51 protein-coding genes and 1 pseudogene (1 of these 52 only partly in view) are annotated in these 55,704 nt (G+C 70.2%); 25 read left to right on the top strand and 27 right to left on the bottom strand.

Annotated features, from left to right (window positions below; all coding sequences use genetic code 11):
- Positions 1-1,080, bottom strand: the 5' portion of a protein-coding gene (locus HZU84_RS15000) for an N-acetylmuramoyl-L-alanine amidase (RefSeq protein WP_149502718.1). The gene continues 423 nt to the left of window position 1, outside the view; 1,080 of the gene's 1,503 nt are visible here — the first part of the coding sequence; its start codon is at positions 1,078-1,080; its stop codon lies off the left edge, out of view.
- A 27-nt stretch (positions 1,081-1,107) separates the two neighbouring features.
- Positions 1,108-1,692 (bottom strand): tRNA (adenosine(37)-N6)-threonylcarbamoyltransferase complex ATPase subunit type 1 TsaE, encoded by a 585-nt coding sequence (gene tsaE / locus HZU84_RS14995; protein ID WP_149502719.1) that lies wholly within the window; start codon positions 1,690-1,692, stop codon positions 1,108-1,110.
- Between tsaE and queG the strand changes: the two genes are divergently transcribed.
- Complete coding sequence (gene queG, locus HZU84_RS14990; protein WP_375139038.1) at positions 1,666-2,715, top strand: tRNA epoxyqueuosine(34) reductase QueG; 1,050 nt, start codon at positions 1,666-1,668, stop codon at positions 2,713-2,715. The genes tsaE and queG overlap by 27 nt on opposite strands.
- Before the next feature lie 23 nt (positions 2,716-2,738).
- Here the strand turns inward: queG and HZU84_RS14985 are convergent, their stop codons facing one another.
- Positions 2,739-3,650, bottom strand: a complete 912-nt coding sequence (locus HZU84_RS14985; protein ID WP_149502721.1) for an AEC family transporter — start codon at positions 3,648-3,650, stop codon at positions 2,739-2,741.
- 116 nt (positions 3,651-3,766) lie between these two features.
- On the opposite strand from HZU84_RS14985, the gene HZU84_RS14980 reads away from it, so the two are divergent.
- Complete coding sequence (locus HZU84_RS14980) at positions 3,767-4,741, top strand: tripartite tricarboxylate transporter substrate binding protein BugE (protein WP_149502722.1); 975 nt, start codon at positions 3,767-3,769, stop codon at positions 4,739-4,741.
- 111 nt (positions 4,742-4,852) lie between these two features.
- Here the strand turns inward: HZU84_RS14980 and HZU84_RS14975 are convergent, their stop codons facing one another.
- Positions 4,853-5,803, bottom strand: coding sequence for a porin (locus HZU84_RS14975; protein ID WP_149502723.1), 951 nt, complete (start codon positions 5,801-5,803; stop codon positions 4,853-4,855).
- Positions 5,804-6,066: 263 nt separating this feature from the next.
- A complete protein-coding gene (locus HZU84_RS14970) occupies positions 6,067-6,819 on the bottom strand; it encodes an amino acid ABC transporter permease (RefSeq protein ID WP_037483492.1) in 753 nt (250 codons plus the stop codon).
- Between the two features lie 292 nt (positions 6,820-7,111).
- Between HZU84_RS14970 and HZU84_RS14965 the strand changes: the two genes are divergently transcribed.
- Positions 7,112-9,295, top strand: coding sequence for a putative bifunctional diguanylate cyclase/phosphodiesterase (locus tag HZU84_RS14965; protein WP_149502724.1), 2,184 nt, complete (start codon positions 7,112-7,114; stop codon positions 9,293-9,295).
- Here the strand turns inward: HZU84_RS14965 and HZU84_RS14960 are convergent.
- The 3 genes from HZU84_RS14960 to HZU84_RS14950 form a co-directional block, all read right to left on the bottom strand.
- The gene (locus tag HZU84_RS14960) at positions 9,244-10,083 is read right to left on the bottom strand and encodes a basic amino acid ABC transporter substrate-binding protein (RefSeq protein ID WP_149502725.1); all 840 of its coding nucleotides are present in this window, start codon (positions 10,081-10,083) and stop codon (positions 9,244-9,246) included. The two genes, HZU84_RS14965 and HZU84_RS14960, sit on opposite strands and share 52 nt — an antisense overlap.
- Positions 10,084-10,309: 226 nt before the next feature.
- Positions 10,310-11,278 carry an Hsp33 family molecular chaperone HslO gene (hslO, locus tag HZU84_RS14955; protein WP_149502726.1) on the bottom strand — a complete coding sequence of 323 codons (969 nt, stop codon included), beginning with the start codon at positions 11,276-11,278 and terminating at the stop codon, positions 10,310-10,312.
- Positions 11,279-11,340: 62 nt separating this feature from the next.
- Positions 11,341-11,868: a gamma carbonic anhydrase family protein gene (locus HZU84_RS14950; protein WP_149502727.1), complete on the bottom strand. Its 528-nt coding sequence runs from the start codon at positions 11,866-11,868 to the stop codon at positions 11,341-11,343.
- 52 nt (positions 11,869-11,920) lie between these two features.
- Between HZU84_RS14950 and HZU84_RS14945 the strand changes: the two genes are divergently transcribed.
- Positions 11,921-12,748, top strand: a complete 828-nt coding sequence (locus HZU84_RS14945) for a ferritin-like domain-containing protein (RefSeq protein ID WP_149502728.1) — start codon at positions 11,921-11,923, stop codon at positions 12,746-12,748.
- Here HZU84_RS14945 and HZU84_RS14940 read toward each other — a convergent pair.
- From HZU84_RS14940 to pnuC, 3 genes are read right to left on the bottom strand one after another with little or no spacing between them, the layout of a single operon-like run.
- A complete protein-coding gene (locus HZU84_RS14940; RefSeq protein WP_180692983.1) occupies positions 12,684-14,039 on the bottom strand; it encodes an acyltransferase family protein in 1,356 nt (451 codons plus the stop codon). The two genes, HZU84_RS14945 and HZU84_RS14940, sit on opposite strands and share 65 nt — an antisense overlap.
- A 23-nt stretch (positions 14,040-14,062) precedes the next feature.
- Positions 14,063-14,731, bottom strand: a complete 669-nt coding sequence (locus tag HZU84_RS14935) for an AAA family ATPase (RefSeq protein WP_244954421.1) — start codon at positions 14,729-14,731, stop codon at positions 14,063-14,065.
- The gene (gene pnuC, locus HZU84_RS14930; RefSeq protein ID WP_149502730.1) at positions 14,728-15,369 is read right to left on the bottom strand and encodes a nicotinamide riboside transporter PnuC; all 642 of its coding nucleotides are present in this window, start codon (positions 15,367-15,369) and stop codon (positions 14,728-14,730) included. The genes HZU84_RS14935 and pnuC overlap by 4 nt, the downstream gene beginning before the upstream one ends.
- A 189-nt stretch (positions 15,370-15,558) precedes the next feature.
- Here pnuC and HZU84_RS14925 point away from each other — a divergent pair, with 189 nt between their 5' ends.
- The 3 genes from HZU84_RS14925 to glcF are packed head-to-tail and all read left to right on the top strand — an operon-like array spanning position 15,559 to position 19,454.
- Positions 15,559-17,076 (top strand): FAD-linked oxidase C-terminal domain-containing protein, encoded by a 1,518-nt coding sequence (locus HZU84_RS14925; RefSeq protein WP_149502731.1) that lies wholly within the window; start codon positions 15,559-15,561, stop codon positions 17,074-17,076.
- Positions 17,076-18,194 (top strand): glycolate oxidase subunit GlcE, encoded by a 1,119-nt coding sequence (glcE, locus tag HZU84_RS14920; protein ID WP_149502732.1) that lies wholly within the window; start codon positions 17,076-17,078, stop codon positions 18,192-18,194. The genes HZU84_RS14925 and glcE overlap by 1 nt, the downstream gene beginning before the upstream one ends.
- A gap of 24 nt (positions 18,195-18,218) precedes the next feature.
- Positions 18,219-19,454: a glycolate oxidase subunit GlcF gene (gene glcF / locus HZU84_RS14915; RefSeq protein WP_149502733.1), complete on the top strand. Its 1,236-nt coding sequence runs from the start codon at positions 18,219-18,221 to the stop codon at positions 19,452-19,454.
- A gap of 10 nt (positions 19,455-19,464) precedes the next feature.
- Here the strand turns inward: glcF and ftsB are convergent, their stop codons facing one another.
- From ftsB to panB, 6 genes are all read right to left on the bottom strand, one after another.
- Positions 19,465-19,758, bottom strand: coding sequence for a cell division protein FtsB (gene ftsB, locus HZU84_RS14910; protein ID WP_149502734.1), 294 nt, complete (start codon positions 19,756-19,758; stop codon positions 19,465-19,467).
- Between the two features lie 17 nt (positions 19,759-19,775).
- Positions 19,776-21,059 carry a phosphopyruvate hydratase gene (eno, locus tag HZU84_RS14905; protein WP_149502735.1) on the bottom strand — a complete coding sequence of 428 codons (1,284 nt, stop codon included), beginning with the start codon at positions 21,057-21,059 and terminating at the stop codon, positions 19,776-19,778.
- A 118-nt stretch (positions 21,060-21,177) separates the two neighbouring features.
- Complete coding sequence (kdsA, locus tag HZU84_RS14900) at positions 21,178-22,035, bottom strand: 3-deoxy-8-phosphooctulonate synthase (RefSeq protein ID WP_149502736.1); 858 nt, start codon at positions 22,033-22,035, stop codon at positions 21,178-21,180.
- A gap of 35 nt (positions 22,036-22,070) precedes the next feature.
- Positions 22,071-23,723, bottom strand: coding sequence for a CTP synthase (locus tag HZU84_RS14895; RefSeq protein ID WP_149502737.1), 1,653 nt, complete (start codon positions 23,721-23,723; stop codon positions 22,071-22,073).
- A 160-nt stretch (positions 23,724-23,883) separates the two neighbouring features.
- Positions 23,884-24,738 carry a pantoate--beta-alanine ligase gene (gene panC, locus HZU84_RS14890; protein WP_149502738.1) on the bottom strand — a complete coding sequence of 285 codons (855 nt, stop codon included), beginning with the start codon at positions 24,736-24,738 and terminating at the stop codon, positions 23,884-23,886.
- Between the two features lie 35 nt (positions 24,739-24,773).
- Positions 24,774-25,631 (bottom strand): 3-methyl-2-oxobutanoate hydroxymethyltransferase, encoded by an 858-nt coding sequence (panB, locus tag HZU84_RS14885; RefSeq protein WP_149502739.1) that lies wholly within the window; start codon positions 25,629-25,631, stop codon positions 24,774-24,776.
- 138 nt (positions 25,632-25,769) lie between these two features.
- Here panB and HZU84_RS14880 point away from each other — a divergent pair, with 138 nt between their 5' ends.
- Positions 25,770-26,375 carry a DUF938 domain-containing protein gene (locus tag HZU84_RS14880; protein WP_149502740.1) on the top strand — a complete coding sequence of 202 codons (606 nt, stop codon included), beginning with the start codon at positions 25,770-25,772 and terminating at the stop codon, positions 26,373-26,375.
- A gap of 211 nt (positions 26,376-26,586) precedes the next feature.
- Here HZU84_RS14880 and HZU84_RS14875 read toward each other — a convergent pair whose 3' ends face one another.
- The gene (locus tag HZU84_RS14875) at positions 26,587-26,772 is read right to left on the bottom strand and encodes a hypothetical protein (protein ID WP_149502741.1); all 186 of its coding nucleotides are present in this window, start codon (positions 26,770-26,772) and stop codon (positions 26,587-26,589) included.
- 35 nt (positions 26,773-26,807) lie between these two features.
- Here HZU84_RS14875 and HZU84_RS14870 point away from each other — a divergent pair, with 35 nt between their 5' ends.
- A complete protein-coding gene (locus tag HZU84_RS14870; protein ID WP_149502742.1) occupies positions 26,808-29,144 on the top strand; it encodes an HzsA-related protein in 2,337 nt (778 codons plus the stop codon).
- On the opposite strand, the gene HZU84_RS14865 is transcribed toward HZU84_RS14870, so the two are convergent.
- The 5 genes from HZU84_RS14865 to HZU84_RS14845 are packed head-to-tail and all read right to left on the bottom strand — an operon-like array spanning position 29,120 to position 34,803.
- A complete protein-coding gene (locus tag HZU84_RS14865; protein ID WP_149502743.1) occupies positions 29,120-29,986 on the bottom strand; it encodes an alpha/beta fold hydrolase in 867 nt (288 codons plus the stop codon). The two genes, HZU84_RS14870 and HZU84_RS14865, sit on opposite strands and share 25 nt — an antisense overlap.
- Positions 29,987-29,991: 5 nt before the next feature.
- A complete protein-coding gene (locus tag HZU84_RS14860; protein WP_149502744.1) occupies positions 29,992-30,825 on the bottom strand; it encodes a proteasome-type protease in 834 nt (277 codons plus the stop codon).
- Entirely contained in the window at positions 30,822-33,512 is a 2,691-nt protein-coding gene (gene mutS / locus HZU84_RS14855) for a DNA mismatch repair protein MutS (RefSeq protein ID WP_244954422.1), read from the bottom strand. Before mutS ends, HZU84_RS14860 begins: the two co-directional genes overlap by 4 nt.
- A gap of 57 nt (positions 33,513-33,569) precedes the next feature.
- Positions 33,570-34,268 (bottom strand): nucleotidyl transferase AbiEii/AbiGii toxin family protein, encoded by a 699-nt coding sequence (locus HZU84_RS14850; RefSeq protein WP_149502745.1) that lies wholly within the window; start codon positions 34,266-34,268, stop codon positions 33,570-33,572.
- Positions 34,255-34,803 (bottom strand): MarR family transcriptional regulator, encoded by a 549-nt coding sequence (locus HZU84_RS14845; protein WP_149502746.1) that lies wholly within the window; start codon positions 34,801-34,803, stop codon positions 34,255-34,257. Before HZU84_RS14845 ends, HZU84_RS14850 begins: the two co-directional genes overlap by 14 nt.
- 122 nt (positions 34,804-34,925) lie before the next feature.
- Between HZU84_RS14845 and HZU84_RS14840 the strand changes: the two genes are divergently transcribed.
- Entirely contained in the window at positions 34,926-36,158 is a 1,233-nt protein-coding gene (locus HZU84_RS14840; RefSeq protein ID WP_149502747.1) for a DUF2252 domain-containing protein, read from the top strand.
- A 420-nt stretch (positions 36,159-36,578) separates the two neighbouring features.
- Here the strand turns inward: HZU84_RS14840 and HZU84_RS14835 are convergent.
- Positions 36,579-37,401: pseudogene (locus HZU84_RS14835) on the bottom strand (inositol monophosphatase family protein); the annotation flags it as partial.
- A gap of 175 nt (positions 37,402-37,576) precedes the next feature.
- Between HZU84_RS14835 and HZU84_RS14830 the strand changes: the two are divergent.
- The 4 genes from HZU84_RS14830 (at position 37,577) to HZU84_RS14815 (ending at position 42,719) form a co-directional block, all read left to right on the top strand.
- Complete coding sequence (locus tag HZU84_RS14830; RefSeq protein WP_149502748.1) at positions 37,577-38,302, top strand: RNA methyltransferase; 726 nt, start codon at positions 37,577-37,579, stop codon at positions 38,300-38,302.
- A gap of 78 nt (positions 38,303-38,380) precedes the next feature.
- Positions 38,381-39,160 carry a serine O-acetyltransferase gene (cysE, locus tag HZU84_RS14825; RefSeq protein WP_149502749.1) on the top strand — a complete coding sequence of 260 codons (780 nt, stop codon included), beginning with the start codon at positions 38,381-38,383 and terminating at the stop codon, positions 39,158-39,160.
- Positions 39,161-39,396: 236 nt separating this feature from the next.
- Positions 39,397-41,097 carry a right-handed parallel beta-helix repeat-containing protein gene (locus HZU84_RS14820; RefSeq protein WP_180692982.1) on the top strand — a complete coding sequence of 567 codons (1,701 nt, stop codon included), beginning with the start codon at positions 39,397-39,399 and terminating at the stop codon, positions 41,095-41,097.
- A 98-nt stretch (positions 41,098-41,195) separates the two neighbouring features.
- The gene (locus HZU84_RS14815) at positions 41,196-42,719 is read left to right on the top strand and encodes a right-handed parallel beta-helix repeat-containing protein (RefSeq protein ID WP_180692981.1); all 1,524 of its coding nucleotides are present in this window, start codon (positions 41,196-41,198) and stop codon (positions 42,717-42,719) included.
- Here HZU84_RS14815 and mog read toward each other — a convergent pair.
- Positions 42,707-43,321, bottom strand: a complete 615-nt coding sequence (gene mog, locus HZU84_RS14810) for a molybdopterin adenylyltransferase (protein ID WP_149502751.1) — start codon at positions 43,319-43,321, stop codon at positions 42,707-42,709. The genes HZU84_RS14815 and mog overlap by 13 nt on opposite strands.
- Positions 43,314-43,949: a ribosome biogenesis factor YjgA gene (gene yjgA, locus HZU84_RS14805; protein ID WP_149502752.1), complete on the bottom strand. Its 636-nt coding sequence runs from the start codon at positions 43,947-43,949 to the stop codon at positions 43,314-43,316. Before yjgA ends, mog begins: the two co-directional genes overlap by 8 nt.
- Before the next feature lie 104 nt (positions 43,950-44,053).
- On the opposite strand from yjgA, the gene pmbA reads away from it, so the two are divergent.
- The 8 genes from pmbA to HZU84_RS14765 all read left to right on the top strand — a co-directional run bounded on the left by pmbA (position 44,054) and on the right by HZU84_RS14765 (position 51,161).
- Positions 44,054-45,487: a metalloprotease PmbA gene (gene pmbA, locus HZU84_RS14800; protein ID WP_149502753.1), complete on the top strand. Its 1,434-nt coding sequence runs from the start codon at positions 44,054-44,056 to the stop codon at positions 45,485-45,487.
- Positions 45,488-45,674: 187 nt separating this feature from the next.
- The gene (locus tag HZU84_RS14795) at positions 45,675-46,757 is read left to right on the top strand and encodes a TRAP transporter substrate-binding protein (protein ID WP_149502754.1); all 1,083 of its coding nucleotides are present in this window, start codon (positions 45,675-45,677) and stop codon (positions 46,755-46,757) included.
- Positions 46,758-46,914: 157 nt separating this feature from the next.
- A complete protein-coding gene (locus HZU84_RS14790) occupies positions 46,915-47,997 on the top strand; it encodes a TRAP transporter substrate-binding protein (protein WP_149502755.1) in 1,083 nt (360 codons plus the stop codon).
- 16 nt (positions 47,998-48,013) lie between these two features.
- A complete protein-coding gene (locus HZU84_RS14785) occupies positions 48,014-48,238 on the top strand; it encodes a hypothetical protein (protein WP_149502756.1) in 225 nt (74 codons plus the stop codon).
- A 97-nt stretch (positions 48,239-48,335) separates the two neighbouring features.
- Entirely contained in the window at positions 48,336-49,124 is a 789-nt protein-coding gene (locus HZU84_RS14780) for a hypothetical protein (RefSeq protein WP_180692980.1), read from the top strand.
- 31 nt (positions 49,125-49,155) lie between these two features.
- Complete coding sequence (locus HZU84_RS14775; RefSeq protein ID WP_149502758.1) at positions 49,156-49,734, top strand: GTP-binding protein; 579 nt, start codon at positions 49,156-49,158, stop codon at positions 49,732-49,734.
- 92 nt (positions 49,735-49,826) lie between these two features.
- Entirely contained in the window at positions 49,827-50,186 is a 360-nt protein-coding gene (locus tag HZU84_RS14770; protein WP_149502759.1) for a hypothetical protein, read from the top strand.
- A gap of 54 nt (positions 50,187-50,240) precedes the next feature.
- Complete coding sequence (locus HZU84_RS14765; protein WP_149502760.1) at positions 50,241-51,161, top strand: DMT family transporter; 921 nt, start codon at positions 50,241-50,243, stop codon at positions 51,159-51,161.
- 19 nt (positions 51,162-51,180) lie between these two features.
- On the opposite strand, the gene HZU84_RS14760 is transcribed toward HZU84_RS14765, so the two are convergent.
- Positions 51,181-52,128 carry a DMT family transporter gene (locus tag HZU84_RS14760; RefSeq protein WP_149502761.1) on the bottom strand — a complete coding sequence of 316 codons (948 nt, stop codon included), beginning with the start codon at positions 52,126-52,128 and terminating at the stop codon, positions 51,181-51,183.
- Between the two features lie 331 nt (positions 52,129-52,459).
- Between HZU84_RS14760 and HZU84_RS14755 the strand changes: the two genes are divergently transcribed.
- The 3 genes from HZU84_RS14755 to HZU84_RS14745 all read left to right on the top strand — a co-directional run.
- Complete coding sequence (locus tag HZU84_RS14755; RefSeq protein ID WP_180692979.1) at positions 52,460-53,179, top strand: response regulator transcription factor; 720 nt, start codon at positions 52,460-52,462, stop codon at positions 53,177-53,179.
- Between the two features lie 19 nt (positions 53,180-53,198).
- On the top strand, positions 53,199-55,013 hold the full coding sequence (locus HZU84_RS14750; RefSeq protein ID WP_149502763.1) for an ATP-binding protein: 1,815 nt from the start codon (positions 53,199-53,201) through the stop codon (positions 55,011-55,013).
- Between the two features lie 57 nt (positions 55,014-55,070).
- The coding region (locus tag HZU84_RS14745) for a type VI secretion system protein TssA (protein ID WP_180692978.1) at positions 55,071-55,704 on the top strand (634 nt) is incomplete at its 3' end.

Raw genomic sequence — 55,704 nt, 5'->3', positions numbered from 1 at the left:
GAACACCGAGGCGCCGCGGGCCTTCGGCGTGATGAAGGCGTCGGCATGGATCGAGACGAACAGGTCGGCCTGCACCCGCCGGGCCTTGCGCACCCGCTCCTGCAGCGGCACGAAATAGTCGCCGTCGCGGGTCAGCATCGCACGCATGCCCGGGCGGGCGTTGATGCGCTCCTGCAGCTGCCGGGCGATCGACAGCACGACATCCTTCTCGCGCAGGCCGGTCGGTCCGATCGCGCCGGGGTCTTCGCCGCCATGGCCCGGATCGATCGCGACGATGACCAGCCGATTGATGCCGCCGCGACCCGGCGGCACGGCTGGCGCGCCTTCCGCCGGCGCCGGCGCGGGCGAGGCGGCCACACGCGGCGGCTGGGGCGAGGCGGGCGGCGGCACCGGCGCGCCGTCCTGCGGCGCCACCGGGCGATCGACCCGGCCGATGAATTCGCCCAGCGCATCCTCGATGTCGGAAGCCGCCCGCTGCGAGGCCTCCGCGCTGTCGGCGCTGTTCGCGCTGCCGTTCATGCCGCTGGCGCTGACCGGCGTCTTCGCGACCGGTGCGCTCTCGCGCTCCTTGACCAGGGTCAGCAGCGGGTCGGGCGCCTTGCTCGGGTAGAGGTCGAAGACCAGCCGGTGGCGATAGGGCGAGATCGGCGCGAGCGTGAAGACCTGCGGCGCGACCTGGCGCTTCAGGTCGAAGACCATGCGCACCCGGCGCGGCTGGTTCTGGCCGATGCGCACGCCGGCGATCTGCGGGTCGTCGCTGCCGATCCGCGCCACCAGCTCGCGCAGCTGCGCGCTGAGTTCGAGCCCGTCGATGTCGATGACCAGCCGCGCCGGGCCTTCAGTGATGAAGTGCTGGGCCTCCAGCGCGACATCGGATTCGAGCGTGACCCGGGTGTAGTCGGCCGAGGGCCAGACCCGTACCGCCACCAGCGTCGCGCCGAAGGCCAGGTCGCCGGCGCCCAGCGTCAGCACCAGCGCGCCGGCCTGGCGCAGCCAGCGGCGGCGGTCGCTGGCCGTCTCCTCGGGGGCGTCGGTGCTGCTGAGGGTTTCTTCCTGGGGGGCATGGAACGGGGTGGTCATGATCGGGTCCTCCTCGCGTCCGGTTCTTCAGTTCATCGGGCTGGTCATCGGGCCCAAGGCATCCAGCAGCTGGCGGCCGTCGGGGCTGGCGGCCTGCCAGGTCACCTGGCGCCGTCCGTCGGTCTGCAGGTCCAGGGTCAGCGCCAGATCGGGCTGGGGCAGCAGGCCGGCGGCCTTGTCAGGCCATTCGACCAGCTTCAGGCCCGGGCTGGCGAACAGGTCGCGAAAGCCTGCATCTTCCCATTCCCGCGGATCGCCGAAGCGATAGAAATCGAAGTGCCAGACGCCCAGATCCGGCCAATCCGGCAATTCGTGCGGCTCGACGATCGCATAGCTGGGGCTCTTGATCCGGCCCTGCACGCCCAGCGCGCGCAGCAGGTGGCGCACGAAGGTGGTCTTGCCGGCACCGAGCGTGCCGTGCAGCGCGATGCAGGCGCGGCGGACCTGCGGCGTGCGGGCCAGCGCCTGCGCGGCGGCCTCGCAGTCGGCCTCGTCGGCCCAGGTCTGGTGGCGGGTTTCTAGAATCACCGGATGACGGATGACGATCGGGATGATGGGCAGCCGGCCCTGGACGGGCCTCGGCTGGTGCGGCAGCTGCGCGAGTGGGCGCATGCGCTGGGATTTTCCCAGATCGGCGTGGCCGATGTACATCTGGCTACAGCCGAACCGGGTCTTCTGGCCTGGCTGGAGGCGGGCTTTCACGGCTCGATGCAGTACATGGCCGCGCATGGCCTGCGCCGCGCGCGACCGGCCGAGCTGGTGCCGGGCACGGTGCGGGTGATCAGCGTGGCCATGCCCTACCTGCCGCAGGGCACGGCGCCGGGCTGGCGCGACGACGAGCGCGCCCGCGCGCAGCAGCCCGGCGAGGCGGTGATCTCGGTCTATGCGCGCGGGCGGGACTATCACAAGGTGGTGCGGGCGCGGCTGCAGCGCCTGGCCGACCGGCTTGCCGCCGAGATCGGACCCTTCGGTCACCGGGTCTTCTGCGACTCGGCGCCGGTGCTCGAAGTCGAGCTGGCGGGGCGCGCCGGCCTGGGCTGGCGCGGCAAGCACACGCTGCTGCTGGACCGCTCGGCCGGCTCGATGTTCTTTCTCGGCGAGCTTTTCGTCGATCTGGCGCTGCCGGTGGATGCACCGGCCGAGCCGCACTGCGGGCGTTGCAGCGCCTGCATCGACGCCTGCCCGACCGCGGCGATCGTCGCGCCCTACCGGCTGGATGCGCGGCGCTGCATCAGCTATCTCACGATCGAGCACGACGGCCCGATTCCCGTCGAGCTGCGCGCGGCGATGGGCAACCGCATCTACGGCTGCGATGACTGCCAGCTCGTCTGCCCCTGGAACAAGTACGCGCGCATCAGCACGCTGGCCGACTTCGAGGTGCGCCCCGGCATGGGCGGCGCGACGCTGCTGCAGCTCTGGGCCTGGGACGAGGCGAGCTTCCTGCGCCGCACCGAGGGCAGTCCGATCCGGCGCATCGGCCATGCACGCTGGCGGCGCAATCTGGCGGTGGCAATGGGCAACGCCTGGCGCGAGACGGGCGACGAGGCGCTGGCCGAGGCGCTGCGCGCGGCCCGCGACGGCGCGGGCGAGCTGCTGGCCGAGCACATCGACTGGGCGCTGGCACAGCGGGTGTGAAGGGCGGGTGCGGCGTGGCGGGTTCAGCCGCCGTGCAGCGCCTGGAAGGCCGCCAGCGCCAGCGGCAGGCCGATCATGCCCAGCAGCGTCGAGGCGGTGACCAGGCCGGCGACATACGGTCCGTCGCCGCCCATGCGTGCGGCCAGCACGAAGCAGCTCGATGCGGTGGGCATCGCGGCGAACAGCAGCAGCACCTGGGCCTGGCCGGTCGGCAGCCCGAGCAGCAGGCCCAGTCCCAGTCCGACGGCCGGCAGCAGCGCATGGCGGATCGACAGCAGCGCCGCAGCCAGCCCCGGCGCCTTGCGCAGCCCGCCGAACTGCAGGCCGGCGCCCACCGCCATCAGTCCCAGCGGCAGCGCTGCTGCGCCGATGCGCGAGAGCGTGGTGGCCACCGGCGTCGGCAGTTGCAGGCCGGCCAGATTGCAGGCCAGTCCGGCCACGGTGGCCAGGATCAGCGGATTGCGCATCAGCTCGGCGCCGATGCGGTGGCCGCCGTGGCGCGCCAGGCACCAGACCGCACCGACATTGCACACCGGCACGCACAGCGCGATCAGCAGCGCGACCCAGGCCAGTGCCTGCGCGCCGCCCAGACGCTCGGCCAGGGCCAGCGCGACATAGGAATTGAAGCGGAAGGCCACCTGCGCGCCGCTGGCCTGCAGCTTCGGGTCGATGCCGGGCAGCCAGCGCAGCGCGGTCGCCAGCGCGATGCCGGCCAGCACCGTCAGCACGCCGCCGGCGGCCAGGCCGGCGGTGGCGGCCGGCGCCAGCGGGCTGCGCACGATCGACACGAACAGCAGCACCGGGAACAGCAGCCAGTAGACCAGGCGCTCGACGCTGTCCCAGACCGGGCGGTTCAGCGCGGTGCGGTGGCAGATCGTCCAGCCGGCGACGATCAGCAGGAAATCCGGGAGCAGCAGCAGGGCGGTGTCGAGCATGGCCGCAGCGTAGCCCGGCGCTCGAGGTTTTCCACTACGCGCGATCCACAGCGGCGGCTGCGGCCTTAGGATCGCGCGATCCTTGTCCTTGCTGCCGCTTCCCTGGAGTCCGCTGAATGAATCGTCGTCCGGTCCTTGCTGCCCTGGCCTCGCTGGCCGTCGCTCCGTTGTCGCTGCCGGTGCTGGCGCAGAGCTATCCGTCCAAGCCGGTGCGGGTCGTCGTGCCGTTCGCGCCGGGCGGCACCACCGACATCATTGCCCGCATCATGTCCGAGCGCATGGGCGCGGCGCTCGGGCAGACGGTGGTGGTCGAGAACAAGGCCGGCGGCGGCGGCATCGTCGGTGCGGCCGAGCTGGTCAAGGCGCCGCCCGACGGCCATGTGCTGGGCATGGCCACCGTCTCGACGACGGCCTCGAACCCGGCGATCAATCCCCGCACGCCCTACAACCCGCTGAGCGACTTCACGCCGATCATCAATCTGGCGGCCACGCCCAATGTCATCGCGGTGCATCCGAGCTTTCCGGCGCGCGACTACAAGACCTTTCTCGAGGTGCTGAAGAAGAGTCCGGGCCGCTACAGCTATGCCAGTTCCGGCACCGGCGGTATCGGGCATCTGCAGATGGAGCTCTACAAGAACCTCGCCGGTGTCTTTGTCACCCACATCCCGTACCGCGGCGCGGGGCCGGCGCTCAATGACACGGTCGCCGGTCAGGTGCCGATCATCTTCGACAACCTGCCCTCGGCACTGCCCTTCATCCGCGAGGGGCGGCTGATCCCGATCGTGGTGGCCGCGCCCGAGCGTCTGGCGGTGCTGCCGAATGTGCCGACCTTCAAGGAAGTCGGGCTGGAGCCGGTCAACCGCATGGCCTTCTACGGCTTCGTCGGCCCGAAGGGGCTGTCGCGCGAGGTGGTCGACAAGATCTCGGCCGCGGCGCGGCGCACGCTCGAGGATGCGGTGGTCAGGAAGCGCATCGAGGACACCGGCTCGCTGATCGTGGCCAACACGCCCGAGCAGTTCGCCGCACAGATCCGCGCCGAGTTCGAGGTCTATCGCCAGGTGGTCGAGAAGCAGAAGCTGACGCTGGACTGATGGACTGATGCCGGCGCATGAATGAAGAAGGGCCGGTCATGAGACCGGCCCTTCGGCATGTTCTGCATTCTGGCGGACCGGCCGGGCCGGTCCGCGATCCCGAGGGACCGATCAGAAGTTGTGGCGCACGCCGACGGCGACCGAGCTGAAGTCGGCGCCTTCCGTGCCGGTGACGTAACCGACGTTGGCCTTGTTGTCGACCTTGGTCACGAAGCCGTAGACCTTGGTGCGCTTGCTCAGGTTGTAGTTGTAGCCGAGCGTGGCCTGGGTGGCCTGGGTGTTGGCCACGTCGCCGATCTTGCCGGCGTAGCCGACGTTGACATGGAACTCGGAGGCGCCCAGGGTGTACATGCCGGCGACGCGGAAGGCGTTGCGCGACAGGTCATCGCTCTTGGTGCGCTGGGCGTAGGCAGCCAGCGTGAACGGGCCCATGCCGTAGGAGGCGCGCACGGCGAACTGGTTGTCCTGGTCGGCCTTGGTGTAGCCGGCGCCCAGTTGCAGCTTGCCCAGGTCGTAGTTCACGGCCAGGTCGACCGGACGCTTGCCGCCGGTGCCGGCGGTGGCTTCGGCGATCGAGGCTTCAGCCCACAGGCCCTTGACGAATTCCGGGGTGCGGTAGGCAACCTTGTTCACGTCGCTGCCGAAGTAGGTGTACAGCGCGTCGGCCGAGGTGCCGGTGTCATGGTTGTGCATGCTCACCACGTCGGCGGTGGCATTGAGCGACTCCTGGGTGAAGTTGCCCAGGCGCAGCATGCCCAGCTTGCTCGACAGGTAGACCTCGGACTGGCGGCCCCAGAAGGTCGAGGCAGCCGCGCCGGTGGTCGGGTCGAAGCCGTGCTCGATGATGAAACCGGCCTTCAGGCCGCCGCCCAGATCTTCTTCGCCCTTGAAGCCGATGCGCGAAGCGGTGTTGTTCAGCTCGACCACGGCGTCGGCGCTGCCGACCTTCTGGCGCTCGGCGGTGACGTTCAGGCGGCCGTACAGGGTGACGGAGCTTTGGGCCAGAGCCGCGCCGGAGGCCAGGGTGGCCAGCACGGCCAGAGCGATGGAGCGCTTGATCATGAGTTTCGTCCTAGAGTAGAGGAGTGAATTCGGGGTCCACGGCTTGCTCGAAAGGCGCCGATTGCGATCCATTCTAGGAGCGAAGATTCGGGGATATGCTGATTTGACGCGCTTGACGTGACGGAAGATGGCATGTTTCGTTGTGATGAAACAACGCAGCACAAGGCTTGTGCGGCCTTCGCATCAGCCTCGAGCGTGATGCACCACACAGGGTTCCAGGCCGAGGCGCCACATCTGCGGCGCCTCGTGGCTGCAGGTGCCGGTCAGCGGCCGCGCAGATGCGCCGGGGCCTCCAGTCGCCGCGCCAGCATCGTCAGCACCAGGGTCAGGATCAGGTAGATCGCCGAGATCGCCAGATAGGGTTCCCAGTAGCGCGAGTAGGCGCCCGCGACGGTGCGCGCGGCCAGCGCCAGCTCGGCCAGCCCGATGGCCGACACCAGCGAGGAGTCCTTGATCAGCGTGACGCCCTCGTTGACCAGCGCCGGCACCATGCGCCGGAAGGCCTGCGGCAGGATCACGAAGCGCATGCTCTGCGCGTGGGTGAAGCCCAGCGAGTAGGCCGCCTGCGTCTGGCCGAGGTGGATGCTCTGGATGCCGGCGCGGAAGATCTCCGAGATGTAGGCGCCGGCATTCAGGCTCAGCGCCACGCAGCCGGAGAAGAAGGCGCCGTGTTCCTGGCGGAAGGTGCGTGCGACCTCGCCCGACAGCAGCAGGCCGGTCTCGGGATGGACCAGCGCCGGCATCAGCGCGAAATGCACCAGCAGGATCTGCACGAACAGCGGCGTGCCGCGGAAGAAGGTGACATAGGCGGTGGTCAGGCCGCGCAGCAGCTTCATCAGCAGGGCCGTCGTGCCCGAGCGGGGCTTCGGCGCGCTGGCCGAACTGCTGATCAGGCCGAAGGCCACGCCCAGCACCAGTCCGGCCAGGATGGCCACCAGGGTCAGCTTGATGGTGGTCACCACGCCAGCGGCGAACAGCGGGCCGTAGCCGGCGAGGATGTCCCAGCGAAGATCCATGATCGGGAAGGAAGGAAAAAGAGGGTGGAAGGTTCGGGACGGGCGCGTCATGCCCGTGGCAGGTGCGCGAGTCTACGCGCCACGCCGGCCGATGTTGAGCCGGACCCACCCTGAGCGGCTGCGGCCCGTCTCGGCATGGCCTGTGCATGGTGCAGGCATCGCGCAGGCACGACTCCAGCCAGCAAGAGGGGTGCCATCGAAGAATATGTCACGAAAATGAGCAGTTCCCCTTGGGCTCGCCTGCTTCCTGAGGTCTACTGCAGTGCATCAATTTCTCGAGGCCGTCGGCATCATGGACGCTCAGGAATCAGAGACAGGTACAGGCTCGGCTGCAGCCCCGCCGCAGGACGGGGGCAGCCTCTGGGCGGCCGGTGCCGATCTCACGCGCATTCTCTTCCGGGGCCTGCCGGATCTGGCCTGGCTGAAGGATCCGCAAGGGCGCTATCTCTGCTGCAACGCCGCCTTCGAGCGCATCGTCGGCTGCACCGAGGCCGAGCTGCGCGGCCGCACCGACGTGGATGTCTTCTCCGCCGAGGAGGCCGCCTTCTTCCGCAGCAACGACCGCGGCGCGCTCGAGCGCGACGGGCTGCATGTCAACGAGGAATGGCTGACCTTCCGCGACACCGGAGAGCGGCGCCGCTACGAGGTGCTGAAGACGCCGCTGCGCGGCCAGGACGCGGTGCTGATCGGCGTGCTGGGCGTGGCGCGCGACATCACCCGCCAGCATCACCAGGACGAGGCGCTGCGGCTGGCCGCGCGCATCTTCGAGTCGGCCGGCGAGTCCATCCTGGTGACCGATGCGGCGGGCGACATCGTCGCGGTCAATGCCGCCTTCAGCCGGATTTCCGGCTACCCGGCCGAGGAGGTGATCGGCCGCAACCCGCGCCTGCTGCGCTCCGGCCGGCAGGGGCCGGCCTTCGCGGCCCGGATGTGGCGCCAGCTGGCGGTGCATGACCGCTTCCAGGGGGAGTTCTGGAACCGGGCGCGTGATGGCCGGCTGTATCCGCTGCTGCAGACGATCACCGTGCTGCGCGACGAGGTCGGGCGCATCACCCACTATGTCGGCGTCGGCGCCGATCTGTCGCGGCTGCACGAGGCCGAGCAGCGCTCGCATCACCTGCGGCTGCATGACACGCTGACCGATCTGCCCAACCGCCAGGTGATCGCCGCGCGACTGCATGCGGCAATCGAGACCCGGCGCGGCAGCGATCGGGCCGGCGGGGTGGCGCTGCTGGTCATCGGACTCGATGGCTTCAAGTCGATCAACGATTCGCTGGGCCATGCCGCCGGCGACCGGGTGCTGGTCGAGATGGCCGAGCGGCTGCGGGTGCTGGCTGGCGGGCAGAGCTTCGTCGGCCGGCTCGGCGGCGATGAATTCGTGGTGGTGCGTGTCGATGCCGGGCTGGAGCGGGTGCAGGCCGAGGCGCGCGACTGGCTGGCCGCGCTGGCCGAGCCGATCGAGCTGCAGGGCCATGCGGTGACCATCACCGTCTCGATCGGCCTCGGGCATTTTCCGGAGGACGGCGACAGCGCCGACACGCTGCTGCGCCATGCCGAGAGCGCCCTGCGCGGCGCCAAGGGCGAGGGCCGCAACACGCTGCGCCGCTACGATCCGCTGCAGCACCAGGCCTCGCTGGAGCGGCTGCTGCTGCTGTCGTCGCTGCGCCGTGCGGTGCCGGCCGGCGAGCTGCACGCCTGGTACCAGCCCAAGCTCGACCTGCACAGCCGCGCGCTGGTCGGCGCCGAGGCGCTGGTGCGCTGGCTGCATCCGGAACTGGGCTGGGTGTCGCCGGCGCAGTTCATCCCGGTGGCCGAACAGACCGATCTGATCGTGGCGATCGGCGAGCGCATGCTCGACACCGTCGCGGCGCAGGTCGCGCGCTGGCATGTGCAGGGGCGCGGCTGGCTGCCGGTGGCGGTGAACCTGGGCGCACGCCATTTCGCCGACGCGGGCCTGCCGGCGCGGCTGCAGGCGCTGCGCGAGCGCCACGGCCTGCCGCCGGGCGTGCTGGAGCTGGAGATCACCGAGTCGATGCTGATGACTGCCGGCGGCGCGCCCGAGCAGCGTCTGGCCGAGCTGCGCCAGGCCGGCGTGAAGCTGTCGATCGACGACTTCGGCACTGGCTACTCGAGCCTGTCCTACCTGAAGCGGCTGCCGGTCGACACGCTGAAGATCGACCGCAGCTTCGTCGCGGCGATCGAGAGCGACCGCCGTGACCTGAGCATCGCCACCACCATCATCGCGCTGGCGCGCGGCCTGGGCCTGACGGTGGTCGCCGAGGGCGTCGAGACCGAGGGCCAGCGCGAGCTGCTCGAGCAGGAAGGCTGCGCCCAGGGCCAGGGCTGGCTGTTCGCGCACGCGATGCCGCCTGCCGAGTTCGAGGCCTGGTGGCAGGTCTGGGCCCCGTCACCGGGGCCGCAGGATCACTTCGATGCGGCGGCGGCAGCCGGTGCGGCACCGAACCAGCTGGTGTAGATCTTGTCGTAGGTGCCGTCGGCCTTGATGTCGGCCAGGCCCTTGTTGATCTTCTCCAGCAGCTCGGCGTTGCCCTTCTTGACGACGATGCCGTACTGCTCGGGCGTGAAGGAGGTGTCGCTGACGGTCTTGAACTTGGAGCCGGCGTTGTTGGCCACATAGTGGATGACCACGCCGTTGTCGGCGACGACCGCGTCGACGCCGCCCGACTCCAGCTCCTTCAGCGCCAGCGGGGTCGACTCGAAGCGCTTGATCGCGGTGCTTTCCTTGCCGATCAGCTTGGTCACCACCTCGTCGCCGGTGGTGCCGGTCTGCACGCCGACCTTCAGCGTCTTCAGGTCCTCGAACTTCGCGACCTTCGAGTCTTCCTTCACCGCGATCAGCTGCTGCGCGTCGAAGTAGGGCGCCGAGAAGTCCATCGTCTGCTTGCGCTCGTCGGTGATGGTGATCGCCGACACCAGCAGGTCGCGGTCGCCCTGGGCGACGGTGTTGAACATGCCCTCCCAGGGCGTGTTGACGAACTTGACCTGGATGCCCGCCTTCTGCGCCACCGCCGAGACCACGTCGATGTCGAAGCCGACGATCTCGCCCTTCTCGTTCTGCGACTCGAACGGCGCGTAGGCGGCATCGGTACCCACCACATAGACCCGTGCGGGCGGCGCATCCGCGGCCGAGGCGGCCGCCGCCGGCGCGGCTTCTTCCTTCTTGCCGCAGGCGGCCAGCGTCAGCGCGACGGCCAGGGCGGCGCCGGTCTTCAGGAAACGTCGGGTGGTCAGGGAGATCGTCATGGAAGTCCTTCTGGGAATACAGGAGTACCTTGCAGTTTAGGTGCCTGCCGCACTGGCGGCCACTGCCCGGAGCTGGAGTCCTGACTCAACGCAGATTCCATGCCGGGGCCGGATGCGGCCTGCGGTGTTTCCCGCACCCCCGAATCGGACGGAAAACCGTCCGGCTCAGGCGGCCAGGCGTCCGGCGGGGCGGATCTCCGCGCCTGCGGCGCACCGCCTCACTGCCTCACTGCATCGTGCCGCTGCCGCTCGGGTGGTCGGCGGCTGGCACGAACAGCGCGCTGGCGTCGATGCTGTCGAAGGTGTATTTCGCGCCGCAGAAGTCGCAGCCGACCTCGATCTCGCCGCGCTCGGCGATCACCGAGTCCACCTCCTCGCGGCCCAGGCCGACGAGCATGCGCGCGACCCGCTCGCGCGAGCAGGTGCAGCCGAAGCGCGGCGTCTGCGGCTCGAACAGGCGCAGGTCCTCCTCCCAGAACAGCCGGCGCAGGATGGTCGGGGTGTCGAGCGCGAGCAGCTCCTCGCGCTTGAGCGTCGCGGCCAGATGGGCGATGCGGTTGTAGCCCTCGTGCAGCCGCGCCTCCTCGTCCTCTGAGCGCACCTCGAGGTTGCCGGCGCCCTCCAGCGGCAGGCGCTGGATCAGCAGTCCGGCGGCGACCTGGTCGTCGGCGGCCAGGATCAGGCGGGTCTCGAGCTGCTCGGACTGCAGCATGTAGTGCTCGAGCACTTCGGAGAGCTGCTGCATCGGCTCGCCCTGCTCGCCGTGCAGCGGCACGACGCCCTGGTAGGGCTGCTGGCCGGGCTGGCGGTCCTTGGGGTCGAGCGTGATGACGCAGCGGCCCTGGCGGTTGGCGTCGAGCATGGACTTCAGCGAGGCCTCGGCCGGCAGGTCGCCCACCACCTTGGCGGTGGCGCGCACCGTCAGGTCGGGCTGGGCCTCGGCCACCGCCAGCTTGACCGGGCCGTCGCCCTGGATCTGCAGCACCAGCGCGCCGTTGAACTTGATGTTGGCCTGCATCAGCGTGGCCGCGGCGCTCATCTCGCCCAGCAGCTGGCGCACCGGCGCCGGGTAGCCGCCGGCGGCCTGGCGCCGCGCCAGCATCTCGGTCCAGGCGCCGGTCAGGCGCACCAGCACGCCGCGCACCGGCAGGCCCTCGAAGATGAACTTGTGCAGCTCGCCGCCGTGGATGGTCATGGACAGGTCCTTGTTCGGAAAGAAAGGGGAGGCAGGTGCGGGCACCGGGGCGCAAGTCAAGGTCAGCGGTCGATGCGGCGCAGCCCGTCGCGGTGGCGCCGGGCGTTGTCGACATAGTGGGCCGCGCCGTGCTGGAAGCGCTCGGCCTCCTCGGGCGTGAGCGTCTTCACCACCTTGGCCGGGCTGCCCAGGATCATCGCGTAGTCCGGAAACTCCTTGCCCTCGGTGACCAGCGCACCGGCGCCGACGATGCAGTGCCGGCCGATGCGCGCGCGGTTGAGCACGATCGCGCCGATGCCGATCAGCGAGCCGTCGCCGATGCTGCAGCCGTGCAGCATGCACTGGTGGCCGACGGTGACGTTCTCGCCGATCACCAGCTCGATGCCGGCGTCGGTGTGCAGCACCGTGTTGTCCTGGATGTTGCTGCCGCGGCCGATGCGGATGCGGTCGGTGTCGGCACGCACCACGACGCCGTACCAGACGCTGCTGTTCTCGGCCATCTCGACCTGGCCGATGACATCGGCGCTGTCGGCGATGTGCGCCGTCTCGTGGATCTGCGGAATGTGCTCGCCGAGCTGATAGAGGGCCATCGTCTCTCCTTGAAACGGTAACGGTGCGGCGGAAGGGGGCAGAATTCTACGGATGGACCTGAGACAGATGGCCCTGGGGGCCTTGTGCGTGACCGATCCGGTGCGCAAAGCATACGCGGTGCAGTCGCTGTGGGCGCAGCTCGAGGCGCGCGATCCCGGCCTGCGCATCGACACCGCGCAGCTGATCGCCGCGCCCGAGGGGCTGCCGGGCCGGCCGCCGCTGCCGCGGCTGGTGCCGGCGGTGGAGGTGCCGCCGCGTTCGCCCTTCACGCCGGAGGGGCGTGCGGCGCTGCTGCATGCGATCGCGCACATCGAATTCAACGCGATCAATCTGGCCCTGGACGCCGTTTTCCGCTTTCCGGGCCTGCCGGAGAAGTTCTACATCGACTGGATGCGCGTCGCCGCCGAGGAGGCGAAGCACTACCTGCTGCTGGCCGCGCATCTGGCCACGCTCGGCCATGTCTACGGCGACTTCGACGCGCATGATGGCCTGTGGACGATGACCTGGAAGACGCGCGGCGACTTCGTCGCCCGCATGGCGCTGGTGCCGCGCACGCTGGAGGCGCGCGGGCTCGATGCCACGCCGCTGATCCAGGCCAAGCTGCGCAAGGCGGGCGACCTGGCGGCGGTCGAGATCCTCGATGTGATCCTGCGCGAGGAGGTCGGCCATGTCGCCATCGGCAATCACTGGTACCGCTGGGCCTGCGAGCGCGAGGGGCTCGATCCGGTGTCGCACTACCGCGAGCTGGTGCGCCAGTACGCGCCGCCGCGGCTGCGCCCGCCCTTCAACCGCCAGGCGCGGCTGGATGCCGGCTTCAGCGAGACCGAGCTGGCCTGGCTCGAGGCAGGATCGCCCACGACGGACGCGCCGGCGCCCTGAAGCCGCGCCGGCGGGCCGCGTCCGCCCGGCCGCGCGCCACCGCCGAGGTGGCGTGGTCGAGCGGCGGCGCGGCGGGCGCCGGAGCCTGCGTGCTCGGTGCCGGCCGTGACAGCCAGTGCCGGCGCAGCGCCAGCGCCGGGCGCTCGATCAGCCGCCAGGACAGCCAGCCGATCGCCCAGCACAGCGTGCCGCTGGCCAGCAGGTAGAGCATCGCCACCGCAGGATCGGCGCTGCTGTCGCTGCCGGTGAGCTGGCGCAGCAGCGGCAGCCCGATCAGGTCATGCACCGGCTTGTGGAAGAGGTAGATCGCGTAGCTGTAGCGGCCGAAGCTGGCCAGCACCCGGCCGCGCAGCAGCCGGCTGGCGCCGCCCTGCAAGGCGCCACGGGCGTGGGCGCAGTCCACCAGCACCGCCCAGGCGATGACCCCGGTGCAGCTCAGCGTCAGCAGCGTGTAGCCGCCGATCTGCGCCGCGTCGCCCAGGCGCCGGAAGCCGCCGCTGAAGGCCGCGGTCAGCAGCAGCAGCGCGATCGCCAGCCGCAGCAGATGGGCGCTGCGCCAGCGGGTCGCGCCGTGCAGCGCGCGGCCTGCGTCCCAGACCGCCAGCGCGGCACCGGCGGCCAGCGCATCGATGCGGCTGATGGTGAAGGTGTAGACCGCCTCCTGCGGCAGGCCCAGGTTGAGCATCAGCAGCCGCGCCAGCGGGCTGGCGGCGATCAGCACCAGGCACAGCAGCCAGACATCGCGCAGGCCCATGCGCCACAGCAGCAGCGGCCACAGCAGATAGAACTGCTCCTCCACCGACAGCGACCAGACATGCGGCAGCGGCCCGCCGCCAGGCTCGAAGGGCGTGGTCCAGTTCGACAGATGCAGCCACAGCCAGGCGGTGCTGAAGTGCGAGGGGTGCGGCAGCGTCACGCCCAGCATCGGCAGCGCGACGGTCAGCAGCAGCAGCGCGATCCAGTACAGCGGCAGGATGCGCAGGCCGCGCTTGACCAGGAAGTCGCGCATCCAGCCGGGCTGGCCACGGCTGGCCAGCAGGCCGCGGGTGATCAGGTAGCCGCTGAGCACGAAGAAGAGCTGCACCCCGATCCAGCCGACATAGAGCGTCTCCTTCAGCAGCGCCACCGCCAGCGGCCGGTCGGCCGCCGGCGCCAGCACATCGAGGTTGTGCAGCAGCACCAGCACGATCGCCAGGCCGCGCAGGCCGTCGAGCGAGGGCAGATGCTCCGGCCGGTCGGCCAGGGCACGGCGGGCAGCGTTCGAGGTGGAGGGCAGGGCGGTCGGCTTCACCCGATCGATGCTGCCACATCCTGTTACGTGTGGGCTGATCGGGCCAGCCCGTGCCGCTCGCATGCGGGATCGCCGCAGCGGCCGCAGACATGATTCCACCGGATCTTCGGCTTCGGGCCGCGGCTGCGCTGCCACGCCTGCCAGGCGGCCCATGCCGCCTGCAGCCGGACCTCGCCCTGGCCGGCGATCACCGAGAAGCCCAGCCCCGCGCCCAGCAGCAGTCCGCGCAGCAGCCGGTCCACCGGCGCGCGCACCTGCGGGCCGTCGCGCTGCAGCCCGTCGGCGACCCAGGGCAGGTCGGTGGCCATCAGCAGCGTCAGGTCGGCCTGGCGGTGCGCGGCCAGCGCCGCCTCGTGCAGCGAGTGGTCACCGAAGATCAGCTCGCTGTAGACCGCGGTCATCAGCGCGGTGGTGTCGGCCACCACCACATCGACCGGCAGCAGCCGCGCATGCCGAGCCGCGGCGATGCGCCGGCTCTGCTCGGCGGCGATCGCGGCCTGCTCGTCGGGGCGGGGCGTGCGGCCGTGCTGTTCGCAGAACTCGCGCAGGTATTCGTCGATGCAGACCGCCTCCAGTCCGTCGGCGCGCAGCCGGGCGGTCAGCGTGCGTGCCAGCGTCGACTTGCCGCAGCTCTCCGCGCCGACGATGGCGATCAGCGCCGCCGGCCGCGCCGCACCCAGGCCCGGGTTCACGGCTGGCGGACCTGCGCGCGCCAGGCCTTCCAGCCCAGCACCGACAGCACGACGAAGATCGCGTACAGGATGACCGTCAGGTACAGGCCCTTGTAGGCGAACAGCGCGGTCGCCACCAGGTTGACGCCGATCCAGGTCGGCCAGTTCTCGACATACTTGCGCGCCAGCAGCCACTGGCCGATCAGGCTGAAGGCGGTCGGGAAGGCATCCCAGTACGGCACGTCGGTGGGCGTGCGGATGTCGAGAAACCAGCCGATGGCCGGCCACAGCAGCAGCCCGGCGCCGAAGACCGGCAGCCAGGCGCGCCGCGGCAGATGGCGCACCTGCAGCGGCGCACCCTGGTCGGTGCCGCGCAGCCACTGCCACCAGCCCCACAGCGAGACCACCGCGAAGAAGATCTGCAGCGAGCCGTCGCCGTAGAGCTGGTAGCTCCAGAACAGCCCGAAATACAGCAGCGAGGACACGATGGCCAGCGGCCAGGCCACCGGCATCACCCGCATGTTGGCCGCCACCATTGCCAGCGACAGCACGAAGGCCACCATTTCCAGCCAGGTGAAGGGGGCCTCCCACAGCGTGAAGGCCGGCACCAGCAGCGGCTGCAGGGCCAGGGTCAGGGCATCGGGGGTGGGCGTGGTCATGGCGGCGTGTGGATCCAGACAATCGGGAAAAAGCGGGCCGCGATCATGGCACGGCATGGAACCCCGTCCATGCGGGTTGCTGCGGACCTTGAAAAAGCTTCATGGCGCGGGCCAACAACTCTCAATCCGCGCGCAGGAGGCTGCCGTGATCATCGCGCACCCCGTTCCGAACCCGCCCCGGGAGGAGACATGAGCCTGATTCGAACAGAACCCTCGGAAGATCGCCCTGAGCGCGCTGCCCACGCCGGTCGGCCCGATGCCGCGGCCGTGCTGGCGCGCCTGCGCGAGGTGCTGCCCGCACATGCGCTGCTGTCGCGCCGCGGCGAGCTGACGCCCTACGAGTGCGACGGCCTGACCGCCTACCGCGAGCGCCCGCTGCTGGTGGCGCTGCCCGAGACCGAGGCGCAGGTCGCCGCGGTGCTCAAGGCGTGCCACGCGATGGGCGTGCCGGTGGTGGCACGCGGCGCCGGCACCGGCCTCTCGGGCGGCGCAATGCCGCACCGAGACGGCGTCACGCTGTCGCTGGCGAAGTTCAGCCGCATCCTGCGGCTCGACGCCGAGGCCGGTCTGGCGGTCGTGCAGTGCGGCGTGCGCAACCTCGCCATCAGCGAGGCGGCCGCGCCCCACGGCCTGTACTACGCGCCGGACCCGTCGAGCCAGATCGCCTGCACCATCGGCGGCAATGTCGCCGAGAACTCCGGCGGCGTGCACTGCCTGAAGTACGGCCTGACGCTGCACAACGTGCTGAAGGTGCGCGGCTTCACCGCTGAGGGCGAGCCGGTCGAGTTCGGCGGCGAGGCGCCCGACATGCCAGGGCTGGACCTGCTCAGCGTGGTCGTCGGCAGCGAGGGGATGCTGGCGGTCATCACCGAGGTGACGGTCAAGCTGGTGCCGAAGCCCCAGCTGGCGCGCTGCATCATGGCGAGCTTTCCCACGGTGGAGGCCGCCGGCGACGCGGTGGCGGCAGTGATCGCCGCGGGCATCATTCCAGCCGGGCTGGAGATGATGGACAAGCCGATGACCGCCGCGGTCGAGGACTATGTGCACGCCGGCTACGACCTGGACGCCGCGGCCATCCTGCTGTGCGAGAGCGACGGCACGCCCGAGGAGGTCGAGGAGGAGATCGGGCGCATGAGCGCGGTGCTGACGCGCTGCGGCGCCAGCCGCATCGAGGTCAGCCGCGACGAGGCGCAGCGCCTGCGCTTCTGGTCGGGCCGCAAGAACGCCTTCCCGGCCTCGGGGCGCATCAGCCCCGACTACATGTGCATGGACTCGACCATCCCGCGCAAGCGCCTGGCCGACATCCTGCGCGCCATCGCCGAGATGGAGCGCAAGTACCAGCTGCGCTGCTGCAACGTCTTCCACGCGGGTGATGGCAACCTGCACCCGCTGATCCTCTTCGATGCGCAGGACCCCGACCAGCTGCGCCGCTGCGAGCTCTTCGGCGCCGACATCCTGGAGACCAGCGTGGCGATGGGCGGCACGGTGACCGGCGAGCACGGCGTGGGCGTCGAGAAGCTCAATTCGATGTGCGTGCAGTTCTCGCCCGCCGAGCGCGAGACGATGCTGGCGCTGAAGACCGCCTTCGATCCGGCCGGTCTGCTCAACCCCGGCAAGGTCATTCCGACGCTGCACCGCTGCGCCGAATACGGCCGCCTGCATGTGCGCCGCGGCCTGCTGCCGTTTCCCGAACTGGAGCGTTTCTGATGAGCGCCGTGAAGACCCCTCCCGATGCCGCGCTGCAGCCGCTGCGCGAGCGCATCCTGGCCGCGGGCCGCGCCGGCACGCCGCTGGCGATCCGCGGCCACGGCTCGAAGGCGGGCCTGGCGCCCGACGCGGCGCGGCCGGCCGACGGTGCCGAGCCGCTCGACCTGACGATGCTTTCGGGCATCAGCGCCCATGAGCCCAGCGAGCTGGTGGTGACGGTGCGCGCCGGCACGCCGATCGACGCGCTGGAGGCTGCGCTGGCCGCCGAGGGCCAGCACCTGGCCTTCGAGCCGCCGCGGCTGCAGACGCCGGGCGCGCGCGGGCGCGGCACGGTGGGCGGCATGGTCGCTTCCGGCCTGTCGGGCCCGGCGCGCATGGCCGCCGGCTCGGTGCGCGACCATGTGCTGGGCGTGACGATGCTCGACGGTCGCGGCGAGCTGCTCAGCTTCGGCGGCCAGGTGATGAAGAACGTCGCCGGCTACGACGTCTCGCGGCTGATGGCTGGCTCCTGGGGGCGGCTGGGCGTGCTGTGCGAGGTGTCGCTGAAGGTGCTGCCCGAGCCGGTGGCGGGCCTCACGCTGCGCTTCGCGATGGGGCAGGCCGAGGCGCTGGCGGCGCTGACCGGCTGGTCGCGCCGGCCGCTGCCGCTGCAGGCCAGCGCCTGGCACGAAGGCGTGCTGATGCTGCGCCTGGCCGGCGCGCAGGCGGCGGTGGACGCGGCGCGACGCGAGCTGGGCGGCGAGCCGGTGGCGGCGGCGGAGGCCGCGGCCTTCTGGACCGCGCTGCGCGACCGCCGCCATGCGCTGTGGCAGTTCGCGGCCCAGGGCCTGCCGGCGGGGCAGCGGCTGTGGCGCCTGGCGGTGGCGCCGCATGCGCCGACGCTGAAGCTGCGCGGCAGCGGCCTGATCGAGTGGCACGGCGGCCAGCGCTGGTGGCTCAGCGACGAGCCGGCGGAGGCGGTGCATGCCGCCGCCCGCGCGGCCGGCGGCCATGCCGAGCTGCAGGCCGGCGGCGCGCCGGGCGAGGCCCGCGCCGCACCGCTGCCGGCGGTGCAGGCGCAGATCGAGCGCCGCCTGCGCCAGACCTTCGACCCGCACGGCCTGTTCACCCGCGACTGACCCTGCATTGATCCCGAGCCTGCCATGCACACCGAACTGTCCCCCGAACACGCCGGCACCGCCGACGGCGAGGCCGCCAAGGCCTTGCTGCAGAAATGCGTGCACTGCGGCTTCTGCACCGCCACCTGCCCGACCTACCAGCTGCTCGGCGACGAGCTGGATGGCCCGCGCGGCCGCATCTACCAGATCAAGAATCTGCTCGAGGGCGAAGCACCGACACGCGAGCTGCAGACCCACCTTGACCGCTGCCTGACCTGCCGCAACTGCGAGAGCACCTGCCCGTCGGGCGTGCAGTACGGCGAGCTGGCCGAGATCGGCCGCCGGCTGGTAGACGCGCGTGTCGAGCGTCCGGCCACCGAGCGCCTGGTGCGCTGGGCGCTGAAGGAGGGCCTGACCTCGCCGCTGTTCGCGCCGGCGCTGCAGCTCGGCCAGGTGGTGCGCCCGCTGCTGCCCGAGACGCTCCAGGCCAAGGTGCCCGAGCGTCGCGAGGCCGATGCACGTGGCTGGCCGCAGCAGCGCCATGCGCGGCGCATGCTGATGCTGGCGGGCTGCGTGCAGCCGGCGATGTCGCCGGAGATCAATCCGGCGACGGCGCGGGTGCTCGACGCCGCCGGCATCGAGGTGGTGCTGCCCTCGGGCGCGGGCTGCTGCGGCGCGATCCGCGCGCATCTGAACGACCGCGATGGCGGCCTGGCCGACATGCGCCGCAACATCGACGCCTGGTGGCCGCTGATCGAGCGCGGCGAGGTCGAGGCGATCGTCATGAACGCCTCGGGCTGCGGCGCCACCGTCAAGGAATACGGCCACCATCTGGCCGGGGACGCGGCCTATGCGGCCAAGGCGGCCCGGGTGAGCGCGATGACACGCGACCTCAGCGAGCTGCTGCCCGAGCTGGTGCCGGTGCTCAAGCCGAAGCTGGCGGCGGCCGCGCAGGCGGGGCGGCTGGCGCTGCATCCGCCGTGCACGCTGCAGCATGCGCAGAAGCTCAAGGGCGGTCTGGAGGCGGGGCTGCGCGCGCTGGGCTTCACGGTCGTGCTGCCGGCCGACAGCCATCTGTGCTGCGGCTCGGCCGGCACCTACTCGGTGCTGCAGCCGGCGCTCTCGAAGCAGCTGCGCGAGCGCAAGCAGGCCAGTCTGGCGGCGCTCGAGCCCGACACCGTCGTGTCGGCCAACATCGGCTGCATCACGCACCTGCAGACCGGCTGCAGGACGCCGGTGCGGCACTGGGTGGAAGTGCTCGACGCCGCGTTGCGCGGCTGAGCGATCCCGCTCAGGGCGAGGCCCGATGGCCTCCGCCCTGGGGATACTGGACCAGGATCTCGTCGGGCTTGACCATGCCGAGTTCGCGGCGGGCGCGCTCCTCGATGATCTCGGTGCCCTCGCGCAGGTCGCGGATCTCGGCCCGCAGCTGCTCGTTGCGCACCCGCGCCTCGGCATTGCGGGCCTGCCGGTCGGCGACCAGCGCCGAGAGCTCGCGCACGCGCGGCATGCCGTGTTCACCGAACCAGAGTCCGGCATGGGTCAGCCCCAGCAGGGCCACAAGGGTCACGGTCACGATGCGCATGGGCGAGCGGGGACCGTTCAGCGCAGGTTGTAGAACGCGCTGCGGCCCGGGTAGACGGCGATCTCGCCCAGGTCCTCTTCGATGCGCAGCAGCTGGTTGTACTTGGCGATGCGGTCCGAGCGGCTCATCGAGCCGGTCTTGATCTGGCCGGCGTTCAGGCCGACGGCGATGTCGGAGATCGTCGAGTCTTCCGTCTCGCCCGAGCGGTGCGAGATCACGGCGGTGTAGCCAGCGCGCTTGGCCATCTCGATGGCGGCGAAGGTTTCCGACAGCGTGCCGATCTGGTTGATCTTGATCAGGATCGAGTTGGCGATGCCCTTGTCGATGCCTTCCTTCAGGATCTTGGTGTTGGTCACGAACAGGTCGTCGCCGACCAGCTGGACCTTCTTGCCCAGACGCTCGGTCAGATGCGCCCAGCCGGCCCAGTCGCCTTCGTGCATGCCGTCCTCGATCGAGATGATCGGGTACTTGTCGCACCAGGTGGCCAGCATGTCGGTCCACTGCTCTGCGGTCAGCACCAGGCCTTCGCCTTCCAGGTGGTACTTGCCGTCCTTGTAGAACTCGGAGGCGGCGCAGTCCAGGCCCAGCGCGATCTGGTCGCCGGCGCGGTAGCCGGCCTTCTCGACGGCCTGCAGGATCAGCTGGATCGCGGCCTCGTGGCTCTCGACGCTCGGGGCGAAGCCGCCCTCGTCGCCGACCGCGGTCGACATGCCCTTGTCGTGGATGATCTTCTTCAGCGCGTGGAAGACCTCGGCGCCCCAGCGGACGGCTTCACGGAAGGTGGGCGCACCGACCGGGATGATCATCAGCTCCTGCAGGTCGAGGTTGTTGTTGGCGTGGGCGCCGCCGTTGATGACGTTCATCATCGGCACCGGCAGCTGCACGCCGCCCATGCCGCCGAAGTAGCGGTACAGGGGCAGACCGGACTCTTCGGCCGCGGCGCGCGCGACGGCCATCGACACCGCCAGCATCGCGTTCGCACCCAGGCGCGACTTGTTGTCGGTGCCGTCGAGGTCGATCAGGGTCTTGTCCAGGAAGGCCTGCTCGGCCGCATCCAGGCCCAGCACGGCTTCCGAGATCTCGGTGTTGATGTTCTGGACGGCGTTCAGCACGCCCTTGCCCAGGTAGCGGCTCTTGTCGCCGTCGCGCAGCTCGATGGCTTCGCGCGAACCGGTGGACGCGCCGCTCGGCACGGCCGCACGGCCCATCACGCCGCTTTCCAGCAGCACGTCGCATTCGATGGTGGGATTGCCGCGGCTGTCGAGGATCTCGCGGCCGACGATGTCTACGATGGCACTCATGGGTCTACTCCTGTGTCAACTGTCGGATATCGAAAATCGAAAATCTAGTTCTGGGAACCGGAACGGCGTGCATGGTGCCCGCACGCCGTTACCCGTGCTGAACATTCCTGCGGCCCGTTCAGCAGGAAAAATCGTTTTCGAGCAAAGGTTGCGCCTTGACCACCCGGTCGATCGCCACCAGTTGCTCCAGCAGCACACGCATGTGCTTGAGCGGCACCGCGTTCGGGCCGTCGGAGAAGGCCTCGGCCGGGCGCGGATGCGTCTCCATGAAGAGGCCGGCCACGCCGACGCCGACGCCGGCGCGCGCCAGCACCGGCACCATCTCGCGCGCGCCGCCGCTGGAGCCGCCCAGACCGCCCGGCTTCTGCACCGAGTGCGTGACGTCGAACACCACCGGGGCGCCGGAGCTGCGCATCTCGGCCAGGCTGGTCATGTCGGCGACCAGGTTGTTGTAGCCGAAGCTCACGCCGCGCTCGCAGGCCAGGAAGCGGTCCTCCGACAGGCCGGCCTCGCGTGCGGCGGCTCTAGCCTTGTCGATGACGTTCTTCATGTCCCAGGGCGCGAGGAACTGGCCCTTCTTGATGTTGACGGGCTTGCCGCTCTTCGCGACCGCGTGGATGAAGTCGGTCTGCCGGCACAGGAAGGCCGGCGTCTGCAGCACGTCGACCACGCTGGCGACCTCGGCGATCTGCGCCTCGTCATGCACGTCGGTGATGACCGGCAGGCCGGTCTGGCGACGCACCTCGTCGAGGATCTTCAGGCCCGCGTCGATGCCGACGCCACGCCGGCTGGTGCCCGACGAGCGGTTGGCCTTGTCGAAGGAGCCCTTGTAGATCAGCGGGATGCCCAGCGCGCTGCAGGCCTCCTGGAGCTGGCCGGCGACGTCCAGGCTCAGCTCGAGGCTCTCGATCGAGCAGGTGCCGGCGATCAGGAAGAAGGGCCGGTCCAGGCCGGCCTCGAATCCGCAGAGTTGCATGATGGTGGAGCCTGCCTGGCCTCGGATTGCGGGTTTCAGTTCGCGTTGCGCTTCTTGTGCTGCAGCGCCGCCTCGATGTAGCTGATGAACAGCGGGTGGCCGTCCCACGGCGTCGACTTGAATTCCGGATGGAACTGCACGCCGACGAACCACGGGTGGACCTCGCGCGGCAGCTCGACCATCTCGGTGAGCTTCTCGCGCTGGGTGATGGCCGAGATCACCAGGCCGGCATCCTGCAGGCGCTGCAGGTACTTCTCGTTGGCCTCGAAGCGGTGGCGGTGGCGCTCGGTGACGACCGGGCCGTAGATCTCGTGCGCGATCGTGCCGGGCTTGACGTCGGAGGACTGTGCCCCGAGGCGCATCGTGCCGCCGAGATCGGAGTTGGCGTCGCGCTTCTGGATCGTGCCATCGGCGTCCTGCCACTCGTCGATCAGCGCGATCACCGGATGCGGCGTCTCGGGCTCGAACTCGGTCGAGTTGGCCTCCGTCAGACCCGCCATGTGGCGCGCGTACTCGATGGTGGCGACCTGCATGCCGAGGCAGATGCCCAGATAGGGAATGCCGTTCTCGCGGGCATGCTGGGCCGCGAGGATCTTGCCCTCGATGCCGCGCTTGCCGAAGCCGCCCGGCACCAGGATGGCGTCGTAGCGGTCGAGCTCTTCGGCGCTCTCGGCCGTCAGCTTCTCCGAGTCCACGTACTCGATGTTGACCTTGACGTGATGGTGGATGCCGGCGTGGCGCAGCGCCTCGTTGAGCGACTTGTACGAGTCCGACAGCTCGGTGTATTTCCCGGCCATCGCGATCGTGACCTCGCCCTTCGGGTTCTCGACCTCGCTGACCAGGCGGTCCCAGCGCTTCAGGTTGGCCGGGCGGGTGAAGAGCTGCAGCTTCATGCAGATCAGCTCGTCCAGGCCCTGCTCGTGGAGCATGCGCGGCACCTTGTAGATGGTGTCGGCATCCCACACCGAGATCACGCCGTGGCGCGCGACGTTGGTGAACAGCGAGATCTTCTCGCGTTCCTCGTCGGGAATCGGCCGGTCGGCGCGGCACAGCAGCGCGTCGGGCTGGATGCCGATCTCGCGCATCTTCTGCACCGTGTGCTGGGTCGGCTTGGTCTTGAGTTCGCCCGCGGCGGCGATCCACGGCACATAGGTCAGGTGCACGAAGGCGGCGTTCTGCGGGCCCAGCTTCAGCGCCATCTGGCGCACGGCCTCGAGGAAGGGCAGCGACTCGATGTCGCCGACCGTGCCGCCGATCTCGACGATGGCCACGTCGACCGCCTCGGGCGTGCCGACGCCGGCGCCGCGCTTGACGTATTCCTGGATCTCATTGGTGACGTGCGGGATCACCTGCACCGTCTTGCCGAGGTAGTCGCCGCGACGCTCCTTCTCCAGCACGGTGGTGTAGACCTGGCCGCTGGTGAAGTTGTTGGACTTGCGCATGCGCGTCGTGATGAAGCGCTCGTAGTGGCCCAGGTCGAGGTCGGTCTCGGCACCGTCGTCGGTGACGAACACCTCGCCGTGCTGGAACGGCGACATCGTGCCCGGGTCGACGTTCAGGTACGGATCGAGCTTGATCAGCGTGACCTTCAGGCCGCGTGATTCGAGGATGGCCGCCAGAGAGGCCGCGGCGATGCCCTTGCCGAGCGAGGACACCACGCCGCCGGTGACGAAGACGAACTTGGTCATGTGAAGCGGCCCTCCCTTGGGCGCGTCGCGGGCGCCGCGGGTGGGCGCAGGGGACACATTTCAGGAGGGCCGTGGTGGTAAAACGAGATTATAGGCGGCAGGCCGCGCCCCGGCGAAGGGCGTCCTTCGCGCCGGGCCTTGGTGCCGCGCGGTCAGGTGGTCAGACCTCGAGGTTGTCGATCAGCCGTGTCGTGCCCAGCCTGGCCGCGGCCAGCGCCACCAGCGGCGTGCCGGCGGCCAGGTCCTCGGGCGAGGGCGGCAGCAGGTCGGCGCGGCGGCGCAGCGTCAGGTAGTCGGGCGCCCAGCCGCGTGCGGCCAGTGCGTCGGCGGCGCGCCGCTCGATGCCGGCGATGTCGCGCTCGCCCGCGCGCACCGCTTCGCGCATCGCCTGCAGCGCCAGCGACAGCTGCACCGACTCGGCGCGCTCGGCCTCGCCCAGATAGCCGTTGCGCGACGACAGCGCCAGGCCGTCGCCGGCGCGCGAGGTCTCGGCCGCGACGATCTGCACCGGCAGCGCGAACTGCTCGACCATGCGCCGGATCACCATCAGCTGCTGGTAGTCCTTCTTGCCGAAGACCGCCACCTGCGGCTGCACGCACTGCAGCAGCTTCATCACCACGGTGCACACGCCGGTGAAGAATCCGGGGCGGAAATGCCCCTCCAGCAGGTCGGCCAGCGCCGGGTCGGGCAGCACCTTGAAGGTCTGCGGCTGCGGGTACAGCTCGGTCTCGTCGGGCGCGAAGACGATGTCGCAGCCGGCACCCTCGAGCAGCTCGCAGTCGCGCGCCAGCGTGCGCGGGTAGCGGTCGAAGTCCTCGTTCGGGCCGAACTGCAGCCGGTTGACGAAGATGCTGGCCACGACCGGCACGGCCGGACCGACCAGCGCGCGCGCCTGGCGCACCAAGCTCAGGTGGCCGTCGTGCAGATTGCCCATCGTCGGCACGAAGGCGGGGCGGCTGGCGGCCGGGCCGGCCAGCGCGGCGCGCAGCTCGGCGAGGGTGTGGATGACGCGCATCGGGCGGTTCTCGGTGGGGCGGTGGAGGAGCGGACTCAGTCGGCGGCGTACGCGTGCGCGACCCGGTCGGGGAAGGAGCCGTCCTTGACCGCGGCGACATAGCGCCGCATCGCGTCGCCGATGCTGCCGCCCTCGAGCATGAAGTCGCGCACGAAGCGCGGCAGTCTGCCACGGGTGGCGCCGAGCATGTCGTGCATCACCAGCACCTGGCCGGCGGTGTCGGGGCCGGCGCCGATGCCGATGGTCATCAGGCCGGGGCTGTCGGCCTGCACCGCGGCGGCGACCTCGGTGGGCATCAGCTCGAGCACCATCATCGCCGCGCCGGCGTCGGCCAGCTCCTTGGCCTGGCGGCGCAGCACCGCCGCGCCGTCGGCGTCGCGGCCCTGCACCCGGTAGCCGCCCAGCGCGTGCACGCTCTGCGGCGTCAGGCCCAGGTGCGCGCACACCGGCACGCCGCGCTCGACCAGGAAGCGCACCGTCTCGGCGGTCCAGCCGCCGCCTTCGAGCTTGACCATCTGCGCGCCGGCCTGCATCAGCGCCTCGGCCGAGGCCATCGCCTGCGACGGGCCCTGCTGGTAGCTGCCGAAGGGCAGGTCGGCGATCAGCCAGGCCGCGCCGCCGTGCTGCAGGCCGCGCGCCACGCAGCGGGTGTGATAGGCCATCTCGGCCAGCGTGACCGGCAGCGTGCTGCTGTGGCCTTGCAGCAACATGCCCAGCGAGTCGCCGACCAGCAGCGTGTCCAGGCCGGATTCGTCGGCCAGACGCGCGAAAGTGGCATCGTAGGCGGTCAGCATCGTGATCTTTTCACGGCGTGCATGCATCGCGCGCAGTGAATGCAGCGTCACCGGCTTGCGCTGACCGGGGTTCGCGGTGGGCTGGACATGGGAACTCAAATCTGTCTCCAGACGAAATTGTGCGAGAACCGGCCCTCTTTTCCGAGGACCGCGGCATTCTAGTCAGGCGTGCTGCGCTGCAGCAGTGGTACCTTTCCGGGCCCGTACCGATCATCACCGCCGACCGATACCGTCATCATGACCGTGGACAAGCCCCATGCGCCCGCCTGCGACCGCAATCGCGAGCCCATTCTGGCGGTGCTGCGCGCCCTGTACGCCGACCGCTGCTCGGTGCTGGAGATCGGCAGCGGCACCGGACAGCACGCGGTGCATTTTGCTGCCGCACTGCCTCACCTGCGCTGGCAGACCTCCGATCTGAAGGCCCAGCTGCCCGGCATCTGCCTGTGGCTGGCCGACCGGATGCTGCCCAACACGCCGCCGCCGATCTGTCTCGATGTCGACAGCCTCTGGCCGGAGCGCCGCTTCGATGCGGTCTACACCGCCAACACGCTGCACATCCTGTCCTGGGCCCAGGTGCAGGCGCTGTTCGAGCATCTGCCGGCGGTGCTCGATGCCGGCGGCCTGTTCACCGTCTATGGCCCGTTTCGTTATGACGGTGCACACACCAGCGACAGCAATGCCGCCTTCGATGCGGCGCTGCGCGCGGCCGACCCGCTGCGGGGCGTGCGCGACTTCGAGGCGGTGGCCGCGCTGGCCCGCGAGGCCGGCCTCGAACTGCTCGAGGACCGCGCGATGCCGGCCCACAACCGCTGCATCACCTGGCGGCGTGTCGCCGCCGCTTGAAGATCTGTGAGATTTCCTGTTCCTGAGGGCTTGCTGAAGTCCCCGGACGTGATCTGCGCCGAATCGGTCTGATCCGCTGCAAACGCGCAGGAATTCACGTTCAATGCCCCGACTTTGGTCGGGTTGGTGAGAACTGCTCTCGCCCCGACACGCCGCTTGCCGCTGCTTACCGCCGGTATCGAGACGTGCGGTCACACCTGCCGCTGCCTGCTCACCAGCGGCCTACAGCTCTGATACAGATGCTTTCCAGAATCCGGCCTCGCTGATCCCGGCGGGCCTCCAGTTCGGTCCGGACCCGCCGAAACACCGGCAATTTCACCGAATTCGATAAATCAATCGGCTGGAAGATGCCCTGTCGCCCGCCATCCACCCAGGCGCGGGATTGCAGGAATTGCATGCGTGCATGCAGCAGTAGTTGAGCTGAGGCCCGAGATGTCCACCTTTCTTTTCCCGTCCCACCGCCGCCCTGCCGTCCTGGCACTGACCCTCTGCCAGATCGCGGTGCTGAGCGCCTGCGGCGGAGGCAGCGATGCCGATATTCCCCTGGCCAGCGCGTCGAGCACCACGGCCGACAATCTGGCGGCACCCGAGGCACAGGCACAGGCGGTGCGCACGGTTTCGACCCGCACCAGCGCCGTGACGCTCACGCCGGTCAGCACCAGCACCGGCACCACGGTGACGGCGCCTGTCGCCACCAGCCCTGCGGCGACCACTTCCACCACCGTCACCGCCGCGGCCACCGGCACGCTGACCAACCCGATCCTGTTCGTCACCCAGGTGCCGTTCACCACCACGGTCGACATGGCGACCCGGCTGGGCACCTTTGCCAATCACATTCCGCAGATCCAGCGTGCGCCCCGTGGCGGCGACCTGATGATCCGCTATCCCGACGGCACGCTGCGCAACCTGACCAAGGAGGCCGGCTTCGGCATGGACGGCCTGCAGGGCAGCAAGGCGATCGCGGTGCGCGAGCCCAGCGTGCACTGGAGCGGCACCAAGGCGCTGATCAGCATGGTGGTCGGCGCGCCGACCCGCCAGTACTACGATGTCGACGTGAAGTGGCAGATCTACGAGGTCACCGGGCTGGCCAAGGGCGCGACCGTCAAGATCACCAAGGTCGCCAACCAGCCGGCCGCCTACAACAACGTGTCGCCGCTGTACGGCACCGATGACCGCATCCTGTTCACCTCCGACCGTCCGCGCGGCGGCGAGGCGCATCTTTATCCGCAGCTCGACGAATACGAGAGCACGCCGACCAACACCGGCGTGTGGCGCCTGAACCCGGCCACCGCCGAGCTTCGGCTGCTCAGCCACTCGGTCAGCGGCGCGTTCACGCCCTTCATCGACAGTGCCGGGCGGATCGTCTTCACCCGCTGGGATCACCTCAAGCGCGACCAGAACACCAGCGGCCTGGGCGCGGTGAACTACGCCAGCGAGGCCTCGGGCGCTGCGAAGCTGGCCAGCGCCAGCGAGGTCTTTCCCGAGCCGCTGGGCAGCAGCACCAGCAGCTACGGCCCGGTCAACGGCCACGACTTCAACCTGTTCTCGCCCTGGCAGATGAACGAGGACGGCACGGGTGAGGAAACCCTCAACCACATCGGCCGCCACGAGCTGATGCCGACGCTGTTCACCCGCAGCTTCTCCAGCGACAGCGCGCTGCGCGACTACTACAGCGACGGCTATGCGGCCAACAAGAAGACCATCCGCCATGACGGCGGCGTCTACCAGATCCGCGAGGACCTGCGCACGCCCGGCACCTTCTACGGCATCTACGGCCGCGAATTCAACGAGCTGGGCGCGAGCCAGATCGTGCGCTTCACCGGCGGCGCCGGCATGAATGCCGAGCAGATGGTGTTCACCGATGCCAGCGACCCCACGCTGGCGACCGGCCGCTACCGCTCGCCCACGCCGCTGGCCGACGGCCAGATGGTGGCCAGCTACGCGCCGAGCGTGACGGTGGGCGCCTTCCAGAACGCCCGCTTCACCGTGCGGCTGCTGGGCTACAACGCCACCACCCGGCAGTACAGCGCGGGCACCTCGCTGACGGGTGGCATCAGCAAGACGGTGAGCTGGTGGGATCCGGACACCAAGAAGAGCTACAGCGGTCCGCTGTGGGAGCTCGATCCGGTCGAGGTCGTCGCCCGCACCCGCCCGACGATGCGCACCGAGTCGGCCCTGTCGGCGCCCGAGAAGGCCATCCTGGCCGAGGAGGGCATCAGCGAGACCGCGCTGCGCGCCTGGATGAAGACCAACAACCTGGCGCTGATCGTCACCCGCAACCAGACCTCGCGCGACCGCGCCGACAAGCAGCAGCCCTACAACCTGCAGGTGCCCGGCGGCACGAAGCGGGTCGGCAACACCGGCAAGGTCTACGACATCGCCCACTACCAGATCCTGCAGGCCGATTCGGTGCGTGGCTACACCAGCCGTTCGGGGCGGCGCCCGATCGCGCAGCCGATTCCCGCGACGGTGACCGGCAAGAACGTGCCCAACACCTCCGGCCCGAGCGGCAGCGTGAAGATCGCCGCCGATGGCTCGACCGCGGCCTTCGTGCCGGCCAACCGCGCGGTGACCTGGCAGACGACCGACACCGTCGGCACGCCGGTGGTGCGCGAGCGGGTCTGGATCACCTTCCAGCCGGGCGAGGTGCGGGTCTGCGCGTCCTGCCACGGCGTCAACAAGGCCGACCAGGCCGGTCTGGCCGCGCCGACCAACAAGCCCGAGGCACTGCGTGCGCTGGTGCGCTACTGGAACACGCTGCCCAAGTGAGCGTCCGCGGCCGCGGCATGCCGGCCCGGCATGCCCGCCAGCATCTCCAGCACCCGCCGGGCGGCCTCGCCCGGCTTTTCCATCGGAAAGAGATGGCTGCCCTCGATCCACTGCAGCCGCTCGCCCACCAGCCGGCGGGTGGCGGCCAGCCCGGCCTGGCGCAGCTCGCGCGACTGGGTGCCCGCGAGGAAGCCGACCGGACAGCGCAGCGGCTGGCGCGCGATCAGGCGGTCCAGCGTGTGCGGCAGCGTGTCGTAGATGCGCGCCTCGACCTGGCGGTCGAAGGCCAGCCGCACGCCGTCCGCGTCGGTGCGGCCCGCCGGCACCAGGCCGCAGGCCAGATAGTCGTCGAGCACGCCCGGCGCCCAGCGCGCGAAGATCGACTTGGCGCCGAAATGCGCGCGCGCGGCGTCCACCGAGGGCCAGTGCATGCGCCGTCGTGCGGCGATGCGCCCCGGCGAGACCCGCGCGATCAGCCGGGTCGCCTTGGCCAGCCGCACGCTCTGCGCCCGCCAGCCGCCGACCACCGGCGAGTCCAGCAGCAGCACCGCATCGGCCAGTTCCGGGCGGTGCAGCGCCGCCTTCAGGCTGAGCAGTCCGCCCATCGAGTGCCCGACCAGCACCCGCGGCCCCGGCGTGACCGGCAGGCCGCTGGCGAAGCCGATCAGCTGGTCGCGCAGCCGCGGCCAGTTGCTGCTGACCGGATGCGCCGGATCGTGGCCGTACATCGGCAGCGCCTCGACCCGCCAGCCGGCCTCGCGCCAGACCTCGAGCATCTGGCGATAGGTGCCGGCGGGAAAGCCGTTGCCGTGGCTGAAGATGATCGTGCCGGGCGCTTCCATCGCGATCAGACGATCTTCTCGCCCGGGTGGGTGATCTTGCGCATCGTCTCGTAGCGCTCGGACTCGACCATCAGCGGGAACTCGGCCGTGGCGCCGTCGCCGCTCCATTCCGGGTGCTCGATGCCCTCGAACACCTCGCGCAGACGCTGGCCCCAGGTGTCGTGGATCATCTTGAAGTACGGATTCTTCTCGTCGATGCACACGATGCGCTCGGCCTTCAGGTCGCCGTTGCGGTAGACCAGCAGGTCCAGCGGCAGGCCGACCGACAGGTTGGACTTCAGCGTCGAGTCCATCGACACCAGCGCGCACTTGGCCGCCTCGTCCAGCGGCGTGCTGGGCGTGAGCACCCGGTCGAGGATCGGCTTGCCGTACTTCGACTCGCCGACCTGGAAGAAGCAGGTCTCGCGGGTGGCCTCGATGAAGTTGCCGGCCGAGTAGACCAGGAACAGTCGCATGCCCTCGTCGCCGATCTGGCCGCCGAAGATCATCGAGCAGTTGAAGTCGATGCCGGCCGCGCGCAGCGCCGGGCCGTCGGTCTCGTAGACCCGGCGCACCGCCGCGCCCAGCACGCGGGTGGCGTCGAACATGCTCCTGGCGTTCCAGATCGTGATCGGCTCGCCGCCGTCCGGCGCCGGGATCTTCTCGACCTGCAGGATCTCGCGCACCGACTGCGAGATCGACAGGTTGCCTGCCGACAGCAGCACCATGCAGCGGTCGCCGGCCTTCTCGTAGACCATCATCTTGCGGAAGGTGCTGATCGCGTCGAGACCGGCGTTGGTGCGCGAGTCAGAGAGGAAGACGAGGCCGGCGTTGAGCCGGATGCCGACACAGTAGGTCATGACGGGGTGCGGGCGGCCAGGGCCCGGAGTTGATAGAGCGCGTCGAGCGCGGAACGGGGAGTGAGGGTATCAGGGTCGAGCGCGCGCACCGCTTCCAGCACGGCTGCGGCGTGCGGGTCGGCCACCGCGGCCGCGGCGGCTGCGACCGGCTCCGGTGTCAGCTCGGGCTGCAACTCGGGCTGCGGCTCCGGCGGCGTGGCGAACAGGTCGATCTGCGGGGTGCCGGCGCTTTTCTGCGCTTCGAGCTGCTCGAGCGTCTGGCGCGCCTGGCGCAGCACCGCCGCCGGCATGCCGGCCAGCCGCGCCACCTGCACGCCGTAGCTGCGGCTGGCCGGCCCGGGCTCGATCGCGTGCAGGAAGACGATGTCGTCGCCGGACTCGGCTGCCGAGACATGCATGTTCAGCGCGTGGCGGTGCTTCGCGGGGAACTCGGTCAGCTCGAAGTAGTGGGTGGCGAACAGCGCGAAGGCGCGGTTGCGGTCGTGCAGGTGGCTGGCGATCGCGCCGGCCAGCGCCAGGCCGTCGAAGGTCGAGGTGCCGCGGCCGATCTCGTCCATCAGCACCAGCGAGTGCTCGGTGGCGCCGTGCAGGATGGCGGCGGCCTCGGTCATCTCCATCATGAAGGTGGAATGGGCGTTGGCCAGGTCGTCGGCTGCGCCGATGCGGGTGTGGATCGCGTCGATCGGCCCCAGCCGACAGCGCGAGGCCGGCACGAAGGAGCCGATCGCCGCCAGCAGCACCGTCAGCGCCACCTGGCGCATGAAGGTGCTCTTGCCGCCCATGTTCGGGCCGGTGATGACCAGCAGGCGCCGCGCGGCATCGAGCCGGCAGTCGTTGGGAATGAAGCTGCCGGCGCCCGACTCGGCCAGCCGCGCCTCGACCACCGGATGGCGGCCGCGCTCGATCTCGATGCAGGGCTGCGGCACGAAGTCCGGCCGGCACCAGTCGAGCGTGCGTGCGCGCTCGGCCAGTGCGGCGAGCACGTCCAGCGAGGCCAGCGCGCGGCCCAGCTCGGACAGCGCCGCCAGGTGCGGCTGCAGCGCGTCGAGCAGCTGCTCCCACAGCCACTTCTCCCGCGCCAGCGCCCGCTCCTGCGCCGAGAGCGCCTTGTCCTCGAAGGCCTTGAGTTCCGGCGTGATGAAGCGCTCGGCGTTCTTCAGCGTCTGGCGGCGCTGGTAGTTCAGCGGCACCCGGTCGATGGCCCCGTTGGTGACCTCGATGTAGAAGCCGTGCACCTTGTTGTACTGCACCCGCAGGTTCTGGATGCCGGTGCGCAGCCGCTCGCGCGCCTCCATCTCCAGCAGGAAGGCGTCGCAGTTGGACGAGATGGCGCGCAGCTCGTCCAGGTCCGGATCGAAGCCGGTGGCGATGACGCCGCCGTCACGCAGCAGCACCGCCGGCTCCGGCGCGACGGCGCGGTGCAGCAGCTCGGCGATGGCCGCGTCCGGCGTCAGCGCGGCGTGAAGGTCGGCCAGCAGCGCGCCGTCCTCGGGCACCTGGCGGCGCAGCTCGGGCAGCACCGCCAGCGTCTCGCGCAGGCCCGCCAGCTCGCGCGGGCGCACCTGGCGCAGCGCGGTGCGCGCGCTGGTGCGCTGCACGTCGCTGACCTGGCGCAGCGCGTCGCGCAGCGGCTCGACCGCGTGCGCGGCCTGCAGCACCTCGATCGCCTCGAGGCGCCGGCGCGCCGGCTCGCGCTCGCGCGGCGGGTGGGTCAGCCACTGGCGCAGCATGCGGCTGCCCATGCCGGTGCGGCAGCTGTCGAGCAGGCTCAGCAGCGTGGGCGCGGTCTCGCCCTTGAGCGTCTGGGTGATCTCGAGGTTGCGCAGCGTCGCCGGCGGCAGCTCCAGCAGCGCGTGGGCGCGCTCGACCGTCAGCGTGCTGACATGCGACAGCGCCCGGCCCTGGGTGTGCTCGGCATAGCCCAGCAGCGCGGAGGCCGCGGCATGCGCGGCGTGCAGGTCCTGCGCGTTGAAGCCGGCCAGATGCGCGACCTTGAGCTGCTCGCGCAGCTTGCGCTCGCCCAGCGCCGGATCGAACTGCCAGTGCGGCCGCGAGGTCAGCGGCACGCCGGCCTGGCGCAGCGCCAGCGGCCGGCGCTCCTCGTGCAGCTCGCCGCTGATCAGCACCTCGGCCGGCGCCAGCCGCGACAGCCAGGCCGCCAGCTCGCGCTCGCCGCATTCGGTCAGGCCGAGCTGGCCGCTGGCCAGCGCCAGCCAGGCCAGGCCGTAGACCGGCTGCGCGGCCGGCCCGCGCACTGCCAGCGCCAGCAGCCGGGTGTCGCGGCGCTCGTCGAGCAGCTCGGTGTCGGTCACCGTGCCCGGCGTGACCACCCGCACCACCTTGCGCTCGACCGGCCCCTTGCTCGCGCCCACCTCGCCGACCTGCTCGGCGATCGCCACCGCCTCGCCCAGGCGGATCAGCTTGGCCAGATAGTTCTCGAGCGCATGCACCGGCACGCCCGCCATCACCACCGGCTCGCCCGCGCTCTGGCCGCGGGTGGTCAGCGTCACGTCCAGCAGCCGGTTGGCGCGGCGCGCATCGTCGTAGAACAGCTCGTAGAAGTCCCCCATGCGGTAGAACACCAGCGTGTCGGGGAAATCGGCCTTGATGCGCAGGTACTGCTGCATCATCGGCGTGTGGCCGCCCAGGCCGTCCGTGTCCGGGCGCGTCGTCGGGGTTCTGCTCATGGGTGTCGGCGTCGCGGCGCCGTGGGCGGGAAAACCCGCCATCTTAGCGAGCGGGCTTCAGAAGGCGCATCGGCGCGAGGCCAAGGCCTTCAGCCGCTCCATCACGAGGTCCGCTCGCTCCGGCTCGGCCAGCAGGCCGGGCAGCACGTTCGCGAAGTCGCCGTCCTGCAGCAGCGTGCCGAACGCGATCGCCACGGCTTGCTGCAGTTCGGCGGGCGCGCCGGCCATCTCGACAAGGAGTTCTTCGCGCCCGTCGACGATGTTCAGCACATCCTCGAGGTCGTGGCTGGTCAGGAAGTCGCCGCCGCCGCGACTCGAGAAGGCCTCGAGCTTGGTCGCGATGAAGGCCACGGCGCTGACCAGCCGGATCGTGATGCCTGAGCCCAGGTCTGCCGGTCGGGCGCTTTCCACTGCGTAGGCATACCAGCGGTTCGAGAAGCCCAGCACGTCCGGCTGCACCGGCATCAGGTCGAAGAGCACCCCGGACGCCTTGTGGACCCAGCGGCAGATCACGTCGCTGCCGATGTCCCGAGCGAAGCCGCGCTCGGCGACGGCTGCCTCGATGCGGTGGAACAGGGCTCGGCTGGAATTCACCACCGCATCGACGTCCCGGGTGGCGCGCACGCTGTCGGCCAGCGGGTCGGTCACCAGCAGCCCGGCCACTGCGCCACCGACGAACACCACCTGCTCGCGCAGGTCGCCCAGCGCCTCGGCGACCTGGCGCAGGGCCGGCAGGTTCGGGTCATGGACGCGCATCGGCACGCTCCTGGACGGGATGGGTCAGTTCGGCCTCCATCAGCTGGGCGGCCAGCGTGCGCTCGCGTGCCCGTCCGGTCCGCAAGGCGTCCAGCAGCGCCAGCAGGCGATGCAGCGCTGGGTCGGTCAGGGCGGCCAGGGGGGCGCTCCGGTAGAGCGGCGAGAGCGTCGGCCCTTTGGCGCTGCCGGTCGGGTGAGCCCATACCGGTGCGTCGCCCGGTGCCACCCGCATCTGGCTGGCCAGCGGCTCCATGCCGATCGATGTGGGCACGCCACGCTTGACCGGTCCCATCGTCGCGGGCCAGACATAGCGCGCCCCGTGCAGCACGAACTCCAGCAGGTTCGGCCGGATCGGGGTCCATTCGCCGCGTGCCGGCGCGACCGCCAGGCCGGAGGCGACTGCCCGCTTCACGCTGGCGTGGGTCTCCGAGGCGCTCATGCCCAGGGCTTCGCCCAGCGCGGCGTAGGTCCAGTGTCGAGACGGGTGTGCCGCCACTTTCAGCAGCACCATGAGATCTTGGGGTTTCAGGTCCATCGGCAGGGCAGAAGGATGTCGGCAATTGTCGATTCGCAATTCGCGAATGGCAAATGTCGCCGATGCCCGTGCCGTCGGCAAGCGGCAGTGCGCGGTGGGCATGCGGCGGCTTACGATGCTGCATGGACATCATTCACCAGATCCTCGCGCACAACGCCGGCCGCGAGCCCGAGCGCCTGCAGCGCAAGTACGACCGCATGCGCGAGAGCGCCTTCGTCTTCCTGCGTGCCACCTGCCCTCTGTTCTGGCGGCGGCTGCCGGCCGGGCTGGCGCTGTTCGCTGCGGGGCCGGACGGCGCGCCGCCCGTCTGGAGCTGCGGTGACCTGCATTTCGAGAACGTCGGCAGCTACGAGGGCGACAACCTCCAGACCTACTTCGACATCAACGACTTCGACGAGTCGGCGCTGGCACCGGCGAGCTGGGACCTGCTGCGGCTGCTCGCCAGCCTGCGGGTGGGCGCCGACACGCTGGAGATCGACGCCGAGGCCGCGCGGGCGCTGTGCCGCACCACGCTGCAGGCCTATGTGCAGGCGCTGCGGCGCGGCAAGGCCTTCTGGATCGAGCGCGATGTGGCCGATGGCGTGGTGCGCGAGCTGCTCGACCAGCTGCGCCGCCGCGATGCCGAGGCGTTTCTCGACAAGCGCAGCAGCGGGCGCGGCGCCTCGCGCCGGCTGAAGGTCGACGGCAAGCGCGCGCTGAAGGCGTCCGAGGCCGAGCAGCAGCAGGTGTGCGCCTTCATGGCCGACTTCGCGGCGACGCAGCCCGATCCTGACTTCTTCCGGGTGCTCGATGTCGAGCGTCGGGTGGCCGGCACCGGCTCGCTCGGGCTGGCGCGCTGGGTGGTGCTGGTGCAGGGCGAGGGCGGCGACAGCGGCCAGCGTCTGCTGGACCTGAAGCAGGCGGTGCCCTCGTCGCTGGAGGCGCTGCTGCCGGCGCATGGCGTGACGCAGCCGGCCTGGCCCGATGCGGCCACCCGCATCGTCACGCTGCAGCAGCGGCTGCAGGCGGTGCCGATGGCTTGGCTGCATGCGGTGCGCCTGGGCGATATGCCCTGCGTGCTGCGCGAGCTGCAGCCCACCGAGGACCGGGTCTCGCTCGACCGCGCCACCACCTCCGGCGAGGCGCTGCGCGACTTCGCCGCGACGCTGGGCCGGCTGCTGGCCTGGGCGCAGCTGCGCTCGGGCGGGCAGGGCGGCTCGGCGACCACGGACGCGCTGATCGCCTTCGGCGAGCGCCAGGACTGGCACGCGTCGATGCTCGACACCACCGAGACGATGGCGCTGCAGGTCGAGCAGGACTGGGCGGCCTATGCGGCCGCGCATGACGCAGGCCGCTTCCGGGTCTTCGCGGGCTGACCCGGCCTGGGGCTCAGAACGGCGCGTCGCCGTCGCGGCGGCGGCCGCGGCGCGGGGCTTCCGCCGGCGCCTCTTCCTTCGGCGGCATGTCTTCCTTGCGGATGCGGGTCGGCGCCTTGCGGATCACGACCGGCGCCGCTGCGGCTTCCTCGGGCATCGGCTCGAAGGCGGCGGCCAGCGCGGCGGCCGGCGACAGCGGCACATCGACCGGCAGCTCGGCCTTCGGCGCTTCGGCCTCCAGCTCGGGCTGGGTGGCGGCCAGGTATTCGTCGAGCGGCACCAGCTTGCCCGGCTGCGTCGGGGCGGCCTTGCGCACGGTGCGGGTCGGCGTGGCGGACAGGCTGTCGGCGCCCTCGGTCTCGGCCTTCTTGACGCGCGGCTTGCGGGCCTTCGGCGCGGCCTCGACCACCGGCGCTTCCGGCTCGTCTTCCTTGATGATGCGGGTGAAGGGGGTGAGGATCTGCACCAGCTGGCCGTAGACCTTGGGCGTGGCGGCGATCACCTCGCGCTGGTAGAGGTAGTCGGCCTCGCCGGTGAAGTTGCCGATCAGGCCGCCCGCTTCGGTGACGATCAGCGAGCCGGCGGCGATGTCCCACGGGCTCAGGCCGGTCTCGAAGAAGCCGTCATACCAGCCGGCCGCGACATAGCACAGGTCGAGTGCGGCCGCGCCCGGGCGGCGCAGGCCGGCGCAGGCGGGCATCAGCTCTTCCATGATCTTCAGGTAGCGCTTGAAGTTGTCGCCCTTGCGGAAGGGAAATCCGGTGCCGATCAGCGAGTCGGCCAGGCGGATGCGCTTGGAGACGCGAATGCGCTTGTCGTTGAGGTAGGCGCCCCGGCCCTTGGTGGCGTAGAACAGGTCGTTGCGGCTCGGGTCGTAGACGACCGCCTGCTCGACCTTGCCCTTGAAGGCCAGCGCGATCGAGACCGCGTACTGCGGGAAGCCGTGGATGAAGTTGGTGGTGCCGTCCAGAGGATCGATGATCCAGACGAAGTCGCTGTGCTGCGCGCCCTGCGAGCGGCCCGATTCCTCGGCCAGGAAGCCGTGGCCCGGATAGGCCTGGCGAATGGTGTCGATGATCGCCTGCTCTGCCGCCTGGTCGACCTCGGTGACGAAGTCGTTGGGCCCCTTGCTGGTCACGGTCAGTCGCTCGACGTCGAGGCTGGCCCGGTTGATGATCGCCCCGGCCGCGCGCGCGGCCTTGATGGCGATGTTGAGCATGGGGTGCAAAGAGGCTTGCGACATGGGAATGCGGCTCCGGAACTCGGTTCGACGAGTGGCGAATGAAAGGGGCGAGGGGCTGGCGGAAGGAAAGAGCGGGGCGCGGGTTCTGCGCGGCCACGCTGGCCTGCAACGCCTAAGATAACCGGTCATTCTACGATGTCCGCGCCGGAAAACGGCGCCTGAAAGGTCTTCTCCCGTGCTTGCTGCCCCCGACTCGACCCGTTTCGTGCTGGTCCGCACCAGCCACCCCGGCAATGTCGGCTCCACCGCCCGCGCGATGAAGGTGATGGGATTTTCAGAGCTGGTGCTGGTGGCCCCGCGCTTCGGGGACGTGCTCAGCCAGGAGGAGACGGTGGCCATGGCCAGCGGCGCGGCCGACATCCTGGTGCGCGCGCGCATCGTCGAGACGCTGGACGAGGCGCTCGAGGGCGTGCAGATCGCCTGCGCCACCGCGATGACGCCGCGCGACTTCGGCCCGCCGGTGGAGGCGCCGCGCGCCTGCTTCGAGCGCCTGGCCGCGCGGCCCGACAAGATCGCCTTCGTGTTCGGCAGCGAGCGCTTCGGGCTGTCGAACGAGGATGTCTACCGCTGCCATGTCTGCCTCTCCATCCCGACGAATCCCGACTACGGCTCGCTGAACCTGGCGCAGGCGGTGCAGCTGCTGGCCTACGAGTGGCGTCAGGCGCTGGGCGGTTTCCCGGTGGTGCCGCGCACCCGCGACGCCGCTTGCGCCGGCATCGACGCGGTGCAGGGTGCGCTCGGCCACTGGGAGCAGGCGCTGGTGCATCTGGGCTTTCTCGATCCGAAGGTGCCGCGCAAGCTGATGCCGCGCCTGAACCAGCTGCTCAACCGCGCCGAGCCGACGCTCGAGGAGATCAGCATCCTGCGCGGCATCGCCCGCGAGATCCTGCGTCGCGGCTGAAAATCGGCGCGCGTCCTACACTTCGCTTTCGTCGGCGACGCTGCGGCGCCGCCTCCCGAAGCTCGTCACGAGTCCGCCATGTTCAGCCGCCTGAAAGAAGACATCGACTGCATCCTCGAACGCGATCCGGCCGCCCGCTCGCGCCTGGAGGTGCTGACCTGTTATCCGGGCCTGCATGCGCTGTGGATCCAGCGTCTGGCGCACTGGTTCTGGGTGCGCGACTTCAAGTGGCTGGGCCGCTGGCTGTCGAACTGGGGCCGCTTCCTGACCGGCATCGAGATCCACCCCGGCGCCACCTTCGGCCGGCGCGTCTTCATCGACCACGGCATGGGCATCGTCATCGGCGAGATGGCCGAGGTCGGCGACGACTGCACCATCTACCAGGGCGTGACGCTGGGCGGCACCTCGCTGGTCAAGGGCGCCAAGCGCCACCCGACGCTGGGCCGCGGCGTGATCGTCGGCGCCAATGCCTGTGTGCTCGGCGGCTTCACGGTGGGCGACGGCGCCCGCGTGGGCTCCGGTGCGGTGGTGACCAAGCCGGTGCCGGACGGCGCCACCGCGGTGGGCAACCCGGCGCGCATCATCGCCGCGCAGCAGGATGCCCAGCGCGAGGCCGCGGCCGCGCGCATGGGCTTCTCCGCCTATGGCGTGACGCAGGGCGAGGATCCGGTCGCGCAGGCGATGAAGGGCCTGATCGACAACGCCTCCAGCCACGAGCACCAGATCGCGCTGCTGTGGCAGGCGATCGAGAAGCTCTCGGCGCGCGCCCGTGAGCTGCCGGCCGACCCCTGCGTGCCCGACGAGGCGCACCGCACCGAGCAGTTCGACGCCGAGCGGCTGAACCGGCTGGTCAAGTAGCGCGGCCGCGCTGTCGCGCAGCCTGTCACGCCAGAGGAGCCGCCTGCGCGGCCACCCCCGTGATTTCGGGGGCTCGGCGCGTGAACCCCTGCCTTCGTTTTTGCCAGATCGGCTCATAGCATGAGCTTCAGGTCGTCCGTGGGGGGCGGCCACCTGGAGTCGTGCTCATGTCTCATCCTCTTCCTGGCTCGTCATGCAGGGCCGCTTCCCGGTCGCATCGGCTCGACCGGCTGGCCATGCTGCTCGCCGGTGCGGCGGCGCTGCTGGCCGGCTGCGGCGGTGGCGAGAACGGTGCCGCCACCGACGCGCCGCTGGCGCAGCTGATGGCGGCCAAGACCACCGGAAAAGCGGGTGGCGGCGGGGGCAAGGGCAAGACTGCTCCCGCTCCCGCTCCCGCTCCCGCTCCGGCACCCGCACCCGCACCCGCACCCGCACCCGCACCCGCACCCGCACCCGCCCCGGCACCGGTGCCACCCGCACTGGTGGACATGCCGCCGTGCCTTCCTTCCGGCAAGGGCATCGACTATCCGGTCGGCCCGGGGCAGGCCTACACCGCACTCGACCAGGTGCCCTGGGAGGGCCTGAAGGCCGGCGACACGGTGCGCATCTTTCCGTCGGCGACGCCCTATGCCGGCAAGTTCCTGATCGCCGCGCAGGGCACGGCCGATGCGCCGGTGCGCATCTGCGGCGTGCGCGCGGCCGACGGCGCGCGGCCGGTGATCGACGGCAACGGCGCCACCACCCGCGCCGCGCTGGCCTCGGCCTATGGCAGCAGCACCTACGCCAGCGACATCCACCAGGCCCGCTCGGTCATCGTCATCAAGCCGCTGGCCACGCAGGGCTGGACCGCCTATCCGCAGCATGTGCAGATCGACGGACTGAAGATCCAGCGCGCCCATCCGTCCTACACCTTCCGCGACGCCGCCGGCGCCACGAAGAGCTATCTGCCCTTCGGCGCCTGCATCTGGGTCGAGCGCGGCCACCACATCACGCTGGCCGACAACGAGATCAGCGACTGCCAGATGGCGATCTTCAGCAAGTCGACCGATGACGGCGAGTTCGCCCAGACCCGGAACCTGCGCATTGCCGGCAACCACATGCACGGCCACGGCATCGCCGGCAGCTACACCGAGCACACCACCTACACCCAGAGCATCGGCGCGGTGATCGAGTTCAACCACTACGGCCCGCTGCGCGCCGGGGCGCTGGGCAACTCGGTCAAGGACCGCTCGGCCGGGCTGCTGGTGCGCTACAACCGCATCGAGGAAGGCGCGCACGCGATCGACCTGGTCGAGGCCGAGGACTTTCCGGTCACCGCGCTGGCGCTGCCCGCCTACCGCACCACCCATGTGATCGGCAACCAGATCCGCAAGACCGGCGACACCGGCAGCGTCATCCACTATGGCGGCGACCACTATGGCAGCTCGCCCGGCGCGCTCTGGGGCGAGCCGATCTACCGCAAGGGCACGCTGCACCTGCAGCACAACACCTTCCAGCTGGGTGGAAAGACCGCCTGGCTGCTGCAGCTCTCCACCACCGAGGAGACGGCCGAGGTGCACGGCAACATCGTCATCTATGCCGACAGCGTCACCCAGCGCAATCTGCGCATGTCCCAGCAGGTGGGCACCGGCTGGACCAGCGGGGGCATCGTCAACCTGGGCATCAACTGGGTGTCGAGCGGCTGGCAGGATTCGGACATCTGGCATCCGGTGCCGGGACAGCTCAATGGCACCGCCGCGCTGATCTCGGGCAGCAGCGCGCCGATCGACCTGGCCACCTGGATCCCGCTGGCGGGCAGCGCGGTGATCGATGCAGCCGCGCCGTGGCCGCTTGTGCTGGCCGGTCATGAGCCGGTCTGGCAGCTCGATGCATCCGGCCGGGCGCAGCCTCGCAGCATCGTCGGCAGCGCCCGCGATCTGGGGTCGGTCGAGCGCTGACCCGACCCTGGCGCAAGGCTTCCGAAAGTTTCCGGAAAGACTTCGCGCCGATCTCCTTGTTAAGTTACATCCAGTTGCAATAACACGGGATGTTTCGCATGGAGATCACTGGAAAGCCTGGAAAGGCGGCCGGGCGGCGGCTGTCGGTCGGCCTGCTGCCGCTGCTGCTGGCAGGCTGCCTGTCGGGCGGCTCGGACAGCGATGCCGCCTCGCCGCAGGCCCAGGCGCTGGAGGCCATCCTGCAGGGCGAGTCGGGCGGCAGCGCGCTGCAGCCCTTCAGCGCCTGCGAGGCCTCCGGCCTGGGGACCGACCACCGCGTCGGTCCGGGCCAGACCTACACCGAGCTGGAGCAGGTGCCCTGGGAGTCGCTGCGGGCCGGCGACACGGTGCGCATCTTCCACCGCGCCGAGCCCTACCGGGGCAAGTTCATGCTGGCCGCGCAGGGCACGGCCGCCGCGCCGGTGCGGGTGTGCGGCGTGCGCTCGGCCGCGGGCGAGCGCCCGACGATCAACGGCAGCGGCGCGGTGTCGCGCCCGGCCCTGGCCGGCGGCTACAGCGCCAGCGCCGAATACCGCCTGCTGCATCAGGCGCGCTCGCTGATCCTGATCAAGCCGCTGGCCAGCGCGGCCGACGCCTGGACCCAGGCGCCCTCGCACATCCAGATCGACGGGCTGCGCATCGTGCGCGCCCACCCCGATCTGTCCTTCACCGATGTCGACGGCGTCAGCCGCCGCTACGAGGCCTTCGGCGCCTGCATCTGGATCGAGCGCGGCCGCAACATCACCCTGGCCGACAACGAGATCGCCGACTGCCAGATGGGCGTGTTCAGCAAGTCGACCGACGACAACAGCGCCTCGGTCACCCGGGACCTGCGCCTGATCGGCAACCACATTCACGGCCACGGCATCCGGGGCAGCGACCGGGTGCATGCGACCTACACCCAGGGCGTGGGCACGGTGATCGAGTTCAACCGCTACGGCGCGCCGCGCGAGGGTGCGCTGGGCAATGCGATCAAGGACCGCTCGGCCGGTCTGACCGTGCGCCACAACCGCATCGAGGAGGGCGCACACGCGCTGGATCTGGTCGAGGCCGAGGATTTCCCGAAGACCGCGCTGGCCACCGCGGCCTACCGCGAGACCCATGTGCACGGCAACGTCATCATCAAGCGCGGCGACACCGGCACCACGGTCCACTACGGCGGCGACCACTACGGCAGCTGGCCCGGCGCGATGTGGGGCGAGCCGATCTATCGCAAGGGCACGCTGCATTTCTACGACAACCTGGTCGAGCTGACCGGCAGCTCGGCGGTGCTGTTCCAGATCTCGACCACCGAGGAGCGGGTGCAGGCCTGGAACAACATCGTGGTCTACGCGCCGACGGTGCAGTCGCGCCTGCTGCGGGCCGATCAGGACATCGGCGCGTCCTGGACCAGCGGCGGCATCGTGACGCTGGGCGCCGACAACCGCATCGTCAGCGGCTGGCGCGACACCAGCCCGTGGCATCCGGTCGGCGGCCAGCTGATCGGTGCCGAGCGGGTGACGACGATCGACGCGATGCCCGCCGATCCGGCGGCGCTGATCGCGCAGTCCGGCGGCCTGCTCGGCGCGCCTCAGGTGCGCTGAGGCCGGCGCGCGGTCTTCGGCCGGAAGGCGCTGACGACCGATTCGCGCGTCTCGATGTAGGGCCCGCCGATCAGGTCGATGCAGTAGGGCACCGCGGCGAAGATGCCCGGGCAGGGCGGCTGCGCGTCCGGCAGGCCTTCGAGCGTCTCGGCGATCGACCTGGGCTGGCCCGGCAGGTTCAGGATCAGCGCGCGGCCGCGGATCACCGCCACCTGGCGCGACAGGATCGCGGTCGGCACGAAGCGCAGGCTGATCTGGCGCATCTGCTCGCCGAAGCCCGGCATGACCTTGTCGGCCACCGCCAGCGTGGCCTCGGGCGTCACGTCGCGCGGCGCCGGGCCGGTGCCGCCGGTGGTCAGCACCAGGTCGCAGCGCTCGACATCGACCAGCTCGCGCAGCGTCGCGCTGATGCCCTCCTGCTCGTCCGGGATCAGCCGGGTGACCCAGGTGACCGGGTTGTGCAGCGCGCGCGCCATCCAGTCCTGCAGCGCCGGCAGCCCCTTGTCCTCGTAGACGCCGCTGCTGGCGCGGTCGCTGATCGAGACCAGGCCGATGCGCAGCGGCTCGGGCGGGGGCAGGGCGGTGGCGGTGGCCTCACTCATCGTCGTCTTCCTGGTCGTCGTCGGCATCGTCCGGGGCGGCTGCGGCGGCGGCCGCAGCCAGCGTGGACTTGATCTGCTGGAACAGCTCGCGATAGGCGCGGCCCTTGCGCTCGGTCGGGGCCTCGGCGCCCTGGGCGGCTGCGGCTGCGGCCTGGTCCTTGCGCGCGTTGCGGATCAGCGTGCGCAGCGCCTGCGCGTCGGTGCCGGGGTGCTCGCCCATCCACTGGGTGAAGGCATCGTCCTCGGCGATCAGGCGGTCGCGCCAGCGCTCGGCGGTGTGCAGCGCCAGGGTTTCCTTGGCGCCGGGCAGCTTGAAGGAGGCCACCGCCTCGCGCAGCGGCTCGGCATCGATGCCGCGCATGATCTTGCCGATGTACTGCAGCTGGCGCCGGCGGCCCTCGTGCGAGCGGATGCGCTTGAGATCGAGCAGCGCGTCGAGCAGCGACTCAGGCATGCCGACGATCGCCTTCAGGCGGTGCGCCGGCATCTCGTCGAGCTCCTTGCCCAGGGCCTGCAGATCGTGCATCTGCTTCTTCAGCCGCGTCTTGCTGGGACGGCCGGAGAAGTCCTCGTCCTGGAAGCCGTCATCGGCGCCGTCGTCGTGATCGAAGTGGTAATTCGGGTGCATGGGTGGGAAGGGGGCTCGGGGACCGGTCGGGTCGGGCTGCCCCCGGTGGGGACGACGGCTATGATACGAGCGACCACCCCCCGCATCGCCAGCCCCGCCTGTCCATGACCGCCAAGACCCGCCGTCCGTCCCGTTCGAAGGCTGCAGCTCCGGCTGCCGCGACCGTGCCTGCCCAGGCGCCCGAGGCGGGTTTCGCCTACAGCCGCGCGCAGTTCGCCGACCTGGTCGAGCAGACGCTGGAGATCGCGAAGTCGCTCGGCGCCAGCGATGCCGGCGTCGAGGTCTCCGAGGGTTCGGGCCTGTCGGTGTCGGTGCGCAAGGGCCGGCTCGAGAATGTCGAGCGCAACCGCGACAAGGCGGTCGGCGTGACCGTCTACCTCGGCCAGCGCCGCGGCAATGCCAGCACCTCCGACTTCTCGCCGCAGGCGCTGCGCCAGACGGTGCAGGCGGCCTACGACATCGCCCGCTTCACCGCCGAGGATCCGGCCGCCGGCCTGCCCGACGCCGAGGATCTCGCGCTGGGCGAGGCGGCCGAATGCCGGCTCGATCTCTTCCATCCCTGGCTGGTCGACGCCGAGGCCGCCGCCGAGATGGCGCTGCGCTGCGAGGCCGCGGCGATGGGCGTGGACCGGCGCATCACCAATTCCGACGGCGCGGGCGTGTCGGCGCAGCAGTCGCACTTCTTCGCCGGCAACAGCCGGGGCTTCCGTGGCGGCTATGCCAGCTCGCGCCACTCGATGTCGGTCTCGCCGATCGCCGGACGTGGCGCGCAGATGCAGCGCGACTCCTGGTACAGCTCGGCACGCGACAAGGCCGATCTGGCCTCGCCCGAGGCGGTGGGCCGCTACGCCGCCGAGCGGGCGCTGTCGCGCCTGAAGGGCCGCAAGATCGCCACCGGCGAGGTGCCGGTGCTGTTCGAGTCGACGGTGGCCGCCGGCCTGCTCGGCGCCTATGTGCAGGCCACCAGTGGCGGCGCGCTCTACCGCCGCACCACCTTCCTGGCCGACAGCCTGGGCCAGCCGGTCTTCCCCGAGCACATCGACATCCTGGAGGATCCGCACATCCTCAAGGGCAAGGGCAGTGCGCCCTTCGACGACGAGGGCGTGCGCACCCGCGCCCGCCAGGTGGTCGAGGCCGGCGTGACCCAGGGCTATTTCCTCTCCAGCTACTCGGCGCGCAAGCTCGGCATGAAGACCACCGGCCATGCCGGCGGCGCGCAGAACCTGCGCCTGTCGAGCCGCCTGACGCAGGCCGGCGACAGCCTCGACGAGATGATCCGCAAGCTCGGCCGCGGCCTGTTCGTCATCGAGCTGATGGGGCAGGGCGTCAACTACGTCACCGGCGACTACTCGCGCGGCGCCGCCGGCTTCTGGGTCGAGAACGGCCGCATCGCCTATCCGGTCGAGGAGATCACCATCGCCGGCAACCTGCGCGACATGCTGCGCGGCATCGTCGCGGTCGGCGCCGACGCGTATGCCTCGGGCAGCCGCACCATCGGCTCGGTGCTGATCGACCGGATGATGGTGGCCGGCCACTGAAGGAAGGGTGTCTGGCGGCGTGTCTGGTGGCGCGCCCGGCGGTGTGACCGCGGCATGAGTCCGCCCCCTACGTAGTCCTGCGCAGGGGTTAGTCTCATGGTTATCCCGAAGAGGTGTTCCTAGAATCGCTCTCGACCCCGAGAGAAGAACAGATTTCGCGAACATCGCCCCTTCAGGACTCATCCGCATGCAACGTCGCTCCTTCATTCGTCATTCCGGCCTGGCCGGCGTTCTGGCTGCCGGCGCTGCGCCGGCCGTGGTGCACGCGCAGGCCAACATCCGCTGGCGCCTGGCCTCGAGCTTCCCGAAGTCGCTCGACACCATCTACGGCGGCGGCGATGTCTTCGCGAAGAAGGTCGCCGAGATGTCGGGCGGCAAGTTCCAGATCACGGTGCATCCGGGCGGCGAGCTGATGCCCCCCTTCGGCGTGGTCGATGGCGTGCAGAACGGCACCGTCGAGTGCGCCCACACCGTGCCGTACTACTTCTTCGGCAAGGACGAGACCTTCGCGCTGGGCGCGGCCATTCCCTTCGGCATGAACAGCCGCCAGATGACCGCGTGGATGTTCGAGGGCAACGGCCTGAAGCTGATGCGCGAGTTCTACGCGCAGTACAACATCATCAGCTTCCCTTGCGGCAACACCGGCGCGCAGATGGGCGGCTGGTACCGCAAGCCGCTGCAGTCGATCGCCGACATGAAGGGCCTGAAGTTCCGCGTCGGCGGCTTCGCTGGCAAGGTGGTCGAGCGTCTGGGCGGCGTGCCGCAGAACATTCCCGGCGGCGAGATCTACCAGGCGCTGGAGAAGGGCACGATCGACGCGGCCGAGTGGATCGGTCCCTACGATGACCAGAAGCTCGGCTTCAACAAGGTCGCGCCGAACTACGCCTATCCGGCCTGGTGGGAGGGCGGTCCGCAGATCGACCTGTTCGTCAACCAGAAGGCCTTCAACAGCCTGTCGGCCGAGTACAAGGCCATCGTCGAGGCCGCGGCCACCTACTCGCATGTCGAGATGCAGGCCAAGTACGACGCGAAAAATCCGGCCGCGCTCAAGCAGCTGGTCTCCAGCGGCACCAAGCTGTTCCGCTTCCCGAAGGACGTGATGGAGGCGGCCTTCAAGGAATCGATGGCGCTGTACAGCGAGCTCTCGGCCAAGAACCCGAACTGGAAGAAGGTCTATACCGACTTCGCCAAGTTCCGCGCCGAGCAGAACCTGTGGTTCCGCTTCGCCGAGTCCGGCTTCGACGACTTCATGCAGCAGCAGAAGCTCTGACCGCTGCGCCAGATTGTCGCTCGGGTATTCCCCGCACGACAGACCGTCCCGCTCTTCCTAGAATGGGACACCCCTGCCCGACTGCCCCGGTGGCCTGTCGGGCCACCCGCGTGATGAAGGCGCTGCAGACAGCGCCGATGACACAGGAGACAGATTCATGGAACGTCGCTCGTTTGTTCGTCATGCCGGCCTGGCCGGCGTCCTGGCCGCGGGTGCCGCGCCGGCCGTGGTGCATGCGCAGGCCAACATCCGCTGGCGCCTGGCCTCGAGCTTCCCGAAGTCGCTCGACACCATCTACGGTGCCGCTGACGAGTTCTCGAAGAAGGTGGCCGCGATGTCGGGCGGCAAGTTCCAGATCACGGTGCACCCGGCCGGCGAGCTGATGCCCGCCTTCGGCGTGGTCGACGGCGTGCAGAACGCCACCGTCGAGATGGCGCACACCGCGCCCTACTATTTCTTCGGCAAGGACGAGACCTTCGCGCTCGGCTGCGCCATTCCCTTCGGCCTGAACAGCCGTCAGATGACCGCGTGGATGTACGAGGGCAACGGCCTGAAGCTGATGCGCGAGTTCTACGCCAAGTTCAGCATCGTGAACTTCCCTGGCGGCAACACCGGCGCGCAGATGGGCGGCTGGTATCGCAAGCCGGTGGCCTCGATGGCGGACATGAAGGGCCTGAAGTTCCGCGTCGGCGGCTTCGCCGGCAAGGTGGTCGAGCGCATGGGCGGCGTGCCGCAGAACATTCCCGGCGGCGAGATCTACCAGGCACTGGAGAAGGGCACCATCGACGCGGCCGAGTGGGTCGGCCCCTACGACGACCAGAAGCTCGGCTTCAACAAGGTCGCGCCGAACTATGCCTATCCCGGCTGGTGGGAAGGCGGTCCGCAGCTGGACTTCTTCATCAACCAGAAGGCCTGGGACGGCCTGTCTGCCGAGTACAAGGCCATCGTCGAGTGCGCGGCCTCCTACGCGCATGTCGACATGCAGGGCAAGTACGACGGCCGCAATCCGGTGGCGCTGCGCAGCCTGGTGTCCAGCGGAACCAAGCTGTTCCGCTTCCCGAAGGACGTGATGGACACCGCCTTCAAGGAGTCGATGGCGCTGTACGCCGAGATCGGCGACAAGAACCCGAACTGGAAGAAGGTCTACGCCGACTACGCCAAGTTCCGCGCCGACCAGAACCTGTGGTTCCGCTTCGCCGAAGCCGGCTTCGACGACTTCATGCAGCAGCAGAAGCTGTGACGACCCGAGGCGCCTGGTGCGCCTCGTGCTGAATGGCCAGACTGCCGACCGCCCGGTGCATGCCGAGGCGGTTTTTTCATTTGTGCCGACCCTGTTTCGAGTGCCGCCCCCCGGTTCGAGTGAAAGTGACATTTGTCACAAGAATGCGGGGGCCAATTTCATCCCGCGCTGGATAGACTTTGTAAAAACAATTCTTGTTCACAAAAATCTGGAAACGGATCATCACAATCCGATGCGGTGAGTTCGAACAGGATTCATGCGTTTCCTGCACCATCGCTTCCATTGTTCCCTGTGCTTTCATGACGGATACCGCTCAGCCTTCCTCCCGTCCCCGGCTTGTGTTGCGTGCCTGGCAGCTGCGTGATGCCGACGCGGGTGCGCTGAAGCTGTTCATGAACCTGCTGCGCAACCGGCTGCAGGCCGAGTGGGTGGCGGCACAGGAGGGCTCGCCGGTCGATCTGCTGGTGCTGCCGGTGGGAGCGGTCGATCCATCCGGCTTCGAGGCCTTGGCAGCGTTCGGGGCGATCCGGCTGAGCATTGCCGCCGATGCCGCGGAGCAGGCTCGTGCTGGGGCGCTGGCGCTGCAGCGGCCGCTGCAGTTCGAGGAGTTCAGTGCGCTGATGCTGGAGATCGAGCCTGGTCTGATCGAGACGGCTGCGGCTCGTCGTGAGGTGCCGGCCCCGGTCAATGCTGCACCCGCGCCTGTGCCCGCCGCTCCGACCGTCACTGCCGCCGCCGCCACCGTGGTCGTCGAACCGGCGCCCGTGGCTCGGCCGTCTGCGCGTCCTGGGCTGGAGCTGGCGCCGGGCGCGCGGGTGCGGCTGCGGCGCTGGCCGGATCCGGTGCAGCTGCAGGGCCGCAAGGGGCATCAGCGGCTGGCCAGCCAGATCGCGGCCACCGCACTCGAGCGCGAGGATCTGCTGTCGCTGTCGGGTCTGCCGGAGGTCGAGGTCGATGCCTTCCTGCAGGCGATGCACCGTGCCGATCTGCTCGAGGTGCTGCCGCCTGAATCCGCCTCGTCCGCCTCGGCGGTGACCGACGTCGCCGCGGCCGATTCCGCCGCCGCCGAGCCGGTGCCGGGCAGCCTGTTCGGGCTGATCCGTCGCCGCCTGGGCATCGGCAGCTGACGTCCGCGCGACGGGTTCGGCCTCTGCTCTGATGCGCGACTGCAAGATCGTCTTCACCGGCACGCCCGGTGCCGGCAAGACCACCGCGATCGCCGCGATCAGCGACACGCCGCCGGTGGTCACCGACGTGCCCAACCGGGATCCTTCGCTGGCCAAGGCCCGCACCACCGTCGGCATGGACTATGGCGAGGTGCTGATCGCCGACCTGGTGCGGGTGCGCCTGTTCGGCACGCCGGGCCAGACCCGGTTCGACTTTCTCTGGCCCATCCTGGCCCACAAGGCGATGGGGCTGATCATCCTGGTCGACAACTCGCGGCCCGATCCGCTGGCCGATCTGCGCATCTATCTCGATGCCTTTGCCGAGCAGCTCGAGCACACCGCCTGCGTCATCGGCATCGGCCGGACCGAGGCGCATCCCGAGCCCGGCCTGCAGGCCTTCGGCGACGAGCTGGCGCGGCGCGGCCGGGTGTTTCCGGTGCTGCCGGTGGATGTGCGCGAGCGCGACGATGTGCTGATGCTGCTGGACTGCATCCTGGCCCAGCTCGAGGCCCGCAACCGCGCCGGCCACGGTCTGGCCCTGATGCGGCATGCCGGACGTCACCTGCGATGAGCGCCTGCGACTCGACACCTCTTTGCTCTCTGTCTTCTCTCTGTCCCGATTTCACGCTTTTCACACTGACTGACCACGGAAGGAAACTCGACATGGCCAACATCAAGCAGAGCCTGGAGCAGCTCATGACCGTCGACGGCGCGATGTGCGCCGCCCTCGTCGACTCGGAGAGCGGCATGATGCTCGGCTCGACCGGCTCGGGCGTCGATCTGGAGATCGCTGCCGCCGGCAACACCGAAGTGATGCGCGCCAAGCTGCGCACGATGAAGCAGCTCGGCCTGGACGATCGCATCGACGACGTGCTGATCACGCTCGGCAAGCAGTACCACATCATTCGTCCCTGCACCCGCCAGGAAGGCATGTTCTTCTACTTCGTGCTGGACAAGTCGCGCGCCAACCTGGCGCTGGCCCGTCGCAAGGCGGTCGATGTGGACCGTGAACTGCAGTTCTGATCTGACTCGGACCAGATCCGGTGCCCGCTGGCGCGGGTTCTAGAATCCGCGCCGATGAATCCTTCCTCACGGATCGCCGGCACTGCAGCCGGACGGCCGGCCCTGTGGCCCGGCCTGGCGTTTGCGCTGATCGGCTCGATCGCCTTCTCCGGCAAGGCCATCATCGTCAAGCTGGCCTATCGGCATGGCACCGATGCGGTGACGCTGCTGATGCTGCGCATGCTGTTCGCACTGCCGCTGTTCCTGGCGCTGGCCTGGTGGTCGGGGCGGGGGCGGCCGGCGCTGAGCCGGCGCGACTGGGGCGCGGTGTTCGGCCTGGGCTTCTCGGGCTACTACCTCGCCAGCTTTCTCGACTTTCTCGGCCTGGCCTACATCAGCGCCAGCCTCGAGCGGCTGATCCTCTATCTCAACCCGACGCTGGTGCTGCTGCTGGGCGTGCTGCTGCATGGCCGCAAGGTCAGCGCCCGGCAGCTGCTGGCGCTGGCGGTCAGCTATGGCGGCGTGCTGCTGGTCTTCGGCCACGAGCTGAACGATCTGGGGCCGAACGTCGGGCTGGGCACGCTGCTGGTCTTCGGCAGCGCGCTGAGCTATGCGGTCTATCTGGTGCAGAGCGGCCAGGAGGTGCAGCGCCTGGGCGCGCTGCGACTGACCGGACTGGCCACCACCGTGGCCTGCCTGCTGTGCATCGGCCAGTTCCTGCTGCTGCGCCCGCTGGAGTCGGTGCTGGCGGTGCCGGCGCCGGTGCTGTGGCTGTCGCTGCTCAATGCCACCGCCTGCACCTTCGCGCCGGTCATCCTGGTGATGATGGGCATCGAGCGGCTGGGCGCGACGCTGGCGGCGCAGACCGGTCTGGTCGGGCCGATGAGCACCATCCTGATGGGCATCTTCATCCTCGGCGAGCCGATGACGCCATGGATCCTGGGCGGCACCGCGCTGGTGCTGGCCGGCGTGGCGCTGCTGGCGCGCTGGCGCTGAATGGCGCGGGCGCTGCGCTTCAGCGCTTCGACGACACCACGATGCCGGCGACGATCAGCACGAAGGCCGCCGCGTGGTACAGGTGCGGCGCCTCGCCGAGCAGCGCGGTCGACAGCAGCGCGGCGAACAGCGGCGTCAGGTTGACGAACAGGCCGGCGGTGGTCGGCCCCACCGCGGCCACCGCTCGTCCCCACAGTCCGTAGGCCACCAGCGACGGACCGACGACGATGTAGGCGATCGCGGCGAACACCGCCAGCGACCACTCGGGCTGGCGAGGCCAGGCCAGTGCCTCCACGCCGGCCGCACCGCCGGCCCAGAGCAGGCCGAAGAGCGTCTGCACCAGCAGGAACTCATGCCACTCCCAGGCGCGCGGCTGGCCGTCCGCACCGGTGACCTGCGGGCGCGCCGCGCCGCGCATCGACGCGGGCGGCCGCACCAGCAGCCAGCTGTAGCCCGACCAGCTCGCGGCCGCCGCCAGCATGAAGAGATCGCCCTGGACGAACTGCACCTGGGCCAGCGCCAGCGGATCGCCCCGGCCGAGCACCACCGCCACCCCGGCCAGCGACAGCGCCGCGCCGATCATCTGGCCGCGCTGCGGCCGCTCCGCGAAGAAGAGTGCGCCGATCAGCAGCATCCACAGCGGCATGCTCGCGGCGATCAGCGTGACATTGATCGGGGTCGAGGTGGTCAGCGCCACATACTGCAGCGCGTTGTAGGCGCCCACGCCCAGCAGGCCGACCAGCGCCAGATAGGGCCAGCGTGCGGCGATGTCGGCACGGTTGCGCGCACCGGCGAGCGCCCGGCGGCCGATCACCAGCAGCACCAGCAGCACCAGCGCCCAGCGGATCGCGTTGAGCAGCAGCGGTGGCACATGGGGCACTGTCATGCGTCCGACCACCGCATTGCCGGCCCACAGCAGCGGCGGCAAGGTCAGCATCAGCACTAGGCGGGGAGACAGGGCGGGCATGGCAGGGCGGTCCGGAAAGGGAGCCGCATCCTAACCGCGAAATAGAACGGTCGTGCAGGACGGAGCGCGCCATGCTTCGGCTCTGGCAGGGCGAGGGTCGTGCATGCCGATGCAGGAATGCGATCTCGGGCAGATGTGACTTATTTCTCGGTTCCGGCGGAGGGGTGCTCAGCGGCGCGTTTTTTTCATCTGCTTGGATGATGCGAAGTGGCGTGACATTCAACACAGTCCGCCAGTCCGGCATTCAGACAGGGGGGAGACGGATCAGGCGCCCGGCCACAGGGACCTGCGTCTCCGCATGAATGGGTTCAGACCAGCGAAGGAGCGCAAGATGGGACGGGATGTCATGGAAGCGGAAGCGGCCGTGGTGGGCATGCGGCCTGCGGAAGGCACGAGGGCCGCGGTCGGCCTGGGGACCGAAGTCCCCGGTGCGCGGCTGCTGCTGATCGACGACTACGAGTTCATCCGCATCGGCGTGCGCACCATGTGCGCGCGGCTGCACGGCCGACCGGTCGAGTGGCACGAGGCGGGCTCGCTGCAGGACGGCATCGGGATCTTCGGCCGCGACGGGCCCTTTGATGCGGTGCTGCTGGATCTCAATCTGAGCGACTGCAAGGGCCTGCAGGGGCTGCGCCTGTTCATGCAGGCGCATCCGCTGGCCCGGGTGCTGATCTTCAGCGGCACGGTCGACGAATTCGTCATCCGCCAGGCCCGGGCGCTGGGTGCGCAGGGCTATCTGCGCAAGACCGGCTCGGCGCAGGAGCTGCAGTCCGCGCTGGCCGAGCTGCTGCCGCCGCCTGAGCGTCCGCGCCTGCCGCTGGCCGCCGAGCGGCTCTTTCCCCGCCTGCCGGGATCGTCGATGTACGACCGCATCGCCGAGCTGGGGCCGCGGCATCTGGAGGTGCTGGAGCTGGTGCTGTCGGGTTGCACCAACCAGGAGATCAGCAGCGCCACCACGCTGTCGCTGGGCACGGTCAAGAACTATGTGTCCTCGCTGCTGCTGGCGCTGGACGTGCGCTCGCGCTCGCATCTGATCAGCCTGTTCCGCTGAGCGCAGCCGCCGGGCCGGCATGGCGCAGCGGCAGATCGTTCGGCGTGTCGTCGTCGGTCCTGGCGAGGGGCGGGAGGCGGCGCCGCAGGATGCACGGGCCGAGCGCCGCTCGGTGCGGCGCCGGCTCGAGGATGCGGCCTTTGCCGATGCCTTCGAGCGGGCGCCGGAGGTGCTGCTGGTGCTGGCCCTGGCGCAGATGGTCAGCGCCGTCTGGCTGGGCGCGCTGCAGCAGCGCGGTGCGGTGCTGCTGTGCGCGATGCTGGCGCTGGCCGGTCTGGTGCCCTGCGCGCTCGGTCACCGCGCGTTGCGCCAGGCGCGGGCGGCCGGTGCGCCGCGCGAGCAGCTGCAGCGGCTGCGCCGGCGCTGGCAGTGCCGCATGGCGCTGGCGCTGCTGACGCCCGCGCTCACGCTGGCGGCCGACCTGCTCTCGGCCGGCCGGGTCGAGCTCGAGGCGGTGGTGGTCCTGGTGCTGGTCAGCCTGTATGTGGCGGCGGTCTGGGCGGCCTGGCCGCTGCTGGGCAGCATGGCGGCGGTGGGTGCGGCCGCTTGCGCGCTGGTCTGCGTCGGCCTCGGCGAGCTGCGTCTGGCCCTGTCGCTGGCGGCAGCGGCGATGCTGGCGCTGTGGCTGCGCCATCAGGTGGCAGCAGTCTGGCTGCGGGCGATGCGGGCCCGTCTTGGGGCGGACGACCTGAGCGCCTCGCTGGCGCGCGAGCGCGATGCGGCGCTGCGCGCGCAGGCCGATGCCCATCGCTTCGTTGCCACCGCCAGCCACGACCTGCGCCAGCCGATGCATGCGCTGGGCCTGTTCGTCTCGTCGCTGGAGCGGCGGGTGCAGGGCACGCCGGAAGCCTCGATCGTGCGCAACATGACCCGATCGATCGAGGCGCTGGACCAGTCCTTCGGCGCGATGCTCGACATCTCGCGGCTCGAGGCCGGCTCGATGGAGGTCAATCTGCAGCATTTCGCGCTGCGCGATGTCTTCCGTCGGCTGCATCTGCATTTTGCCGGGCTGGCGGAGACGGCCGGGCTGGGCCTGCGCTTCTCGCCGGGCGGCAAGTCGGTGCGCAGCGACCCGCAGCTGCTCGAGCGGGTGCTGGGCAATCTGGTGCAGAACGCGCTGCGCCACACCCGCGAGGGCGGCGTGGTGGTGGTCGCGCGCAGCACCCGCACCCACACGAACATCGAGGTCTGGGACACCGGCAGCGGCATCGCGCCCGAAGAGCTGCCGCGCATCTTCGACGAGTTCTATCAGGTCCGCGAGGGTGCCCGGCGCCGCCAGCGCGGCCTGGGCCTGGGCCTGGCGATCGTGCGCCGGCTGGTGCGGCTGATGGGCCACACGCTGACCGTGGCGTCCTGCCCGGGGCGCGGCACGATGTTCCGCATCGGCATCGCCACCGGCGCGCTCGACGAGATGGAGCGCGCCACCGCCGCGGCCGACACCGTGCCGATGCCGCTCTTCGAGGCCCGCTCCATCCTGGTGATCGACGATGACGAGGCGATTCGCGAGGGCCTGACGGCGGTGCTGTCCGAGTGGGGCTACGAGGTGATGACGGCGGCCGGCATCGGCGAGGCGCTGGCCCTGGCCGGCGAGGCGGGCGGCGCGATCGACCTGATCCTGTCGGACCTGCATCTGGCCGACGGCGAGGACGGCCTGGACGCGATCGACAGCGTGCGCCGGCGCTGTGCGCTGCCGGTGCCCGCGCTGGTCATCACCGGCGACACCACCGCCGACGAGATGCGCCGTGTCGAGCAGGCCGGACTGGTGCTGCTGTTCAAGCCGCTGCAGCCGCGCAGGCTGATGGCGGCGCTGCGGCAGATGAGTGCGCAGACCTGAGCAGGGAAGTGACTTTCGGCAGATTTTCGCAGCGCCGGCCCTGCCTAGACTGGCTGCATGAGTTCCATCGATGTCGATGTGCTGCTGTCCCCTCTCCAGGCCGCGTCGCCCTGCGGCGAGACTGACCTGGAGTACGACGAGGACTTCCAGGCGCTGCTGCGCGCCTCGGCCGGGCGGCCGGAGCAGCAGTACGGCGACACGCTGATTCCGGCCGAGGAGCCGGACTGGATCGCGATGCGCCGACATGCGCTGGCGCTGTTCGGACGCGGGCGCGATCTGCGGGTGGCCGTGCAGCTGCTGCGTGCGGCGCTGCGCCTCGACGGCCTGGGCGCGCTGGCGCCGGGCCTGCGCCTGGTCGCCGGTCTGCTCGAACGCTACTGGGACAGCCTCTGGCCGCGGCCCGATCCGGATGATCCCGACGACCACTTCATGCGCATGAACGCGCTGGCGGAGCTGGCCGACGCGGACCTGCTGCTGGCCGACATTCGTGCCGCGCGGGTGCCCGGCGACCGCACCGGGCTGAACGGCCGCCAGCTTGAGCTGGCCAGCGGCCGGGCCGCGGCCCGGCCCGGCGAGCCGGTGCCGGTCGACACCGTCATGGCGCACCACCAGGGCATGTCGCTGGTGGCGCTGGCGGTGGTGCTGCTCGACGAGGCGCCGCGGCGCTGGCTGGGCCGCGACGCGCTGATGC

Source organism: Sphaerotilus sulfidivorans (assembly GCF_013426975.1).
Taxonomy (GTDB): domain Bacteria; phylum Pseudomonadota; class Gammaproteobacteria; order Burkholderiales; family Burkholderiaceae_C; genus Sphaerotilus; species Sphaerotilus sulfidivorans.
The sequence above is the reverse complement of the archived record's forward strand: the minus strand, read 5'-3'. Positions and strand labels throughout refer to the sequence as shown.

Excerpts from the sequence above, each read along its gene's own strand:
- tsaE (WP_149502719.1), bottom strand. The coding sequence starts at position 1,692 with ATGCGCCCACTCGCGCAGCTGCCGCACCAGCCGAGGCCCGTCCAGGGC.
- HZU84_RS14985 (WP_149502721.1), bottom strand. The coding sequence starts at position 3,650 with ATGCTCGACACCGCCCTGCTGCTGCTCCCGGATTTCCTGCTGATCGTC.
- HZU84_RS14980 (WP_149502722.1), top strand. The coding sequence starts at position 3,767 with ATGAATCGTCGTCCGGTCCTTGCTGCCCTGGCCTCGCTGGCCGTCGCT.
- HZU84_RS14975 (WP_149502723.1), bottom strand. The coding sequence starts at position 5,803 with ATGATCAAGCGCTCCATCGCTCTGGCCGTGCTGGCCACCCTGGCCTCC.
- HZU84_RS14970 (WP_037483492.1), bottom strand. The coding sequence starts at position 6,819 with ATGGATCTTCGCTGGGACATCCTCGCCGGCTACGGCCCGCTGTTCGCC.
- HZU84_RS14965 (WP_149502724.1), top strand. The coding sequence starts at position 7,112 with ATGGACGCTCAGGAATCAGAGACAGGTACAGGCTCGGCTGCAGCCCCG.
- HZU84_RS14960 (WP_149502725.1), bottom strand. The coding sequence starts at position 10,083 with ATGACGATCTCCCTGACCACCCGACGTTTCCTGAAGACCGGCGCCGCC.
- hslO (WP_149502726.1), bottom strand. The coding sequence starts at position 11,278 with ATGACCATCCACGGCGGCGAGCTGCACAAGTTCATCTTCGAGGGCCTG.
- HZU84_RS14950 (WP_149502727.1), bottom strand. The coding sequence starts at position 11,868 with ATGGCCCTCTATCAGCTCGGCGAGCACATTCCGCAGATCCACGAGACG.
- HZU84_RS14945 (WP_149502728.1), top strand. The coding sequence starts at position 11,921 with ATGGACCTGAGACAGATGGCCCTGGGGGCCTTGTGCGTGACCGATCCG.
- pnuC (WP_149502730.1), bottom strand. The coding sequence starts at position 15,369 with ATGACCACGCCCACCCCCGATGCCCTGACCCTGGCCCTGCAGCCGCTG.
- HZU84_RS14925 (WP_149502731.1), top strand. The coding sequence starts at position 15,559 with ATGAGCCTGATTCGAACAGAACCCTCGGAAGATCGCCCTGAGCGCGCT.
- glcE (WP_149502732.1), top strand. The coding sequence starts at position 17,076 with ATGAGCGCCGTGAAGACCCCTCCCGATGCCGCGCTGCAGCCGCTGCGC.
- glcF (WP_149502733.1), top strand. The coding sequence starts at position 18,219 with ATGCACACCGAACTGTCCCCCGAACACGCCGGCACCGCCGACGGCGAG.
- ftsB (WP_149502734.1), bottom strand. The coding sequence starts at position 19,758 with ATGCGCATCGTGACCGTGACCCTTGTGGCCCTGCTGGGGCTGACCCAT.
- eno (WP_149502735.1), bottom strand. The coding sequence starts at position 21,059 with ATGAGTGCCATCGTAGACATCGTCGGCCGCGAGATCCTCGACAGCCGC.
- kdsA (WP_149502736.1), bottom strand. The coding sequence starts at position 22,035 with ATGCAACTCTGCGGATTCGAGGCCGGCCTGGACCGGCCCTTCTTCCTG.
- HZU84_RS14895 (WP_149502737.1), bottom strand. The coding sequence starts at position 23,723 with ATGACCAAGTTCGTCTTCGTCACCGGCGGCGTGGTGTCCTCGCTCGGC.
- panC (WP_149502738.1), bottom strand. The coding sequence starts at position 24,738 with ATGCGCGTCATCCACACCCTCGCCGAGCTGCGCGCCGCGCTGGCCGGC.
- HZU84_RS14880 (WP_149502740.1), top strand. The coding sequence starts at position 25,770 with ATGACCGTGGACAAGCCCCATGCGCCCGCCTGCGACCGCAATCGCGAG.
- HZU84_RS14875 (WP_149502741.1), bottom strand. The coding sequence starts at position 26,772 with ATGCAATTCCTGCAATCCCGCGCCTGGGTGGATGGCGGGCGACAGGGC.
- HZU84_RS14870 (WP_149502742.1), top strand. The coding sequence starts at position 26,808 with ATGTCCACCTTTCTTTTCCCGTCCCACCGCCGCCCTGCCGTCCTGGCA.
- HZU84_RS14865 (WP_149502743.1), bottom strand. The coding sequence starts at position 29,986 with ATGGAAGCGCCCGGCACGATCATCTTCAGCCACGGCAACGGCTTTCCC.
- HZU84_RS14860 (WP_149502744.1), bottom strand. The coding sequence starts at position 30,825 with ATGACCTACTGTGTCGGCATCCGGCTCAACGCCGGCCTCGTCTTCCTC.
- mutS (WP_244954422.1), bottom strand. The coding sequence starts at position 33,512 with ATGAGCAGAACCCCGACGACGCGCCCGGACACGGACGGCCTGGGCGGC.
- HZU84_RS14850 (WP_149502745.1), bottom strand. The coding sequence starts at position 34,268 with ATGCGCGTCCATGACCCGAACCTGCCGGCCCTGCGCCAGGTCGCCGAG.
- HZU84_RS14845 (WP_149502746.1), bottom strand. The coding sequence starts at position 34,803 with ATGGACCTGAAACCCCAAGATCTCATGGTGCTGCTGAAAGTGGCGGCA.
- HZU84_RS14840 (WP_149502747.1), top strand. The coding sequence starts at position 34,926 with ATGGACATCATTCACCAGATCCTCGCGCACAACGCCGGCCGCGAGCCC.
- cysE (WP_149502749.1), top strand. The coding sequence starts at position 38,381 with ATGTTCAGCCGCCTGAAAGAAGACATCGACTGCATCCTCGAACGCGAT.
- HZU84_RS14820 (WP_180692982.1), top strand. The coding sequence starts at position 39,397 with ATGCTGCTCGCCGGTGCGGCGGCGCTGCTGGCCGGCTGCGGCGGTGGC.
- HZU84_RS14815 (WP_180692981.1), top strand. The coding sequence starts at position 41,196 with ATGGAGATCACTGGAAAGCCTGGAAAGGCGGCCGGGCGGCGGCTGTCG.
- mog (WP_149502751.1), bottom strand. The coding sequence starts at position 43,321 with ATGAGTGAGGCCACCGCCACCGCCCTGCCCCCGCCCGAGCCGCTGCGC.
- yjgA (WP_149502752.1), bottom strand. The coding sequence starts at position 43,949 with ATGCACCCGAATTACCACTTCGATCACGACGACGGCGCCGATGACGGC.
- pmbA (WP_149502753.1), top strand. The coding sequence starts at position 44,054 with ATGACCGCCAAGACCCGCCGTCCGTCCCGTTCGAAGGCTGCAGCTCCG.
- HZU84_RS14795 (WP_149502754.1), top strand. The coding sequence starts at position 45,675 with ATGCAACGTCGCTCCTTCATTCGTCATTCCGGCCTGGCCGGCGTTCTG.
- HZU84_RS14790 (WP_149502755.1), top strand. The coding sequence starts at position 46,915 with ATGGAACGTCGCTCGTTTGTTCGTCATGCCGGCCTGGCCGGCGTCCTG.
- HZU84_RS14775 (WP_149502758.1), top strand. The coding sequence starts at position 49,156 with ATGCGCGACTGCAAGATCGTCTTCACCGGCACGCCCGGTGCCGGCAAG.
- HZU84_RS14770 (WP_149502759.1), top strand. The coding sequence starts at position 49,827 with ATGGCCAACATCAAGCAGAGCCTGGAGCAGCTCATGACCGTCGACGGC.
- HZU84_RS14765 (WP_149502760.1), top strand. The coding sequence starts at position 50,241 with ATGAATCCTTCCTCACGGATCGCCGGCACTGCAGCCGGACGGCCGGCC.
- HZU84_RS14760 (WP_149502761.1), bottom strand. The coding sequence starts at position 52,128 with ATGCCCGCCCTGTCTCCCCGCCTAGTGCTGATGCTGACCTTGCCGCCG.
- HZU84_RS14755 (WP_180692979.1), top strand. The coding sequence starts at position 52,460 with ATGGGACGGGATGTCATGGAAGCGGAAGCGGCCGTGGTGGGCATGCGG.
- HZU84_RS14750 (WP_149502763.1), top strand. The coding sequence starts at position 53,199 with ATGGCGCAGCGGCAGATCGTTCGGCGTGTCGTCGTCGGTCCTGGCGAG.